The organism is Halomonas citrativorans (genome assembly GCF_014898005.1).
Classification (GTDB): domain Bacteria; phylum Pseudomonadota; class Gammaproteobacteria; order Pseudomonadales; family Halomonadaceae; genus Vreelandella; species Vreelandella citrativorans.
In genome coordinates this window covers 1-57671 of sequence record NZ_JABUYX010000018.1, presented here as the reverse complement: position 1 = coordinate 57671, position 57671 = coordinate 1, and the positions used below count along the sequence as shown (strand labels likewise).

General features: G+C 55.6%; 52 protein-coding genes and 1 pseudogene. 18 read left to right on the top strand and 35 right to left on the bottom strand.

The window, feature by feature from the left end:
* Window positions 1-20: 20 nt before the first annotated feature.
* From INT20_RS14070 to INT20_RS14050, 5 genes and pseudogenes are all read right to left on the bottom strand, one after another.
* Window positions 21-869, bottom strand: a pseudogene (locus INT20_RS14070) (YifB family Mg chelatase-like AAA ATPase); the annotation flags it as partial.
* A gap of 137 nt (window positions 870-1006) precedes the next feature.
* Complete coding sequence (locus tag INT20_RS14065) at window positions 1007-1888, bottom strand: ABC transporter substrate-binding protein (protein WP_193057140.1); 882 nt, start codon at window positions 1886-1888, stop codon at window positions 1007-1009.
* 141 nt (window positions 1889-2029) lie between these two features.
* Entirely contained in the window at window positions 2030-4147 is a 2118-nt protein-coding gene (locus INT20_RS14060; RefSeq protein WP_407647904.1) for a TonB-dependent siderophore receptor, read from the bottom strand.
* Between the two features lie 114 nt (window positions 4148-4261).
* Window positions 4262-5182: a helix-turn-helix transcriptional regulator gene (locus tag INT20_RS14055; RefSeq protein WP_192527781.1), complete on the bottom strand. Its 921-nt coding sequence runs from the start codon at window positions 5180-5182 to the stop codon at window positions 4262-4264.
* Between the two features lie 199 nt (window positions 5183-5381).
* Entirely contained in the window at window positions 5382-5762 is a 381-nt protein-coding gene (locus INT20_RS14050; protein ID WP_172116896.1) for an accessory factor UbiK family protein, read from the bottom strand.
* A gap of 352 nt (window positions 5763-6114) precedes the next feature.
* Here INT20_RS14050 and INT20_RS14045 point away from each other — a divergent pair, with 352 nt between their 5' ends.
* From INT20_RS14045 to glnK, 3 genes are all read left to right on the top strand, one after another.
* On the top strand, window positions 6115-6453 hold the full coding sequence (locus INT20_RS14045; RefSeq protein ID WP_172116897.1) for a P-II family nitrogen regulator: 339 nt from the start codon (window positions 6115-6117) through the stop codon (window positions 6451-6453).
* 46 nt (window positions 6454-6499) lie between these two features.
* Window positions 6500-7747, top strand: coding sequence for an ammonium transporter (locus INT20_RS14040; RefSeq protein ID WP_193057139.1), 1248 nt, complete (start codon window positions 6500-6502; stop codon window positions 7745-7747).
* Window positions 7748-7910: 163 nt separating this feature from the next.
* Entirely contained in the window at window positions 7911-8249 is a 339-nt protein-coding gene (gene glnK / locus INT20_RS14035) for a P-II family nitrogen regulator (RefSeq protein ID WP_027337179.1), read from the top strand.
* 141 nt (window positions 8250-8390) lie between these two features.
* Here glnK and INT20_RS14030 read toward each other — a convergent pair whose 3' ends face one another.
* A complete protein-coding gene (locus tag INT20_RS14030; RefSeq protein WP_087110558.1) occupies window positions 8391-9167 on the bottom strand; it encodes a ferredoxin--NADP reductase in 777 nt (258 codons plus the stop codon).
* A 166-nt stretch (window positions 9168-9333) separates the two neighbouring features.
* On the opposite strand from INT20_RS14030, the gene INT20_RS14025 reads away from it, so the two are divergent.
* Window positions 9334-10260, top strand: coding sequence for a LysR family transcriptional regulator (locus tag INT20_RS14025; protein ID WP_087110560.1), 927 nt, complete (start codon window positions 9334-9336; stop codon window positions 10258-10260).
* Window positions 10261-10264: 4 nt separating this feature from the next.
* On the opposite strand, the gene INT20_RS14020 is transcribed toward INT20_RS14025, so the two are convergent.
* The 9 genes from INT20_RS14020 to phnD form a co-directional block, all read right to left on the bottom strand.
* The gene (locus INT20_RS14020; protein ID WP_193057138.1) at window positions 10265-12121 is read right to left on the bottom strand and encodes a methyl-accepting chemotaxis protein; all 1857 of its coding nucleotides are present in this window, start codon (window positions 12119-12121) and stop codon (window positions 10265-10267) included.
* Between the two features lie 96 nt (window positions 12122-12217).
* Window positions 12218-14329: a methyl-accepting chemotaxis protein gene (locus INT20_RS14015; protein WP_193057137.1), complete on the bottom strand. Its 2112-nt coding sequence runs from the start codon at window positions 14327-14329 to the stop codon at window positions 12218-12220.
* Window positions 14330-14932: 603 nt separating this feature from the next.
* Window positions 14933-17053: a methyl-accepting chemotaxis protein gene (locus tag INT20_RS14010; RefSeq protein ID WP_193057136.1), complete on the bottom strand. Its 2121-nt coding sequence runs from the start codon at window positions 17051-17053 to the stop codon at window positions 14933-14935.
* Between the two features lie 51 nt (window positions 17054-17104).
* Window positions 17105-18976 (bottom strand): methyl-accepting chemotaxis protein, encoded by a 1872-nt coding sequence (locus tag INT20_RS14005; RefSeq protein ID WP_193057135.1) that lies wholly within the window; start codon window positions 18974-18976, stop codon window positions 17105-17107.
* Between the two features lie 119 nt (window positions 18977-19095).
* The gene (locus INT20_RS14000) at window positions 19096-19527 is read right to left on the bottom strand and encodes a host attachment protein (protein ID WP_172116903.1); all 432 of its coding nucleotides are present in this window, start codon (window positions 19525-19527) and stop codon (window positions 19096-19098) included.
* A 65-nt stretch (window positions 19528-19592) separates the two neighbouring features.
* Window positions 19593-20402: a phosphonate ABC transporter, permease protein PhnE gene (gene phnE / locus INT20_RS13995; RefSeq protein WP_172116904.1), complete on the bottom strand. Its 810-nt coding sequence runs from the start codon at window positions 20400-20402 to the stop codon at window positions 19593-19595.
* A complete protein-coding gene (gene phnE / locus INT20_RS13990) occupies window positions 20396-21208 on the bottom strand; it encodes a phosphonate ABC transporter, permease protein PhnE (protein WP_193054097.1) in 813 nt (270 codons plus the stop codon). Before phnE (INT20_RS13990) ends, phnE (INT20_RS13995) begins: the two co-directional genes overlap by 7 nt.
* On the bottom strand, window positions 21195-21992 hold the full coding sequence (gene phnC / locus INT20_RS13985; protein ID WP_172116906.1) for a phosphonate ABC transporter ATP-binding protein: 798 nt from the start codon (window positions 21990-21992) through the stop codon (window positions 21195-21197). The genes phnE (INT20_RS13990) and phnC overlap by 14 nt, the downstream gene beginning before the upstream one ends.
* A 53-nt stretch (window positions 21993-22045) precedes the next feature.
* Window positions 22046-23032, bottom strand: a complete 987-nt coding sequence (gene phnD, locus INT20_RS13980) for a phosphate/phosphite/phosphonate ABC transporter substrate-binding protein (protein ID WP_172116907.1) — start codon at window positions 23030-23032, stop codon at window positions 22046-22048.
* A gap of 182 nt (window positions 23033-23214) precedes the next feature.
* On the opposite strand from phnD, the gene INT20_RS13975 reads away from it, so the two are divergent.
* On the top strand, window positions 23215-23811 hold the full coding sequence (locus INT20_RS13975) for a histidine phosphatase family protein (protein WP_193054096.1): 597 nt from the start codon (window positions 23215-23217) through the stop codon (window positions 23809-23811).
* 20 nt (window positions 23812-23831) lie between these two features.
* Here INT20_RS13975 and INT20_RS13970 read toward each other — a convergent pair whose 3' ends face one another.
* The 13 genes from INT20_RS13970 to INT20_RS13910 form a co-directional block, all read right to left on the bottom strand.
* Window positions 23832-24560: an amino acid ABC transporter ATP-binding protein gene (locus INT20_RS13970; protein ID WP_193054108.1), complete on the bottom strand. Its 729-nt coding sequence runs from the start codon at window positions 24558-24560 to the stop codon at window positions 23832-23834.
* A 95-nt stretch (window positions 24561-24655) separates the two neighbouring features.
* Window positions 24656-25756 (bottom strand): amino acid ABC transporter permease, encoded by a 1101-nt coding sequence (locus tag INT20_RS13965; protein ID WP_193057134.1) that lies wholly within the window; start codon window positions 25754-25756, stop codon window positions 24656-24658.
* 20 nt (window positions 25757-25776) lie between these two features.
* Complete coding sequence (locus INT20_RS13960) at window positions 25777-26967, bottom strand: amino acid ABC transporter permease (RefSeq protein WP_172116909.1); 1191 nt, start codon at window positions 26965-26967, stop codon at window positions 25777-25779.
* Window positions 26968-27055: 88 nt separating this feature from the next.
* Window positions 27056-28081, bottom strand: a complete 1026-nt coding sequence (locus INT20_RS13955) for an amino acid ABC transporter substrate-binding protein (RefSeq protein ID WP_193054093.1) — start codon at window positions 28079-28081, stop codon at window positions 27056-27058.
* 224 nt (window positions 28082-28305) lie between these two features.
* A complete protein-coding gene (locus INT20_RS13950; RefSeq protein WP_193057133.1) occupies window positions 28306-29316 on the bottom strand; it encodes an amino acid ABC transporter substrate-binding protein in 1011 nt (336 codons plus the stop codon).
* A gap of 83 nt (window positions 29317-29399) precedes the next feature.
* Entirely contained in the window at window positions 29400-30260 is an 861-nt protein-coding gene (speE, locus tag INT20_RS13945) for a polyamine aminopropyltransferase (protein WP_172116912.1), read from the bottom strand.
* Window positions 30260-31372, bottom strand: coding sequence for a uroporphyrinogen decarboxylase (hemE, locus tag INT20_RS13940; protein WP_193057132.1), 1113 nt, complete (start codon window positions 31370-31372; stop codon window positions 30260-30262). The genes speE and hemE overlap by 1 nt, the downstream gene beginning before the upstream one ends.
* A gap of 221 nt (window positions 31373-31593) precedes the next feature.
* Entirely contained in the window at window positions 31594-31995 is a 402-nt protein-coding gene (mnhG, locus tag INT20_RS13935; RefSeq protein WP_193057131.1) for a monovalent cation/H(+) antiporter subunit G, read from the bottom strand.
* On the bottom strand, window positions 31992-32270 hold the full coding sequence (locus tag INT20_RS13930) for a K+/H+ antiporter subunit F (RefSeq protein ID WP_087110601.1): 279 nt from the start codon (window positions 32268-32270) through the stop codon (window positions 31992-31994). The genes mnhG and INT20_RS13930 overlap by 4 nt, the downstream gene beginning before the upstream one ends.
* A gap of 12 nt (window positions 32271-32282) precedes the next feature.
* A complete protein-coding gene (locus INT20_RS13925; protein WP_193054088.1) occupies window positions 32283-32780 on the bottom strand; it encodes a Na+/H+ antiporter subunit E in 498 nt (165 codons plus the stop codon).
* Window positions 32777-34396: a monovalent cation/H+ antiporter subunit D gene (locus INT20_RS13920; RefSeq protein WP_193057130.1), complete on the bottom strand. Its 1620-nt coding sequence runs from the start codon at window positions 34394-34396 to the stop codon at window positions 32777-32779. The genes INT20_RS13925 and INT20_RS13920 overlap by 4 nt, the downstream gene beginning before the upstream one ends.
* Complete coding sequence (locus INT20_RS13915) at window positions 34396-34737, bottom strand: Na+/H+ antiporter subunit C (protein ID WP_172116917.1); 342 nt, start codon at window positions 34735-34737, stop codon at window positions 34396-34398. The genes INT20_RS13920 and INT20_RS13915 overlap by 1 nt, the downstream gene beginning before the upstream one ends.
* Entirely contained in the window at window positions 34737-37643 is a 2907-nt protein-coding gene (locus INT20_RS13910) for a monovalent cation/H+ antiporter subunit A (protein WP_193057129.1), read from the bottom strand. Before INT20_RS13910 ends, INT20_RS13915 begins: the two co-directional genes overlap by 1 nt.
* 260 nt (window positions 37644-37903) lie before the next feature.
* On the opposite strand from INT20_RS13910, the gene ribA reads away from it, so the two are divergent.
* The 3 genes from ribA to trhA all read left to right on the top strand — a co-directional run bounded on the left by ribA (window position 37904) and on the right by trhA (window position 39856).
* Window positions 37904-38539 (top strand): GTP cyclohydrolase II, encoded by a 636-nt coding sequence (gene ribA, locus INT20_RS13905; protein ID WP_193057128.1) that lies wholly within the window; start codon window positions 37904-37906, stop codon window positions 38537-38539.
* Window positions 38540-38698: 159 nt separating this feature from the next.
* A complete protein-coding gene (locus INT20_RS18385) occupies window positions 38699-39007 on the top strand; it encodes a hypothetical protein (RefSeq protein ID WP_226912183.1) in 309 nt (102 codons plus the stop codon).
* Window positions 39008-39184: 177 nt separating this feature from the next.
* Window positions 39185-39856, top strand: coding sequence for a PAQR family membrane homeostasis protein TrhA (gene trhA, locus INT20_RS13895; RefSeq protein ID WP_172116920.1), 672 nt, complete (start codon window positions 39185-39187; stop codon window positions 39854-39856).
* A 14-nt stretch (window positions 39857-39870) separates the two neighbouring features.
* On the opposite strand, the gene INT20_RS13890 is transcribed toward trhA, so the two are convergent.
* Both INT20_RS13890 and djlA read right to left on the bottom strand, forming a co-directional pair.
* Window positions 39871-40491 (bottom strand): glutathione S-transferase family protein, encoded by a 621-nt coding sequence (locus tag INT20_RS13890; protein WP_172116921.1) that lies wholly within the window; start codon window positions 40489-40491, stop codon window positions 39871-39873.
* Window positions 40492-40644: 153 nt separating this feature from the next.
* Window positions 40645-41412 (bottom strand): co-chaperone DjlA, encoded by a 768-nt coding sequence (gene djlA, locus INT20_RS13885; protein ID WP_172116922.1) that lies wholly within the window; start codon window positions 41410-41412, stop codon window positions 40645-40647.
* A gap of 660 nt (window positions 41413-42072) precedes the next feature.
* Here djlA and cheZ point away from each other — a divergent pair.
* Window positions 42073-42756: a protein phosphatase CheZ gene (cheZ, locus tag INT20_RS13880; RefSeq protein WP_192527760.1), complete on the top strand. Its 684-nt coding sequence runs from the start codon at window positions 42073-42075 to the stop codon at window positions 42754-42756.
* 125 nt (window positions 42757-42881) lie between these two features.
* On the opposite strand, the gene dxs is transcribed toward cheZ, so the two are convergent.
* From dxs to INT20_RS13865, 3 genes are read right to left on the bottom strand one after another with little or no spacing between them, the layout of a single operon-like run.
* Window positions 42882-44804, bottom strand: coding sequence for a 1-deoxy-D-xylulose-5-phosphate synthase (gene dxs / locus INT20_RS13875; protein ID WP_193057127.1), 1923 nt, complete (start codon window positions 44802-44804; stop codon window positions 42882-42884).
* A complete protein-coding gene (ispA, locus tag INT20_RS13870) occupies window positions 44805-45695 on the bottom strand; it encodes a (2E,6E)-farnesyl diphosphate synthase (RefSeq protein ID WP_193057126.1) in 891 nt (296 codons plus the stop codon). It abuts the gene before it with no gap.
* Window positions 45689-45976 carry an exodeoxyribonuclease VII small subunit gene (locus tag INT20_RS13865; protein WP_172116926.1) on the bottom strand — a complete coding sequence of 96 codons (288 nt, stop codon included), beginning with the start codon at window positions 45974-45976 and terminating at the stop codon, window positions 45689-45691. Before INT20_RS13865 ends, ispA begins: the two co-directional genes overlap by 7 nt.
* Before the next feature lie 262 nt (window positions 45977-46238).
* Between INT20_RS13865 and serA the strand changes: the two genes are divergently transcribed.
* The gene (serA, locus tag INT20_RS13860) at window positions 46239-47483 is read left to right on the top strand and encodes a phosphoglycerate dehydrogenase (protein WP_172116927.1); all 1245 of its coding nucleotides are present in this window, start codon (window positions 46239-46241) and stop codon (window positions 47481-47483) included.
* Between the two features lie 120 nt (window positions 47484-47603).
* On the opposite strand, the gene INT20_RS13855 is transcribed toward serA, so the two are convergent.
* The gene (locus INT20_RS13855; RefSeq protein ID WP_172116928.1) at window positions 47604-48293 is read right to left on the bottom strand and encodes a pirin family protein; all 690 of its coding nucleotides are present in this window, start codon (window positions 48291-48293) and stop codon (window positions 47604-47606) included.
* A gap of 240 nt (window positions 48294-48533) precedes the next feature.
* Between INT20_RS13855 and trhO the strand changes: the two genes are divergently transcribed.
* From trhO to ybiO, 4 genes are all read left to right on the top strand, one after another.
* Entirely contained in the window at window positions 48534-49493 is a 960-nt protein-coding gene (gene trhO / locus INT20_RS13850; RefSeq protein WP_172116929.1) for an oxygen-dependent tRNA uridine(34) hydroxylase TrhO, read from the top strand.
* Between the two features lie 177 nt (window positions 49494-49670).
* Window positions 49671-50492, top strand: coding sequence for an IclR family transcriptional regulator (locus tag INT20_RS13845; RefSeq protein ID WP_172116930.1), 822 nt, complete (start codon window positions 49671-49673; stop codon window positions 50490-50492).
* Window positions 50493-50510: 18 nt separating this feature from the next.
* The gene (locus tag INT20_RS13840) at window positions 50511-50948 is read left to right on the top strand and encodes a YqaA family protein (protein WP_193054076.1); all 438 of its coding nucleotides are present in this window, start codon (window positions 50511-50513) and stop codon (window positions 50946-50948) included.
* Window positions 50949-51119: 171 nt separating this feature from the next.
* On the top strand, window positions 51120-53507 hold the full coding sequence (gene ybiO, locus INT20_RS13835) for a mechanosensitive channel protein (protein WP_193057125.1): 2388 nt from the start codon (window positions 51120-51122) through the stop codon (window positions 53505-53507).
* 106 nt (window positions 53508-53613) lie between these two features.
* On the opposite strand, the gene INT20_RS13830 is transcribed toward ybiO, so the two are convergent.
* Window positions 53614-54360, bottom strand: a complete 747-nt coding sequence (locus tag INT20_RS13830) for an SDR family oxidoreductase (protein ID WP_193057124.1) — start codon at window positions 54358-54360, stop codon at window positions 53614-53616.
* 160 nt (window positions 54361-54520) lie between these two features.
* Between INT20_RS13830 and folK the strand changes: the two genes are divergently transcribed.
* The 4 genes from folK to INT20_RS13810 all read left to right on the top strand — a co-directional run.
* A complete protein-coding gene (gene folK / locus INT20_RS13825; RefSeq protein ID WP_193054073.1) occupies window positions 54521-54967 on the top strand; it encodes a 2-amino-4-hydroxy-6-hydroxymethyldihydropteridine diphosphokinase in 447 nt (148 codons plus the stop codon).
* Window positions 54968-55071: 104 nt separating this feature from the next.
* The gene (locus tag INT20_RS13820) at window positions 55072-55884 is read left to right on the top strand and encodes a flagellin N-terminal helical domain-containing protein (RefSeq protein ID WP_193057123.1); all 813 of its coding nucleotides are present in this window, start codon (window positions 55072-55074) and stop codon (window positions 55882-55884) included.
* A gap of 190 nt (window positions 55885-56074) precedes the next feature.
* Window positions 56075-57334 carry a 2-aminoadipate transaminase gene (locus tag INT20_RS13815; protein WP_226912182.1) on the top strand — a complete coding sequence of 420 codons (1260 nt, stop codon included), beginning with the start codon at window positions 56075-56077 and terminating at the stop codon, window positions 57332-57334.
* On the top strand, window positions 57331-57671 hold a 341-nt coding region (locus tag INT20_RS13810; protein WP_193057122.1), incomplete at its 3' end, for an FAD-binding oxidoreductase. The genes INT20_RS13815 and INT20_RS13810, both read left to right, overlap by 4 nt.

Sequence of the window (57671 nt, the reverse complement as noted above, 5' to 3'; positions counted from 1 at the left end):
TTTTATTAATGTAATTCACAGCCGCCGCCCACCAGCGCGGCGGCACTGGCACTGTGGTGCGGTTGCCGAAACGGGCGCTTTCCCCAGTCGGCATCCAGCGACAGCCCACACACCGAGCGCACGGCGGCGACCGCCAGGGCATCTTCTTCAGAAAGCGGGGGTAGAATGCCCGGCAAGCGGCTAGCCAGCATGGTTTTACCCGTGCCGGGCGGGCCTGCGAACAGTAAATTGTGGCCTCCCGCAGCGGCGATTTCCAGCGCGCGACGCGCCTGTTGCTGGCCGCGTACATCGGCTAAATCGGCCATTGGCGTGGTGGTTTTTACTGAGGCGGGCAGGCGGTGGGGCGAGATTTTCTCCTGCCCGAGTAGGTGAGCAACGACCTGCCAAAGCGTATCCGCTGGCAGTACCGGCAAGTCACCGGCCAGCGCGGCCTCATCGGCGCAGGCGCGAGGGATGATCAGAGCGTTCCCGGCCCGGCGCGCTGCCAGGGCAAAAGGAAGCATACCGGGTACGGCGCGTAGCTTGCCGTCCAGTGCCAGTTCGCCCGCACACTCCATACCTTCTAGCGCGTCTACTGGAATCTGGCCGGAGGCCGCAAGAATGCCGAGTGCGATGGGCAAATCGAACCGGCCGCCCTCCTTGGGAAGGTCCGCAGGCGCCAGGTTCAGCGTAATCCGCCGGGTGTTGGGGAAATCAAACCCGGCATTAACCAATGCGCTGCGCACCCGCTCGCGGCTCTCTTTTACCGCCGTTTCGGGTAACCCTACCAGCGTAAGCCCCGGCAAGCCGTTGGCAAGATGTACTTCTACATGGACGGCTGGCGCATCCAGGCCCACGCCCGCACGCGTGGCCACAATCGCTAAGGTCATTGTGCTTCCTCGCTAGTTGCCTAATTTTACTTGGCGCTAGCGGTTAACTTAACGCAACTAAGAAAACTTTGATAGCAGGCAGGGCTTTCAGCGTTACGATCCTGGCGAGAATATCGCGCGAAGGGCGTGCATTATTTCTAACGGGGGGATGGCTGGTGGCGTGAAAAGTCGTCCAGGCCGGCAGTCAACACGCGAGCAAAGCGCTGGGCCGAGGGCAGTGCGCCAAAGCTCCACACCGGTGGCAGGCGCAAAAGGTTGCCGCTTTGCACAATGGGTATCTGTTGCCACAGGCCGCTTTCTGCCAGCGCTTCTTCTACGCCGGTGGGCAACGGGTCAATAATTACCAGCGTCGCCTCTGAATAGTGGGCAAGCACTTCGATACCCGTTAAGGTGAAACCCCAGGCGTTGGTGGGTTGGTCCCAGGCATTGTCCAGGCCAAGCTGCTCAAGCACCGCATTGTAAAGGCTGTTATCCCCGAAGATCCGCACATGGCGTGCATCCATAAACTGCACCATCAATAGCGGTGCGGTGTCAGGTTGCGCTTCACGTAGTGATGCCATTAGCGTCTGTGTGTCGGCAATTAATTGTTCTGCCTGGGGCTGTCGCTCGGTGAGCTCACCCAGTTGGCGCGTTAATGCCTGGATTTCCTGCCAGGTATCGGCACCGGGGGAGTAAAGCGGAATGGAGGTTACCGGTGCGATGCGCTCCAAACGAGGCGTGAGTGCAGCAAACATCGGCGAGATCAATATCTGCTCGGGAGCCAGCTGGGCCAACAATTCAAAATTGGGCTGGGTGCGCAGCCCAAGGTCGGTCACACCTTCTGGAAGTCGCGGCTCGCCGACCCAGTCGTAGTAGTCCTTCTGTTGGGCCACGCCGCTGATCGGCGCGTCGATAGCCACCAACGTCTCGGCAATGGTCCAATCCACCGTGGCAAACTGGGCATGGGCGCTGGTAAACGCTAGCAGGCTGGTGAGCAGAAGCGCGGCTCGGGCGAAAGAAAGCGTCACGGTACGGCGCATGAGGAAGAGCCATTTTGAAAGAAGAGCTGTATTTAAACGATAATCTTTCTTGCTTGCAACGCCGTGCAAGCTTGTCGTTAGCTAAACCCCGACGACGTGTGGTTAAACAGGGTGACGGGGCTCAGCGGCTCTCTTAAGTGTTTAGAAACGGTAGTGAACGCTTGCTGTAATCCCGCGCTCAGCGCCAAAGTAGCAGTAATCTAGTGAGTTGCATGACGCTACGTAGGATTTATCCAGTACGTTGTTGACGTTAAGGCGGGTTTCGACGCCGTTAACGCCCACATGGCTGAGGTCGTAGCCGATGGTGGCATCGACCAGCGTGTAGTCGGGTACGGTTTCGGTGTTTGCGCGGTCTGCGGCGATATCCGCGTAATGCCTCACACCAACACCTACATCCACGCCGTTTAGCCAGCCGCTGTTTGCTTCATAATGTCCCCATGCCTGTAGCTGGTGCCGGGGCGAGTAAATCGCGTTGTTGCCCTGGTTGCCGTCGTCACTTTTAGCGTAGGTAATATCGGTAAAGCTATAGCCTGCTTGAAGCGAGAGCGTTTCGGTCAGTTGGGTCTGGGCCTCCAATTCAAGTCCTTGGGATTCAATTTCGCCCACGGCGCGGTAAGGGTCAGAGGGCTGCTCTTTGGTGGCTACGTTTTCCTGACTGATATGGAAAATGGCCGCGCTGTACTGGTTGGCGCTACCGCTGGGTTGATACTTCACCCCGGTTTCCCACTGCTCGCCTTCCATGGGCGAGAGCAAATCGCCGCTTTCATCCACAAAGCTTGTGGGAGTAAACGCGGTGGAGTAACTCAAGTAAGGCGCTACGCCGTTATCGAATAGATACACCACGCCCGCACGGCCGCTAAGTTGAGTATCGTTTAGCGAGCTTGAATCGTCGGTATCCTTGTTCGTGTTATCAATGCTCACCCAGTCATAGCGTCCGCCCAGCGTGAAGCGCCAGTTGTTGAGTGCAATTTGGTCCTGTAGATAAACACCGGTCTGTTCAATGTTATGTTGTTCCCGAGTAGGAGCATAAAATGCGACGGGATCACTGCCATAAACGGGCTCAAAGGCGTTAATGGGCTGGAAGGCACCGGAAGGCCATGACACGTTGTTTTCGCGCTGCTGATAGTCCACGCCAAAGAGCAGTGTATGCGCCATAGCACCGTTATCAAATCGAGCTTCAAGCTGATTATCGATGGTCCATGCTTCAAGGGACTCGTCGCTGCCGGAGTAATAGCGGGTTAATTCGTTGGAAGCGGGCGATGTCCAGCCAAAGCCATATACCTGATTAAGTACTACGTCCGAATTCAGGTAACGCAGCATCTGACGGCCAGTGACCCGGTCATTAAAGCGGTGCTCAAGCGAGTAGCCGAACATACGCTGGGTGCGCTCGTAGGCGTCGTAATCTTCTTCGCCGTCAAAGAAATTATTGCTGATTTTACGCCCGTTGCGGGGTATTACGGCACCTTCATAAGGTACGCCGGAGTGATAACCGCCTTTCGGTTCATCCTGCAGGTAGGCTTCAACCGTCAGGCTGGTGTCGTCGGTCATGTCCCATGTCAGGCGTGGGGCAATGGCAAAGCGCTGCTCTTCGGCGGGCCCGAACTGGGTGTCCGCACCGCTGGCGATACCCGTTAAGCGAAATGCTATGCGCTGCTGCTCGTCAATCGGCCCGGTTAGGTCGAACGCGGCGCTACGCTGGTTATTGTTGCCCACTTGCAAGCGCAGCTCGCCGCCTTGCTCAAACTCAGGACGCTTGCTGTTCAGCGCTACCATGCCGCCCGGAGAGGCGCGGCCATAGAGCACGGAGGCAGGCCCGCGAACGACTTCGATGCTTTCCAAAAACCAAGGGTCGATACGCATCGAACTGTGGGAGTTAGCATCGCCCATCACTTTCAGGCCATCCAGAAACGTGTTGCTTAAGCTGCCATCGGAAAAACCGCGCAACACTAAATAGTCGAAGCGGTTTGAAGCGCCCACCTGATTGGAGTAAACGCCTGGCGTGTAGTCGGTTGCGCGCTGGACGGTCGTTACGCCACGCTCTTCCATCTGCTGCTGAGTAATGGTTGACACACTTTGCGGGGTCTCGATAAAGGGCGTTTCGACTTTGGTAGCCGCCTGCTGAGCAGTGACGGTGACCGTCGTTAACTGCTGGGCATCATCCGGTGATGGTTGGGCATAGGCAACAGTTACCGAGCCCCCTGCCAAGGCAATGGATAATGCAAGTTGACGATAGTAAAAGCGGTGTGGGCACATAAACATGACAATAAGTCTCTACTGTTTGTAATAATGAGAATTATTGCTTTTTAAGGGCCTGTTGAGCTATGCCATATGCTAAATCAGCTATGCGTAACGCCAGCGTTGGTGGCGCGCATCTTATGCTCTGGCCTTGCCGATTACTTCTGTGGGCGCGATACCGAAGAGGCGCTTAAAGGCTGTCGTAAAATTGGTGGCATGACGGTAGCCGCAAGTATGTGCTGTCTGTTGAACGCTATAGCCTTTTTCCAGATAGCTATAGGCTTGTTGAAGCCGACACTGGCGTAGATGATCAAAAATTGAGCAACCGTAAAGTGCGCTAAATTTCTGCCGCAAGCTGCTGGGGCTCATCGCTGCGCGACGAGCCAGGTCGCTTAGGCAGTAATCGGTCATTGGGTTATTACTTAGCTCTGTATGCAATTGAGCAAGCTGTTCACGTTCACGGGCCTTCATGCCTCGTGCCGATTGAGGCTCCCTGGCAGGCGGCGTGGGTAAGCCGTGCCCAAGAAGCTGTAGGGCAAGCCCTTGCCAAACTAATGAATGCCGCCAGTGATCCAGTGGCGTCTCGCAGGTCGCGCTTAGTTGAGCAAAAAGTGTGGAAGGTGGCGCCCAGGCATGCAGCTGTGGTGCTTGCGCGCTAGGCAACGCGTTAGGAATCGTGGCCAGTACCGCAATATTGAGAGTACGCAGCTGTGGCTGCGCCGGCTGTTCAACAATCAGCGGTGCCTGGGGGGTAAAGTGAACGCAGAACCCCTGCCCCGCGCCGATGGTTAGCCGCTTCTGGCCTTGGGTAATGTCAATCCAGCCCTCTATAACAACGCTTAGAAACCAGGGTATCGTCTGTGTGGAACGTGAGGCGTAGCGTTGGCGTACTTCAAGGTCGGAGAGGGTGAGATGCAGCGCAGAAGAAAGCGGCAAATCACTCACGCTGCCTTGGGCAATCGGGTCGTCAATTCCCTTACCGGCATACAGGTAATCAATACCGAACGTTTGGCCCAGTTGGCTAAGTGTCGATGGCGTTAACGACGTAAAGGTTGGCATCAATAGGGGCCCTGCGGCTTGGTAATCCAGTGATCAACCCAGCGAGAAAACGCCGCCCAAAAGAGCGACGCTTGAAAAGAGGAGCGGTTCGTGGGTTATCCAGAGAACGCGTAAATCATCGTGATCCTACCATCAGTAGATTAAAACGCAATGATAGGTGTTCTCATTTTGGTGGCGGCAGGCGTTACCAGCACTGTGCTTACGTATCGCTTTTCTTATCGTCGTTCAGTGTGCTGCTGGCAGCCGGTTTTGGGGCAGCGGGCGCATCCGTATCGGCGTTGGGCTGAGCGCTTTCAGTGGCCTTAGTGGCGACTGGTAGGTGCTTCTCAGGCTGACTCGCTTCCATCGTAGCTTCCAACTGCGCTACTTGCCTCTCCAGGGCTTCTACCCGCGAACGCGTGCGCTGTAGAACGTCCATCAGGATATCGAAGTCTTCCCGCGATACGAGCTCCAGCCGATCAAAGGCACCACGAACCACCTGTTGAACGCCTTTCTGAATATCTTCCGGCGCTTGTGACGCATTTTGTAAGCGGTCGCCAATCTGTTGTGCCAAACGGCTAATACGATCCTGGGGCGTCATGGTTCTCTCCTTAAATAATGATGCTTTAAAAGTGGGCACTATTTTAAGGATACGCAACCCGCCGCCAGTACGCATGTATTGCGTATGGCATTGGTGCATTTATTCGTTTATCTCGTTGCCCAGTCATGGTGCGCCAACCGTTCGCGTCGGTTCTTTTTTGGTGCAATCGGTTGCGCCCTACGCCTTTCGCGATCTTAGGGTGTGCGTAAAAGCGCCTTATGTTTTGTTAAGTCACTAAAAATTAATAAGAAATTAGCTAATGGCACGGTATGCGCATTAGTAGAGCATCGCCATTTTCAGCGGCAATGCCGCTAGCTATCTAGCAGGACTTATCCAGCAGGAGAGATATGGGATGAAACTCATCACCGCCATCATTAAGCCATTCAAACTTGACGATGTCCGCGAAGCACTGGCCGACAACGGCGTGCAGGGCATTACCGTGACAGAGGTAAAAGGTTTTGGGCGTCAGAAAGGGCATACCGAGCTCTACCGGGGTGCTGAGTACGTGGTCGATTTTCTGCCCAAGGTAAAAGTAGAAGTAGCGGTTGACGATGCGCGCCTGGAAAGCGTGATGGATGCCATTTGTAATGCCGCTAACAGTGGAAAAATCGGCGATGGCAAAGTATTCGTCACGCCGCTCGACGATGTTATCCGAATTCGTACCGGTGAACGCGGCGTTGATGCCGTTTAAACAGGGGCTTACCGGGCTACTTCGTAGTTCAACGGGGAACTAACAAATGAACGAACTGGCTGATCTGAGCTACGCGCTCGACACGTTTTACTTCTTGATGTGCGGTGTATTGGTCATGTGGATGGCCGCAGGCTTCTCCATGCTTGAAGCAGGCATGGTGCGCGCTAAAAACACCGCTGAAATTCTGACGAAAAACATCGCGCTGTTTGCGATTGCCTGCACCATGTATCTGCTGGTGGGGTATCACCTCATGTACTCCAGCGGCGAAGGCGGCTTCTTGCCAAGCCTGGGCTTTCTGCTGGGTACTGAGAACAGCGTCGATTCAGTGCTGGCGGGTGGCGAAGATGCGCCGTACTACTCCATGCGCGCTGATTACTTCTTCCAGGTTGTCTTTGTGGCTACTGCCATGTCGATTGTTTCCGGAGCGGTCGCTGAGCGCATGAAACTATGGGCCTTTTTGGCCTTCGCTGTGGTCATGACCGCCTTTATCTATCCGGTTTCTGGCTACTGGACCTGGGGTGGCGGATGGCTGAGCAGCGTGGGTTACTCGGATTATGCCGGTTCGGGTATTGTTCACATGGCAGGCGCTGCCGCTGCTCTGGCAGGCGTGCTGATTCTGGGGCCGCGTAAAGGCAAGTACGGTAAAGATGGCGCTATCCATGCCATTCCCGGTGCCAACATGCCGTTGGCAACGCTGGGGACGTTCATTTTGTGGATGGGTTGGTTCGGTTTCAACGGTGGCTCTGAGCTAAAAGTCTCGGATATCGAGTCGGCCAACAATGTCGCCCAGGTGTTTGCCAATACCAATGCGGCGGCCGCTGGTGGTGTGATTGCCGCGCTGGTCCTGGCCAAACTGTGGTTCCGTAAAGCGGACCTGACCATGGCGCTTAACGGCGCGCTGGCAGGCCTGGTGGCGATTACCGCTGACCCGCTCTCGCCAACGGCATTAGGTGCCACCATTATCGGTGCGGTGGGCGGTGCCATTGTGGTCGTAGCGATTGTATCGCTTGATAAGCTCAAGCTGGATGATCCGGTCGGTGCAATTTCCGTTCACGGCGTGGCGGGTATTTGGGGGGTATTGGCGGTGCCTATCACCAATGATGGCGCGTCCTTTAGTGCTCAAATGATGGGTATTGCCGGTATCTTCGGTTGGGTATTCCTGACAAGCCTGGTGGTCTGGTTGGTGCTGAAAGCCATCATGGGCATCCGGGTGAGCGAAGAAGAAGAGTATGAAGGCGTGGATATCGCGGAATGTGGTCTTGAAGCCTACCCTGAGTTTAGCGTTAAGAAATAAGCATAATACTAAGCAAGTGAGCTGGCGTGCTCCTTATGGCCTTCCTTTCGAGGAAGGCCTTTTTATTCTCCGCCTGTAGCGGTGTATGCTTAGCACCAGAGGTGGCTGGCTTTCGCCGCACCCAATAGACAAGACAATGGCCACCAAGCTAGAGGATGTCGCAATGAAATTGATCTCAGCCATTATCAAGCCGTTTAAGCTTGATGACGTACGCGAATCGCTCTCCGATATCGGCGTGCAGGGCATTACTGTCACAGAAGTAAAAGGGTTTGGTCGTCAAAAGGGCCACACGGAGCTTTATCGTGGAGCTGAGTACGTGGTGGATTTCCTGCCCAAAGTGAAGCTGGAAGTCGCTGTCGATGACGATATGGTTGAGCAGGTAATTGATGCGATTACCCAAGTCGCCAACACGGGTAAAATCGGCGATGGTAAAATCTTTGTGATGCCGCTTGAGCAGGTCATTCGTATTCGTACCGGCGAAACGGGTAAAGACGCGGTTTAAGCGGGTGAAGGGTGAGTCGTGAGGGATAAGTAGTAAGTCATGAATCAAAGCCCTGCGGAGTATCTCCGCAGGGCTTTTTATCAGCGAGTGACGTATGAGAGGGCAGTGATCAGGTTCGACTATTCACACCTCGCCAATCCATCACTTCTCAACAAACGCACGCTCAATCACGTAGTCACCAGGCTCACCCATGCGCGGTGAGATATTCAACCCCAGCTCATCCAGCAGCGCGCTGGTGTCATCCAGCATTGCGGGGCTGCCACAAATCATGGCGCGGTCCTGGCGCGGGTCGATCGGCGGAAGGCCGGTATCCTCGAAGATTTTACCGCTGCGGATATGGTCGGTTAAGCGACCCATGGTATGGAACTCTTCACGGGTTACCGTGGGGTAATAGACCAGCTTATTGGTGATATCTTCGCCCAGATACTCGTGGGCAGGCAGCTCTTTGGTAATAAAATCAGCGTAGGCCAGCTCAGACACTTCACGCACGCCGTGTACCAGCACGACTTTCTCATAGCGCTCATAGACTTCCGGGTCCTGAATCAGGCTCATAAACGGTGCAAGGCCCGTTCCGGTCGAGAGCATATACAGGTTGCGACCCGGCAGCAGGTCGTCGCACACCAGCGTACCGGTCGGCTTACGGCTGACCATGATTTGATCGCCTACTTTCAGATGCTGTAAGCGTGAGGTCAGCGGGCCATCGGGCACCTTGATGCTGAAAAACTCAAGGTGATCTTCATAGTTCGGGCTGGCGATGGAGTAAGCACGCATTAGCGGTTTGCCGTTCACTTCCAGACCGATCATGACAAACTGGCCGGTTTTAAAGCGCAGGCTGCGCTCACGTGTAGTGCGGAAGCTAAACAGGGTATCGTTCCAGTGGTGAACGCTGAGAACTTCTTCCAGAGCAAACTTACTCATACCAATGTCTCCCTATAGCGATGCTGGCAGGAAATCACAGCATCTATATTCTTTAAAAGAATAAAAAATCATGAAATATGTTGTCATCAATTCTAAGTAAAGGTGGTATATCTGTTAAGCGAATTATATTGATAACACTTATCTTTAAAATCGATATAGGCCCTGTATGCACTATACCCTCCGGCAATTGGAAGTCTTTGTCGCGGTCGCTCAGCACGAGAGCGTCTCGCAAGCGGCGCGTGCGCTGGCCATGTCTCAATCGGCCACCAGCACGGCGCTTGCCGAGCTTGAGCGCCAGTTCGACTGCCAACTGCTTGACCGCATGGGAAAGCGGTTAAAATTAAATGCGCTGGGCTTTCAACTGCTGCCCAAGGCGGTAGCACTGCTTGATCGCGGCGAGGAGATCGAAGAGCTTCTTCGTGGCCAGCAGGGCGTTGGGGCGCTGGACGTGGGGGCCACACTAACCATTGGCAACTACCTGGCAACGCTTCTGATCAGTGATTTTATGCAGCGTTACCCCGGCAGCCGGGTGCGCCTTTCGGTGCGTAATACGCGCCATATTATTGAGGGCGTGCGCCAGCACTCGCTGGATCTGGGCCTGATTGAAGGCCAGTGCGATGACGAAATGATCATCAGCCAGCCTTGGGTTGAGGATGAGCTGTGTGTTTTCTGCTCGCCGCGCCACCCACTGGCGGGAAAAGAGCACCTCGAACTTGAACAGCTGCTGCGCGAAGACTGGATCATGCGTGAAGAGGGGTCAGGCACCCGCATGACACTAGAGCACGCCGCACGCCACCGGCGCAGCCGGTTTAATACGTTGCTGGAGCTGGAGCATACGGAAGGGATTAAGCGGGCGGTAGAGTCGGGGCTTGGCATCGGTTGTGTCTCGCGGCTAGCGCTACGCGATGCCTTCCGGCGAGGAAGCCTGGTACCGCTTCCCACGCCGGAGCTGGATCTAAAGCGTCAGTTCACCTTTATCTGGCACCGCCATAAATACCTCACCACGGGCGTGCGTGAGTTCCTGCGCCTGTGTCGTGAAATGACCGCAGGCGCTAAACGCAGTGACGATATTGAGCTGCCGCCGGTGCCTTAAGTGCTCAATGCTCGGTCACCGCGTTGGGCGAGTGCAATGCCAGGGGCGCTGATGCGTGCTGCGATAATTTAAAGCTGCCAATGGTGGTGGCTAAATGATCGGCCTGCTCTTTTAACTGCTCGGCGGCGGTGGTGGACTCCTCCACCATAGCGGCGTTCTCTTGGGTCATGCGGTCCAGTTCGGCAACCGCGATGTTGACCTGGTTGATACCGTCGCTTTGCTCGCTGGTGGCCGCTCGTATCTCTTCCAGTACGTCCGAGACGCGCGTGATGTGGGCCACAATATCCTTCATGGTGGTCCCCGCATTACGAACAAGCGTAGTGCCGTTATTGACTTTGCTTTGTGAATCTTCAATCAGTTTTTGAATATCGTTGGCCGCTTCGCTGCTGCGCCTGGCAAGCTTGCGTACTTCCTCGGCGACCACTGCAAAACCTCGTCCATGTTCGCCTGCTCGGGCGGCCTCCACAGAGGCATTCAGCGCCAGCAGGTTGGTCTGGAAGGAAATGCTGTTCATCAACGTAACGATATCACCGATTTTATCGGACGCTTGGGTAATATCTTCCATGGTGGTGACTACATTCGCGACCACTTGGCCGCCTTCATTAGCGACTTCAGAGGCGGTTTGCGAGAGCTTGTTGGCTTCTTGAGCCGAGGCAGCGGTGTGCTGTACGGTACTGGTGATCTCTTCAATAGACGCCGACGTTTGCTGCAGGCTGGCCGCGGTGTTGTCGGTGCGGCGGGATAGGTCCTGACCACCCATGGCGATTTCATTCGCTGCATGATGCACCGATACGCTGCTGGTGCGTACATCGATCAACACAGCCTCCATTTTGCCGACAAAACGGTTGAAGGCACCACTTATCTGGGCGACTTCATCACGCCCATGTTCTGGCAGTCGGCGGGTCAGGTCTCCTTCGCCGCTGGCAATATCGTCCAGTGCATCCCGTGCCCGCTCAAGGCCAGAAAAGGTGCGTTTGAGCCACAGGCTTAGCAGCAGCGTCGTCACGGCGATGATGACCAGCAGGGTGATCAGCGAAGAGCTTAGAATGGCGCGCAGGCCAGAGGTCGCTTCATACTCATCAAGCGCGACACCTAGCTCCCAATCGGTACCGGCGATTGATGTTGCAGACAAGCGTTTGGTCTGGCTGCTAACGTCAATAGGCTCCCAGATGCCCCGGGTAGCGCTCAGCCGTTGAAGGGTACTAGGCGTTAAGGCATTGCTGATTTGGCTTAGCGGTTCAAGCGTTAGCGCTGCATCAGGGTGCGCAATCACCGTCTCGCCACCGCTACTTAGAAAAGCGAAGCTTGAGGGGGTGGGTTGAATAGCGTTGACCTGGCTAACCAGATTATCAATCACCACATCACCGCCGATGACACCGTAAAGACGGCCGTCGCGTTTGACCGGTGTTGCGAACGTAACGACCAATTGATTGCTGTTGGCATCCACGTAGGGTAGCGAAACGATAGTGTCATCCTGGGTCACCGCCGTCTGGTACCAGTCGCGCTCGCGTGGGTCGTAATCATCACCGGGTATCCAACCATCGGACGAGAGAAGGCTGCCATCAGGCTGGCCAAAAAACGCCGCCAGAAACCCGCCAGATTCCGCTAGCTGCACCAGCGGCGCGCGCGGGTCGTTATCCATCACCGGCGTGCGCGCTGCCTCCAGCATGGCTACACGGGCGGTCACCCACTCCTCAATGGCCAGCGCGTTACCCTGTGCGATGGATTCGAGCTGTTGGGCGACCTGCTCATCGTTATGAGCTTGTAGGGTCGAATAGTTGACAAAAGCGTTGATGGTTAAGGCCAGAGTGATCACAACCAACGTAATCACCAGAATGCGCAAGCGCAGGGACGACAGCATGAGTAGAGCCTCATTAATAAGGAAGACAAGGGAGAAGGCTTCGTGCATCCATCCAATACGGCGGCGATATAGCAACCTATCGCCGCCTTTGATGGGTTAGTCGGACGAAGAGGGTGGAGACGGCAACTGATGGCGAGAAGAAGTGTTGCTGGCTTCAAGCGTAAAGCCACCGACGAGTGCCGAGAGCCGTTCAGACTGCTCCTTGAGCTGCTCGGCAGCCGTGGTGGACTCTTCTACCAGCGCCGCGTTTTGCTGGGTCATCTGGTCCAGGTCGGTCACCGCGATGCTGACCTGGCTGATACCGTCGCTCTGTTCGCTTGCTGCGGTGCTTATCTCGGCCAGCATTTGGGTGACGCGTGTGACGCTTTCCGCCAACTCATGCATGGCCGTTTCAGCGCCCTTGACCAGCTGGGTGCCGCTTTCCACCTTGCCCGTTGAGGCATGAATGCGCTGGCGGATATCAGCGGCAGCGTCGCTACTGCGAGACGCCAGTTTGCGAACTTCATCGGCCACCACCGCAAACCCACGGCCATGTTCCCCTGCACGTGCTGCTTCTACCGATGCGTTCAAGGCCAGCAGGTTGGTCTGGAAGGCGATGCCGTCAATCACGGTCACAATTTCCTGAATTTCAGCCGACGTCGTGCGAATGTCATCCATGGTGACCACCACCTGCTCAAACGCCGAGTTGGTCCGCGAGGCCAGTTGTGAGGCCGTTTGAGAAAGCCCACTGGCTTCCTGGGACGCACTGGAAGTATGGCCGACGGTGCTGCTGATCTGCTCCATGGCCGAGGACGTTTGTTGCAAGCTGGCCGCGGCCTGGTCGGTGCGCCGTGAAAGGTCCTGGCCGCCCTGGGTAATCTCACTGGCCGCATGGTGAACGGATTCACTGCTGGCGCGTACATCCACCAGTACATCGTGAATCTTGACCGCAAAGGCGTTGAACTGAATGGCAAGTTCGGCGCTTTCATTGCGCCCACGCACTGGTAGGCGTTGGGTTAAGTCGCCATCGCCCGAGGCGATGTCACGCATGCGCTCGGCGAGGTTTCGCAGCGGGCGAGAAATACTGCTGCCCAACACCCAACTGGCCAGCAAGCCCAGAAGCGCGATGACAAGGCCCATCAACACCATGCCCCACATGGAGGCTCGGCTTTGATCGCCAAGCTGGTCTTGCAGGCCATGAAGGCCCGCCATAACGGCACTTTCAGGTAGTCGAACCATCAACACCCACGGTTGGCCACTTTCGTCGATAGTGAAAGGCCAGTAAAGTTCGGTCATACCCTTCTCGGTACTCATATTGCGCACACTTTCACCCTGCTGGGCTTGAGCAATACTGGCCTGAAGCTGAGGGTCGAGAACATCTTCTACTCGCTTGCCCAGTAAGTCGGGTGCACTGGTATGAGCAGCAAGCGCGCCTCGCGCGGCGACTAACGCCATTTCACCCGCACCGTCGTAAAGCGTTTCGTTGGCCTCTTCAAGTAGCCCCTGGATGAATTCAACTGAAAGGTCGACGCCCGCACTGCCGCGAAACTCACCATCTACAATAATGGGGGCGTTAAACGAGGTAACCAGCAACATGTCGCCGTTGTAATCGTACAAATGCGGGTCGACAATGCAGCTACGCAGGGTCTCTTTCGTACACAGGTAGTACTCACCGCGCCGAATGCCGTCTGCACCAAGCTCATGGTTCTCCATATCGCTACCCAGCGCTAATACTTCGATGCTGCCGCTATCCGTGCGATACCACCACGGCGTAAAGCGGCCATCCGGACCGTAACCCTGGTCCTCTCGCCCTGTATAAAAAGCATCGTTACCGAAAGCATTGGGTTCCCAGCCAATGAAGGCATCTAGAAGAGAGGGATTGTTGACGACCGTTTGACGCACCAGCATGGAGAGCTCTTGACGGCTCATGGTCATCAATGGGCGACCATTCTCGCCTGGCAGGCCCAGCATGGCGTTGGTATGCGCCAAACTAGTGGCCAGTGTCAGGGCATGCTGAAGCTGGCCCTTGATCTCTTCGGCTTGCGCGGAGGCGATAGCGGAGAGGCGTGCATCGATATTGCGCTCGAGCAGTTCCCTAGTCTGGCTTTCCACGAGTGCTTCGGAGCGTGTATTCGCCATCAGGGAGTAGATCACTAATGCGGCTACGACCAGCAGAATACAGCCGCTGACCAGCGTGGCAATTAACGTGCGAATGGATTTAAAGTTCATTTTTTATGTTTCTCAATGGTTAGTATCGTATTGATAAATCAGGTGAAAAATAGTCGCTGCTCGCGCCGGGACGTTTCATCTGATTTTCAACTGCGCCTTTGAACGACGATTTTCAGGGGGGGGCGTTTTCAAAGATGGTTTTCAAGAGCGCGGCGGTACTCATCATTTTTTCTGCCGAAGGTGTTGGCTGCTTTGCTTTAAATGGAGGGCTCGTCTGTTGGCTGGTGCTTGTCATGATCATCGTTGCGGCATAAGCGCTTGATAGTAAGAAACAGCAGCGCAAAAGCCACCTTAACTCGCCGCTATCATTATAGCCATGCGGTATGACACGTTGATGATCCTGTTATTTAATTTATCGGCGTGCGCGCTCTCTTCTTTAAGCGGGGACGCTTGAAATATGGCCGTTATACGCTGGGAGTCGCTGAGGGATGTTTGAAGGTCGGCTGTGGATCTGTTGAGTATCTTTCGGAAGTACGTGAGACAGGGAGTGTCGGCCCATAGCCGATTGGTGAACCAGGTTCTACCGGCCTGCCAAGATGGCCTTGGCCGGTAGCGCGTAGGGAAATAAACGCCCTATAAACGGGCGTTATCCATCATTTTATATCAATAGCCACTCGGCGTAGTGGGTCGAGAAAGCAGCAGATGATCGCCACGGGCGGCAGGATCGTTCTCCAGGGTGAAGCTCCCAACAATAGTGAAGAGCCGTTCAGACTGATCCTTGAGCTGTTCGGCAGCCGTGGTGGACTCTTCTACCAGCGCCGCGTTTTGCTGGGTCATCTGGTCCAGGTCGGTCACCGCGATGCTGACCTGACTGATACCATCGCTCTGTTCGCTTGCTGCGGTGCTTATCTCGGCCAGCATTTGGGTGACGCGTGTGACGCTTTCCGCCAGCTCATGCATGGCCGTTTCAGCACCCTTGACCAGTTGGGTGCCACTTTCCACCTTGCCCGTTGAGGCATGAATGCGCTGGCGGATATCGGCGGCGGCGTCGCTACTGCGAGACGCCAGTTTGCGAACTTCATCAGCCACCACCGCAAACCCACGGCCATGTTCTCCCGCACGTGCTGCTTCTACCGATGCGTTCAAGGCCAGCAGGTTGGTCTGGAAGGCGATGCCGTCAATCACGGTCACAATTTCCTGAATTTCAGCCGACGTCGTGCGAATGTCATCCATGGTGACCACCACCTGCTCAAACGCCGAGTTGGTCCGCGAGGCCAGTTGTGAGGCCGTTTGAGAAAGCCCACTGGCTTCCTGGGACGCACTGGAGGTATGTCCGACGGTGCTGCTGATCTGCTCCATGGCCGAGGACGTTTGTTGCAAGCTGGCCGCGGCCTGGTCGGTGCGCCGTGAAAGGTCCTGGCCGCCCTGGGTAATCTCACTGGCGGCATGGTGAACGGATTCACTGCTGGCGCGTACATCCACCAGTACATCGTGGATCTTGACCGCAAAGGCGTTGAACTGAATGGCAAGTTCGGCGCTTTCATTGCGTCCACGCACTGGTAGGCGTTGGGTTAAGTCGCCATCGCCTGAGGCAATGTCACGCATACGCTCGGCGAGGGTTCGCAGCGGGCGAGAAATACTGCTGCCCAACACCCAACTGACCAGCAAGCCCAGAAGCGCGATGACAAGGCCCATGCCCAGCATGCTCAACATGGAGGCCGTGCGTTGCTCTTGCATCTGCTCCTGCATGTTGTTTAAGCCAGCAAACACGGCTTGCTCGGGTAAGCGAAGCATCAATACCCAGGGCGCTTCAGTACCGCCGATGGTAAAGGGCCAATAGAGTTCGATCATCCCCTGCGCCTGGTCAACGTTACGGACCACGTCGCCCTGTTGAGCACGGCGAATATGCGTCTGTAGGGAGGGATTAAAGGCTTCGTTTGCAGATTTCCCAACCAGGGAGGCATCGCTGGTGTAGGCCGTGACGCCTCCCTGCGAGGCGATAAGCGCTATTTCGCCCGCGCCGCTGTATAGCGTTTGGTTGGCCTCGTTAAGTATCGACTGAATAAAGTCGACCGTATAATCAACGCCTGCAACGCCACGAAACTCTCCATCAACGATGATAGGGGCATTGAACGAGGTGACCAACGTGAGCTTGCCGTCGTAATCGAACTGCGCCGGGTCAACGATACAGGGGGCAAGCGTTTCACGCGGGCATAGATAGTACTCGCCGCTGCGCACGCCGCTTGCCTGAATAGCCTCACTCTCCATAGTCTCTCCTAGAGGAAGCGCGGCTAAATCACCGTTCTCGGTGCGATACCACCAGGGTTGGAAACGGCCATCGTCACCGTAGCCAAGACCCTCGCGCCCGGCAAACCGCGCATCCAGACCAAAGGCGTTTGGTTCCCAGCCGATATAGGCATCCAGTATTTCGGGGTTGGTGATCACCGTTTGGCGTACCAGCAGCGAAATTTCGCGGCGGCTGAGGTTCAGTGCCGGTCGGCCGTTGTTATCCCGCTGTCCCAGCATGGCATTGGTGGCGGCCAGGTTTTCGGCAATCTTGAGGGTTTTTTCAAACTGGCCCTGGATAAGCTCAGCCTGCGCTGAGGCAACCGCCGTTAAGCGTGCTTCGATATTGCGCTCAAGCAGCTCTTTGGTCTGGTCTTCTACCACCGCCTGAGAGCGCTCATTGGCAACCAGTGAGTAGGCGGCCAATGCCGCCACCACCAGCAAGATACAGCCGCCTACCAGGAGGGTAATTAACGTACGGACTGACTTGAAATTCATGGTTTTTATTGCCCTCAGCACTTGGTTATGTCGTGACTAGCCATGCCGTGATTAGCGATGGCGTGACGCGAGGGTGGGAGAGGGCGGTATAAGCCGGCCATGTTGGGATGCTGAACCGTTTGATAGGGTGAAACCGCCAACGACATCGGAAAGGCGCAGTGACTGCTCTTTTAGATGCTCGGCGGCGGTAGTGGACTCTTCCACCATCGCGGCGTTTTGTTGGGTCATGCGGTCAAGCTCAGCCACCGCGATATTAACCTGATGGATGCCGTCGCTCTGCTCGCGCGTGGCGGCACCAATCTCACCCAGCACATCGGTGACACGGGTAATACTCTCCACAATGTCACGCATGGTGGCACCGGCGCTTTGAACAAGTTCGGTGCCGTTGGTGACCGTCTGGTGTGAGGTATCGATCAGCGTTTTGATGTCGTTGGAAGCATCGCTGCTGCGCTGTGCAAGCTTACGAACCTCATCCGCCACGACCGCAAAGCCCCGGCCATGCTCACCGGCACGGGCTGCTTCAACGGAGGCATTCAGGGCAAGCAAGTTGGTCTGGAAAGCAATGCCATCCATCAGTGACACAATATCACTGATTTTATGCGACGCTGCCGAGATGTCGCCCATGGTGGCCACTACCTGATCAACTACTTGACCGCCTTTGTTGGCCACTTCAGAGGCATTCATCGAAAGCTGGTTGGCCTGTTGTGCAGCCTCTGCCGTGTGTTCAATGGTGCTGGTAATCTCTTCAATAGATGCCGAGCTTTGTTGCAGGCTGGATGCGGCATTATCGGTGCGGCGAGACAGGTCCTGCCCGCCCATGGAAATTTCATTGGCGGCGGTCTGTACCGACTGACTACTATCGCGAATGGTCAGCATCACCTCATCCATTCTGGCGACGAATCGATTGAAAGAGTGGGCGATTTGGGTGACTTCATCGTTGCCTTCTTCAGGCAGGCGTTGGGTCAGGTCCCCCTCACCAGAGGCGATATTGTCCATGGCGTTACGCACACCCAACAGGCGGCGCAGCAGCAGCGACAGCAGTAGGCCAAAGGCGAGCGCCGTTATAATCGCGACCACCACCAGGATAATAAGGGAAGAGGTAGCAATGGCGCGTAATCCTGCGGTGGCTTCGTACTCGTCCAACGCGACAATAAGGCGCCAGCCGTTTTCACCGCCAATCACGTGGCCTAGCAATAGCTTGTTGTCGCCTTGCAGGGCAAGAGGCAGAGGCGTGGTAGCGCCCATTAATTGATTGATGGAGCCTGCCGTAAGCTGTTCGTTAATGGCTGACACAGGCGTCAGTATCAAGTCAGCATCGGGGTGGGCGACCAGAGTGCCATCGTGGGTGGTGAGAAAGCCAAAGCTTGAAAGGGTCGGTGAAATGCCTGTCACTGTCTCGACGATGTTGCTGATAGGAATATCAGCACCTACCACGGCAGTCAGTTCACCATTCAGGTAGAACGGGCGAGCGAACGTGACCACCAGCTCGCGAGTTTGAGCGTCAATATAGGGCGCGGTAATAATCGCTTCTTGTGTGCTTACTGCCGCTTTGTACCAAGGGCGTTCTCGTGCGTCGTAGCCGCTTGGGGGCTGAAAGTCGTTATCATAGGTAATCTCTCCCGCCCCAGGGTAGCCAATATAGGTGGAAATAAACCCACCTGAAGTAAGGAGCTGACGAAGTGCCGGGCCGGGGGCGTTACTGGTGGCTGCTGTTTCCATGCTTTCCAGCATATCCAGTCGAGCGTTAAACCACTCGTTCAAGGCTTTGGCATTGCCGCTGACCACCGCTTTAAGGTTACGTGCTATCTGTTCATCGTTGTGATGTTTTACCGTTGCGTAGTTGACCACGCCATTGATTATCAAGCCAAGGGTGATCGCTGCAAGAGCGGCCAGAAGAATACGTACACGAAGGGAGGAAAACATGATCGCTCTCTTTGTCGATAAGCAACCGTATGCGCTGCTGCATACGGAGTAAGGGTGATTAGCTTATCGGCGAAAGCGACCACTACTTTAGTAGAAACCCCATCATTGCCAGAAATTATTTACCGCATGTCGCTAACGGCTTCCTGGATGTCGTTAAGTGATGCTTTGCTAAGATCTTTCGAGAGCGTATGGAGTACCAGTTTCTGGGTTGGCGCATCAAGCTTTTCGCGCAGCAGGCCCAGGAATTTGGGCGGTGCGACGATAATCAGTTTTTCCATACTGTTATTGACGCGGGCATTATAAAGGCATTGAGCCACCTCTTTGGCAAACAGCTCGTTCTCATGTTTTAACGCTGTCCCCCCTTCGGCAGACGAACGTGAACTCGATGACATGGACTCATGTACATCCGCGCCTGCACTGTCTGTAATCAGATCCCCCTCATGCAGGCGCCCTTCGGCATGAACCAGGCTCTCTTTCTCCTTCAGATGAAGAAAGTCACGAGTGAAAATGCGTGCTCGAGCGGCATCCGCTACCACGATATAGGTTGTCATCAGTCAACGTCCTCCATGCCGTTAGGGATATATTAACCATGGCAAGCGTTTGGCATTCGGTCAAACTAGAGCACTTTACGTCGTAAGAGACTGGTTATTGCTTCACCAATCAGCACTAGCACAATAATTGCGATCAGAATGGTCGCCACGGTAGGCCAGGCAAAGGTATCAATGGCACCCTGCAGAATGACGCCGATCCCGCCTGCGCCCACCAGTCCCAGCACGGTAGATTCGCGAATGTTGATATCCCAGCGCAGGATCACGATGGCGAAAAACGCTGGCATCACCTGGGGCACGATGGCATAGACAATTACCTTGGCCTTGGAGGCGCCGGTGGCTTCCATGGCTTCGACCGGTCGCTTATCGATTTCTTCGATTGCTTCGCCCATCAACTTGCCGATAAACCCGATAGAGCGAAACACAATGGCGAGAATGCCTGCCAGCACGCCGGGGCCGAAGATCGCCACGAACAAGAGCGCCCAGATGATGGTGTTCACCGAGCGGCTGGAAACCAGAATGAACCGCCCCAGCCACAGGCAGGCCCGGTTGGGCGTAGTATTCTGTGCGGCGATATAGGCCACCGGCAATGCCAGAAAAATGGTCAGGAAGGTGGCAAGCGTGGCTATGTGTACCGTTTCGATCAGGGCATTTACGATATTGCCAAGCCCGGCAGCGCTGGGGGGCCACATGCGCGCGCCCAGCCCGGAAATCTGGTTGGGCGCATCCCACACCCAGGGCCAGAAGATATCGATATCGCGAACCGCCCATACCACCACCATCAGAGTGATGAGCAGCACGGCAAAGCGAATAAGACGTTCCTTGCGATCAAAACGTTGCCAAACGTGGTCGGCGAGTTTCTGTGCATGATCTACCATATTTTTTTCCTCACCCAGCCGCTGATACCTTCACTGAGTAAAATGACCGCGATGATGACCAGCAGGATCGCAAAGGCGAAGTCATAGTCATAGCGCCCGAAGGCGTTCATCAGCGTGCCGCCAATGCCGCCGGCACCCACGATACCCACCACGGCAGACGCCCGCAGGTTGCTGTCCAGCTGGTACATGGAAAGCCCTACCTGGCGCGGTAGAATCTGCGGGAATACGGCGTAGAAGAGCGTGGCCAGATACCCGGCGCCAGCGGCGCGCATGGCCTCTACTTGGCCCCAGTCTATCTCCTCGATCTCCTCGGCCAGAAGCTTGCCGACAAAGCCGATGGAGTAGAGCGTGAGCGTCAAGATGCCCGCCAGTGGGCCAAACCCCACGGCGGCAACGAACAGAATCGCCACGATCACCGGGTGAAAGCTACGCGAGATAATGATGACTGCACGGCCAATCAGGTAGATCGGCATGGGCGCAATATTACGCGCCGCCATCACGGCAAAAGGGATCGACAGGAAGACGCCCAGTAGCGTGGCCAAAATGGCGATCTGAAAACTCTCCTTGAAGCCGGTCAGGAGAAGTTCGTAGCGCTCGAGGTTGGGTGGAAAGCCGCCGCTGAAGATACGTGCGGCGCGGGGCAATCCTTCAGAGATGCGCGCCCAGTTGAACGGTAGCGAACCAAATGCCCACACCAGATACACTGCCACGACGATGATCAGCCCGTAGCGAAGTAGAGGATTGGCAATGAACGGCGGTTTCTTCCAGGTGCGCGGCGTGCTGGATGAAGCCTCAGGCGGGGTCATGGGCGCGCTCCTCTGATGGGGCGTCGCTTATCGCATCGTCCGGTGCTTCGATGCCGCCGTAAATGGCGTCCAGCGCGTCTTTATTGAAATCACTTGGCACGCCATCAAAAATCATCTTGCCGTGGCGCAAACCCACAATGCGCTCTGTGTAGGTTTTGGCCTGGGCCACGTTGTGGATATTGATCAGCACCGGCAGTGAAAGCTCGCTTGCCAAGCTCTGCAGTAGCATCATGATCTGCTCGGAGGTGCGCGGGTCAAGCGAGGCGGTGGGTTCGTCGGCCAGCAACACGTCGGGCTCCTGCATCAGCGCCCGTACCACGCCTACCCGCTGGCGCTCGCCACCGGAAAGCTCATCGGCGCGCTTGTTGGCGTAGTGGGCAATGCCCACACGCTCCATCAGCATAAATGCGCGCTCAATATCCGCCTGCGGGTAGCGGCGGGTAATTGCCTGATAGAGATTCACGTAGCCCAGCCGCCCAGCCAGCACGTTCTCCATTACCGTCAGGCGGTCCAGCAGGTTGAAGCCCTGAAACACCATGCCGATCTTGCGGCGCGCACGGCGCAGGTCAGCGCCCCTGAGATGCACAAGCTCGGTACCGTTGAGAGTAATGGAGCCGGAGGTCGGCTCCACTAGGCGATTGATACATCGCAGCATGGTACTTTTACCGGCGCCGGAGGCGCCCACAATCGATACCACGCTATTGCCCTCAACCTTCAGGTCGAGACCTTCCAGCACGGCTTTGTCGCGGCCATACCGTTTGACCAGATTCTTGATTTCCAGCATGTTTTCGCTTCCATCGGTAGCTAACAAACCGCGCCACGCGGGCGCGGTACGTTTTACTCTTCCAGATTGTCAGGCGTATAGCTCACGCCATTGGCAGCCTGGATGGTGCGAATTACCTGCCAGTTATCCTTGTAATTGATGGGAATGAACTTCTCGACACCCTCAAACTCTTCGCCAAGCTCTGTGCCTTTAAAATCGAAGCTGAAGAAGGCCTCTTCGATCTTCTCGACCAGGTCCGGGTGCAGATTGTAGGCGTAGTTATAGGAGGTGGTGGGGAAGCGGTCGGATTCAAAAATCATGCGGACGTCGTCGGTGTCGTAAAGCCCGCGCGCGGCCATTCGATCAACCACTTCCGAGGCCACTGGGGCGGCGTCGTAATCGCGCGCCACGACGCCCAACATGGATTGGTCGTGGCTGCCAGAGTAGACCACTTCGTAATCTTCGTCAGGTGTTATACCCAGTTCAGGCAGTAGTGCCCGAGGCGCCAGATTGCCTGAATTAGAAGTGGGTGATGTATGGGCAACCCGTTTACCTTTCAGGTCTTCCAGTTCATGGATGTCGGAGTCTGCGTGGGTGAAAAGCTGTAGGGTATAGCCAAACTGGCCGCTATCTGAGCCCATTAATGCAAAGGGAACTGCCCCTGCCAGGTTGACTGCAAAGGGCGTGGGACCGGTAGAAAAGCCCGCGATATGCAGTCGCCCGCTGCGCATTGCCTCCACTTGGGCCGCGTTGGACTGAACGGCGAAGAAGCGCACATCGCGGCCGGTCACCTCTGACAGGTGGTCGATAAAGGGCTGCCATATATCGGAATAGATGGCTGGATCTTCCACCGGGGTATAGGCAAAGATAAGCGTGTCGGGATTTAGCCATTGCGCCTCATCGGCGGGACGGTCCGCGACCATATCGGAGTTTTCGTCACAGTAAAGCGCATCAAGGTCGCCGCGTTCGCATTCGGCGTAGGCATGACTGGAAAGCAGTGCCAAGAGCGTAGTTGTGGTCAGTAGGGCAAGCGGACGCTTGCAAAACGTCATGGAAGTCATAAGGGGCCTCATTCATGAATTATTTTTGTGTTCTTGCAGTTGCTCAGCAGGCTAATGATGTTCTTTTATATACTTTGTGCCATGATCAAAAGGCGTCAAGTGTTTCGAAAATGTACATTTAGCCATCAAAATATTTATTTTTCGAAAATCGACACTCTCAATCTAGGGTTTGTTACAAAGTTATGTCAAACACTTTTCTTGCCGCCTCCTACCATTGGCGTAATCGTTACCTGTTGATGCGTCATGGTCATAGCCAGGCAAACCAGCAAGCGTTGATTATCAGTAGTCCCGGGCGGGGTGTTGAAGCGTTTGGACTCTCCACTATCGGCGAGCAGCAACTGGCGAGCGCCGTGCATGCATGGGCCTGGCCGGTGCCAACGCAGGTGGTGCATTCTGATTTTTTGCGCACCACCCAAACGGCTGCCCGCGTGGCCGAGGCCTTTAAGCTTACGATGACGGCCGACAGGCGCCTTAGAGAGCGTTCCTTCGGTGAGTTGGAGGGCGGCTCGGACGAGCGTTATCCGGATGTGTGGGCGCTGGATGCCCAGAATGCCGACCACACTTCACACCAAGTGGAGGCTGTGAGCGCGGTGGCTGCGCGCATGATGGCGGTGATAGAGGAGCGGGAGCAGCAGTGCGAGGGAGAAACCATCCTGGTCGTTAGTCACGGCGACCCGCTACAGATACTGCTGACCGCCTTGCAAGACAGGCCACTCACCCAACACCGTGAGCAGCCTGCTCTGTTACCGGCCAGCATTACCCAAGTGGGCGCGCCTTAGATCGCGCCTCCCCGTATGCCTTAGTGCCCCAGGATCTGGCTCAGGAACAGCTGGGTGCGCTCGGACTGCGGGTTATTGAAGAGCGGCTCCGGCGCATTTTCTTCGATGATCTGCCCCTGATCCATGAAAATCACTCGGTCGGCGACGGTTTTGGCAAAGCCCATCTCGTGGGTCACGCAGAGCATGGTCATGCCCTCTTCGGCAAGCTCGACCATGACGTCCAGCACCTCTTTGATCATCTCCGGGTCGAGTGCCGAGGTAGGCTCATCAAATAGCATCACATCCGGGTGCATGCACAGCGAGCGGGCAATCGCCACGCGCTGTTGCTGGCCGCCGGAGAGTTGGCCGGGGTACTTTTGAGCCTGCTCGGCGATGCGTACGCGCTCCAGGTAGCGCATGGCCTGCTCTTCGGCCTCCCTGCGCGGCTTCTTTTGAACCCACATGGGCGCGATGCAGCAGTTCTCCAGCACTGTCAGGTGGGGGAACAGGTTGAAGTGCTGAAACACCATACCCACGCTGCGGCGTATCTGCTCAATACGTTTTACGTCTTGGGTCAGCGGCACCCCGCCGACTACGATATCGCCCTGCTGGTGCTCTTCCAAGTGATTAATGCAGCGAATCAGCGTTGATTTACCCGAACCGGACGGGCCACAGATAACGATCCGCTCGCCGCGTTTTACTTCGAAATCTATATCGCGCAGTACGTGAAAGTCGCCATACCACTTGTTAACGCCGCGCATTTCGACCATTAGGTCAGACGTGCTTTTAGACATGCTGTTGCCAGAGAGGTTGGTGGCTGCTTGTGTCATGATTAAATCCTGCTCAAATTCTTGAAAAAGCGGCGTTAGCGCTTGTGGCCGGTGTTCAACTTGCGTTCCAGATACTGGCTATAGCGCGACATGCTGAAACAGAAAATCCAGAACACAAACGCGGCAAACACGTAGCCTTCCAGCGAAAAGCCCAGCCAGTTGGAGTCGGAAAGCGCCGCCTGCACGATCCCCAGCAGGTCAAACAGCCCAATGATCATGACCAGCGTGGTGTCTTTAAATAGCGAGATAAACGTATTCACGATGCCTGGAATCATCATCTTCAGCGCCTGGGGCAAAACGATCAGGCCCATGCGCTTCCAGTAGGTCATGCCCAGTGCCGCGGCGGCCTCCTCTTGGCCCTTGGGGATCGCCTGAAGACCGCCACGAATGACCTCGGCCATGTAGGCACTTTGAAACAGCGTTAGGCCAATCAGCGCCCGTACCAGGCGGTCAACGCTAATACCAGAGGGCAGAAACAGCGGCAGCATCACCGAGGCCATGAACAGCACGGTAATCAACGGCACACCGCGCCAGAACTCGATGAAGATGACGCAGAAGCTCTTCACGATGGGCATGTTAGAGCGCCGCCCCAGAGCCAGCACGATGCCAATCGGCAGCGCGCCGATCATGCCTACAGATGCCAGCAGCAGGGTCAGCATCAAACCGCCCCAGCGATGGGTAGGTACGCGTGGCAGGTCAAAGTAGCCGCCGTGAAGCAGTACGTAGGCCGCGATGGGAAAGCCCACCAAGGCAAACACGGCCACCCAGCGCTTGAACGGCAGGCGCGGAATGGCAAGCCAGGCGATCAGGGTAAAAAAGCCGCCAAACACAATATTGGCGCGCCAGATTTCCTCTCGCGGATAAAGTCCGTAGATAAACTGCGTAAAGCGCGCATTAACGAACACCCAGCAGGCGCCCTCTCGCGAGCAGTCATCCCGGGTGGTGCCTACCCAGTCGGCGTTGATGAACGCCCACTGAATGGTCGGCACCAAAAGCAGATATAGAACGTACAGCCCCACCAGCGTAAACAGCGTATTGAGCGGGCTGCTGAACAGGTTGGTGCGCAGCCAAGCCACGGGCCCTATGGTGTTGCTGGGGGCAGGCCGCTGATCAATCATTGTTTGGTTATGAATCATAAAGCTATCCTCACCGGCGCCTAGCGCTCAACCAACGCTACGCGGGCGTTGAACCAGTTCATGAACATGGAAACCAGCAGGCTGATCGTCAGATACACCGCCATGGTCATGGCGATCACCTCAATGGCCTGCCCCGTTTGATTCAGCGTGGTGCCCGCAAACACGGATACCAGGTCGGGGTAGCCGATGGCCGTGGCAAGCGAGGAGTTCTTGATCAGGTTCAAGTACTGGCTGGTGAGTGGCGGGATAATGACCCGCAGTGCCTGCGGAATGACCACTAGGCGCAACACCAGGTTACGCGGCAGGCTCAGCGCTTGGGCGGCTTCGGTTTGGCCGTGGGAAATGGCCTGGATGCCCGAGCGGACAATTTCAGCAATGAACGCAGCGGTATAGATGGAAAGCGCCAGCCACAGCGCCAGAAATTCCGGAATCACGGTAAAGCCACCGCGGAAGTTAAAGCCGCGCAGTTCCGGAACATCCCAAGTGATCGGTACGCCGGTGGCGACCGTAATCAGCAGTGGCAGACCCAGAATCAGTACCAGCGATATCCACCCGGCAGGGATCCGTTTACCGGTTGCCTCTTGGCGGCGCTTGTTCCACACACACAGTGCAATACTGGCGATAATCGCGACGATAAAGGTCGCTGGGATCATCCCAAAGCCTGACTCAAAAAGCGGCTCAGGCAGATACAGACCGCGCACGTTAAGAAAAACAACCTCGCCAAACGAGAGGCTGTCCCTTGCACTGGGTAGCGTGCGCAGCACGGCGAAGTACCAGAAAAAAATCTGTAGCAGTAACGGGATATTGCGGAAAGTTTCGATATAGGCGGTGGCCAGGCGTGCCAGTAGCCAGTTGGGCGACAGGCGAGCAATGCCGACAATAAAGCCAATCAGCGTCGCGGCCACCACACCCAAGGCGCCGACCAATAGCGTATTGAGCAAGCCCACCAAAAAGGTGCGGCCGTAGGTATCCTGAGAGGAGTAGTCGATCAGGCTTTGTACGATACCAAAGCCTGCGGTGTTATTTAAAAAGCCAAAACCGGTGGTGATACCCCGGGCGGATAGGTTGTCCTGAGTATTGCCGACGATATACAGCAAAAATACGACAACGGCTGCCGTTAAAAGCAGCTGAAAAACAAGTGCGCGTTTGGCACGGTCTCGCCAAAACGGTGGCTTGTGGCCAGCGGGGCGAGTGTTGGGTCTTACGGACATGGGTGGCGTCTCCGCTACACGGAAGGTCAATCAAATGGCCCGTCGGCACTCATCTGCTAAGCGCGACGGGCCGGGTCAAGCGAGATGCTTAGCGAATCGGCGGAGCGTACTGGAAACCACCCTGGTTCCATAGCGCGTTGGCACCGCGTTCAATCTCAAGCGGTGAGTCCATGCCAACGTTGCGCTCAAAGCTTTCGGCATAGTTACCGACCTGGCTAATAATGTTGTAAGCCCAGTCAGCGTCAAGCCCCATGCCTTCACCGTAGTTACCGTCCTGGCCAAGCAGGCGGGCGATGTCGGGGTTTTCGGAGCTGGTCATTTCCTCTACGTTTTCACTGGTCACGCCGTACTCTTCAGCATTGAGCATGGCAAACAGTGACCATTTCACGATGTTGAACCAGGTGTCATCGCCCTGGCGAACTACCGGGCCCAGCGGCTCCTTGGAAATGATATCGGGCAGAATGACGGCGCCATCCGGATCATCTAACTGAATGCGCAGCGCCGCCAACTGAGAAGTATCCGAGGTTAGAACGTCACAGCGGCCAGCCTGGAAGCCGCCCACGGTCTGCTCTGAGGTATCAAACACGATAGGATCAAATTCCATATCGTTGGCGCGGAAGTAATCGGCCACGTTAAGTTCGGTGGTGGTGCCCGTTTGGATACAGATCGCCGCACCGTCCAGCTCATCAGCACCGCCGATGCCCAGGTCACGGCTAACCATAAAGCCGATACCGTCATAGAAGTTGACGCCTGCGAAGTTCAGACCCAGCGTGGTATCGCGGGTGGTGGTCCAGGTCGTGTTACGAGAAAGCAAATCGACTTCGCCAGACTGCAGCGCAGTGAAACGCTCAACGGCATTGAGAGAGATGTAATTGACGGCATCTGCATCACCCAGCACGGCAGCGGCGACCGCACGGCAAACATCGACATCCAGCCCTTGCCAGTTGCCATCACCATCGGGTGCCGAAAAGCCTGGCAAACCGTCGCTGACGCCACACTGCACGGCTCCACGTTCAATGGTTTCTTCAAGTGTTGCTGCGTTAGCGTTAGTGGCGCCTGTCAGTGTGATGGCGCCTGCAGAGGCCAGTAATACCCAGTGTTTCTTGTTCAACATGGTAATTCCCTTCCTCAATTAATATTGTTATGCATGCGAAGGCATGACATATAAAGCTAGCAAGGAAGATGCCAATGTGGGTACAACGCCAAATTCAGCGCTTTTCAACGCAAAATGATTCTGCTTCTACGAAAGTTTAGGTGCAAAAAAATAGAAACGGTTGCCGCATGCGCTGTTTTGGTGCGACAACCGATGGTTGATGGCAGAGTGCTGACCGGTAAGCCCTAGCGAATGGGCGGGGCGTACTGAATGCCGCCATCGCGCCACAGAGCATTTAAACCACGGGTAATATTGAAGTTAGAGTCCACGCCCACGTTGCGATCATACATTTCGGCGTAGTTGCCCACCTGTTTGACGATTTGGTAAGCCCAGTCGTCATTAAGTCCCATGCCTTCACCAAAACTGCCGTCCTGGCCCAGCAGGCGGGCAATATCTGGATTATCGGAATCCGCGTGTTCATCAATATTGGTGCTTGAGACACCCAGTTCTTCAGCGTTGAGCATGGCAAACAGCGACCATTTTACGATATTGAACCACTGGTCATCGCCCTGGCGTACGGCGGGGCCAAGCGGTTCCTTGGAAATAATCTCGGGCAGCACTACCGCCATGTCGGGGTTGGCAAGCTGCATGCGTTGGGCATACAACTGAGAAGCATCGGAGCTTAAGACGTCGCAGCGCCCGGCTTCAAAACCGGCAATCGACTGTTCGGGAGAATCAAACACCACTGCGTCATAGTGCATGTCGTTAACACGGAAATAGTCTGAAAGGTTCAGCTCGCTGGTCGTGCCTGACTGCGTGCACACCGCCGCGCCGTCCAGGTCTTCGGCACTTTGCACGCCCAGGTCGCTTGCGACCATGAATGCTTGGCCATCGTAATAGCTCACCCCGGTAAAGTGCATACCTTGGGTGGTATCGCGGCTAGAGCTCCAGGTCGTCGTGCGGGAGAGCAGATCCACTTCGCCGGATTGCAGGGCGGTAAAACGCTCCACCGAATCGAGCGGTACGAAATCAACCTTGCTGGCATCGCCTAATGCCGCCGCGGCAATCGCGCGGCAGACATCGGTATCCAGGCCGCGATACGTATCGTTATCGTCCAGTGAGGAGAAGCCGGGCTGGGCGGCGTTCACCCCGCAGCGTACGCTATCGCGGGATTGAACGGTTTCTAATGTGGTGCCCAAGGCAACCGTCGGGACCAGGGCGCACGCGCCAATGCTTATCCATTTAAGGGTTTTCATTGTTGGTTCCTTAACGTGGTGACACAAAAAAGGCCGAGCAGTGCCCGGCCTCATCGCTTGCTGGCGTGCTATTCAAATAAACGTCAGCTGAACGCTTTACGCATGAACGGTGGCAACGCCAGGGCGCCCCGGTGGGCATCCACTGTGTAGTACTGTAGCGGCATTTCGTGACTAGCGGCAGCCTCTTCGCGGAAGGTTTCCACGTTGGTGCCTTTACCGGCAAGCGTCACGCTCCACCAGCCGGAAGGATAAACCGGCTGGGGGAAGGGCAACGTGGCGACACTGGCAAAGCCCGCTTCGCGCATGTCATGGCGCAGCTCACGAATAATCGAGCCACTGTGATAAAGCGGTGATTCGCTCTGCTGCACCATCACGCCATCGGCTTTCAGAATGCGGTGGCAGCGCTTAAGGAAGTCAGTCTTGAACAACCCTTCGGCGGGGCCGACCGGGTCGGTAGAGTCGATAATCAGCACGTCGATGCTTTCATCGGCAGCGTCATCTACCCACTTCACACCGTCGGCGAACAGCAGCTCGGCGCGTGGGTCGTCGTTGGCTTCCACCAGTGCCGGGAAGAAACGCTCGGAGGCCTTGGTGACTTCTTCATCGATATCGATCTGGGTGACTTTTTCAACGCCCGGGTGACGCAGCACTTCTTTCAGTGTGCCGCAGTCGCCGCCGCCGATAATCACCACGCGCTTGGGCGCCGGATGAGTAAACAGTGCCGGGTGGGCGATCATTTCGTGATACAGGAAGTTGTCGCGGTCGGTGAGCATCACGCAGCCGTCCAGCACCATCAGGTTGCCGTAGGTCTCGGTAGCGTATACTTCCAAGTGCTGGTACTCACTCTGCACATCCAACAGCTTTTCAGAGATCTTCAGCGAGAAGGCGCTGCCGTGGCTATCAAACACTTCGGTAAACCACTGGTCGTCGCGTAATTCGCTCATCAATTGGCTCCTGAGGAAGGGGTGTCGGAGTGGGTAGGAGTGCCTTGGTGATACTGCGGGCTTAACTCGTGCAGCGCTTCCATAAAGGCGGTGACGTTATCCGGGTTGGTAAACTGGCTGATGCCGTGGCCCAGGTTGAAAACATGCCCCGGACCGTGGCCGTAGCTTTCCAGCACGCGGGCGACTTCGGCACGAATCGCCGACGGGCGTGCAAACAGCACGTTGGGGTCGAGGTTGCCCTGAAGCGCAACCTTGTGGCCCACACGGGCGCGGGCGCTGGAGAGCTCGGTCGACCAGTCGATACCCAGTGCATCAGCACCAGCGCAGGCGATGTCTTCAAGCCACTGGCCGCCGTTTTTGGTGAATAGAATTACCGGTACGCGGCGTCCGTCGTGCTCGCGGATCAGCCCGGAAACAATTTGCTCCATATAGCGTAGCGAGAACTCCAGGTACGCGGGGGTGGAAAGCGCTCCGCCCCAGGTATCGAAGATCTGCACCGCCTGGGCGCCTGCGCGGATCTGCGCGTTCAGGTAATCGGTCACCGACTGCGCCAAGGTATCCAGCAGTTGATGCATGGTGTCTGGCGTATCGTAAAGCATGGTTTTCAGATGACGGAAGTCTTTGCTGGAACCGCCCTCCACCATGTAGGTTGCCAGCGTCCAGGGGCTTCCCGAGAAGCCGATCAGCGGCATACGCCCGTTCAGCTCGCGGCGAATGGTCGATACCGCACGCATGACGTAGTCCAGGTCGCGCTCGGCGTTGGGCACGCTTAGCGCCGCTACTTCTTCCGGGGTGCGCACGGTCTTGCGAAACTTGGGGCCTTCACCGGTTTCAAAATAGAGCCCCAGACCCATGGCATCGGGGATCGTCAAAATATCTGAAAACAGAATCGCCGCATCCAGCGGGTAACGCTCCAGCGGCTGAAGTGTTACTTCGCAGGCCAGGTCCTGGTTGCGACACAGGTCCATAAAACTGCCCGCATCGGCGCGGCGCTCACGATACTCAGGCAGATAGCGGCCTGCCTGACGCATCATCCATACCGGCGTGCGGTCAACGGGCTGGCGCGCTAGGGCGCGGAGAAAACGATCATTTTGCAACGGTGTGGAAGTCATAAACACGTGCCCTTGGGAAATTTACCTGTAGTGTATTTTAAAGGGTATACAAACCAGTGCTGATACTTTACTTGAAACATGATTGAAAAGGCGCTTGGCTCGGGTCTCTAAACCTTAAGGCAGAGGTGAGAGTGTACTTGAGAACGCCCAACTAAGCGGCATGCCGACGTGTAAAACGTGCCCAAACCTATCCGCTACGCAGAGGCCGGCGTGGCACGAAGCTACGGCTCTTCCTTCGCGGAAAAGGGATAAACCTCGGTCGTTGTCTTGCTCTCGTTCGCGCTAACGGTTGGGCGGCGGTCACGAGCACGCAGGTCACGATAAACAGCGGTGCGCATCAGCAGCATGGCCACCACCGGTGCAGTGAGCATCACAAAGGCAGTGATCAATAGCTCATGAATCACTAGCCGTGACTGTAGCGCCGAGAAGTAGATCATGGAGGCAATCAGAATAGAGCCGGTGCCTAGCGTGATCGTAATGGCGGGGCCGTGAATGCGCTGGAAGAAGTGCGGCAGTCTAACAAGGCCCAATGCACCGATCAGTACAATCGCGCTTCCAAGTAGCAATAGCAGGGTAATGGGCAGGCTGGCCCATAGCGGTAGTGACTCCAGCTGTGGGTTCATTCAATTACCTCGCCACGCATAAGAAATTTGGTAAGCGCGATGGTTGATACAAAGCCCGTCAGGGCAATCAGCATCGCGGCCTCAAAATAGATCACGCTGCCAAACCGGATGCCCAGCGCCAGGGCAAACAGCATGGCACACATCCATAGTGTATCGAGTGCCAGTACACGGTCTTGCGCGGTTGGCCCTCGCAGTAAGCGCACCGTACACAGCAGCATGGCTAACAAGACGCTAAGTAGCGTGATATTAATTGCCAGAGAGAGCAGCGTAGTCATACAGAACGCCTTTTATTCATGTTCAAAGATCTCGATTAATGGCTGTTCGTAGCGCGTTTTAATCGTGTCGATCCACCACTGTTCATCGTGAAGGTCAAACACATGCAGCGCCAAATCATTAGAGTCTGGCAGCTGTTCTACCCACACGGTGCCGGGAGTTGAATTGATCAGGCACGAAAGCAACGCCAGGCCGTACGGGTCTTTAAGATCCAGTGGCACTCGGACGAACTGTGATTTTACACCCTTGGCATTGAACAAGATGATGCGGCTGACGTTAAAGCAGGAGCGTATGATTTCGATCATCGACATAAACAGCAGGCGTGCCAACACCAGCGGTTTACGCAGTGGTGCTGGGGCGAGTGGGCGCAGTGGTCTGGCGAGCAGCGGTGCGGCAATGGCCAGGACACTGCCCAGCAACACCTGTGCAGGCGCAGTGCTTTGATTCAGCAGTAGCCACATGATTAACAAGGCGCCCGATAAGGCAGGAGAGGGAAGCCAGCGCAGCGTCATTGGTCCGACTCCCCGAACGTACCGCCCACCGCAGCGGTTGATCCTAGACGGTTCAAATAGACCTCAGACTGGTTGAGCGCTTCTGTACTGCGCTCCAGATACGCCATCGTCGGGCCTGCTTGAACGGTGAGCAGCAGGCAGGCCAGTAGCAGGGTGATGACAGGCATGACTTCGGAGCGCTGCAGATGAGGCGCGACCGGGTTCTGGACAGCCCAGAAGGTCCGTACCCCAAAACGCATTAACGAAATAATGCCTGCCAACCCGGAAAGTACGACCAGCGCAATAACGACCCAAGTGACGATTCCCCGCTCAATCAGCAGGTCGGTAGGATTCAACAGCCTATGAAAAAGACTGAATTTGGCGATAAACCCTGACAGCGGCGGCAGCCCGGTAATAATCAGGGCGCAGCAGGCGAAGGCCAGCCCCAAAAAGGCCAGCGCGCCAGGGATCGCCTTGCCGACGGGCTCCTCCGGCTTATCCTCCACCGCGAAAGCCTCCATGGTTAATGCCAGCATCGCGGCTCCCGGTGTGCGGATACGCTCAATTAACTCTATCAGCAGCAAAAACGCGGCAACTGCCAGTGTCGAGCTGATCAAGTAAAACAGCGCCACGTTGATAAGCGCCGGTTGGCCATAACCAACGGCGGCCAGCAGCGTGCCTGATGAGATGACCGCCGCATAGCCTGCCATGCGGCCAGGTTCCTGGCTTGCAAGAATACCGATGGTGCCGAAAGCAAGCGTGACAAGGCCTCCCCAGAGCAGCAGGTCAAAGCCGAAACCGGCGGCAGGGCCTTCCGAGAACAGCAGTAACCACAACCGAATCAGCACGTACACGCCAACTTTGGTCATCAGTACCATCATGGCAGCCACCGGCGGCGAGGCCGCCGAGTACGTCGTGGGCAGCCAGAACCCCAGTGGCCACATGGCGCTTTTGGTGAGAAAGGCTAACGCCAGAATAACCACGCCAATTTTTAACAACATGAGGTCTTCCGGCGATAGCATGCTCAAGCGCATCGCCAGGTCGGTCATGTTTAGCGTGCCGGTCGTCGCGTAAATCAGGGCCACGCCAATCAGGAAGAAAAACGACGCTAACAAATTCACCACAATGTACTGCATGCCTGCTCTTATACGCATGCTGTTATAGCCATGCAGTATCAAGCCATACGAGGCCGCCAACATGACCTCGAAGAACACAAACAGATTGAACAGGTCATTGGTAAGAAAGGCCCCGTTAATGCCCATTAACAAAAACTGGAATAACGAGTGAAAGTGCACACCAATGCGGCTCCAGCGGATCATGGCAAAGATCAGAGAAGCGCTCGCCAATATTGACGCAAGCAGCAGCATCACCGCCGTTAGCCGGTCAACCAACAAGACAATGCCAAAGGGGGCTGTCCAGTTAGCAGAGAGGTAGAGGCCAATGCCATCGGGCCAGTATTCGTGGTCCGCCAGCAAAAGCAGTGCGACAGAGGTCGCCAGCATCGCCAGCGTGCTGGCCAGGTTAATAAAAAACTTTTTTTGGTGATGACGTTCATTCACCAGGATCAGCCCTGCCCCGAATATCAAGGGCAGTAAAACAGGTGCCAACATTAAATGGTGCAGCCAAGGAAGACTCATCAATGGGGCTCCTTGCCATCAACGTGGTCGGTGCCGGTAAGGCCGCGAGCACCAATCATCACCACCAGATAAAGGGCTGTGGTGGCAAAGCCGATCACGATAGCCGTTAAGACCAGCGCCTGGGGCATCGGGTCGGCATACAAAGCGGGGTCAATAGTGCCCTCGGCAAGCGTTAAGGGGGGCTGATTGATGGAGAGACGCCCCATGATGAAGATAAATAGATTAACGGCATACGAAATAAGCAATAAGCCCGTAATGACCTGAAAGGTGCGTGGACGCAGCAGCAGCCACACCCCGGAGCCAAACATGATGCCCATTGCCATGGCCATAACAGCTTCCATTAGCGGGTCTCCTGTTGAGGGTTGAGGGGCGCTGGCGCCGTGGTAGCGGGTAAGCGGTGGCTGCGTACAGATTGGTGTGCCAGCGCCACAAGCATCAGTATCGAGGAGCCAACGACCACGCCAAAGACACCTAAATCAAACAGGAATGCACTCGGCAGGTGCACCTCGCCAAGCACAGGAAGCGTGAAGTGTGCGGTGTGGGTGGTCAGGAAAGGATAGCCCAGCAGCCACGCGCCCAGGCCCGTTGCGCAGGCCGTCAGTAGGCCAAATGCAATCCAGCGGTGAGGGCGTAGGCGTAGATGCGTTTCAACCCACTGCGTACCGGCCAGCATGTATTGAACAATAATCGCAACCGCAAAGATCAAACCGGCAACGAAACCGCCGCCGGGCAGGTTATGGCCCCGAATAAAGAAGTAGGCCGCGATGACGCCCATCACGGGCAGCAGCAAGCGTAAATAGACGCTGGGGATTTTGAGATAGCCTGTTGCCACTTGCTGGACAGGTGTTTGCCCGGCTGCAGGATCAACGCTGTTGGTCTGCTGAGCGGGAATGGGCAGGCTTTCAGGCGCGGGGCGAAAGCGCCGCAGCAGTGCGTAAACGGTCAAGGCGACAATGGCCAACACCGCAATTTCGCCCAGCGTATCGAAATTGCGGAAGTCGACCAGCAGCACATTGACCACGTTACTTCCCCCGCCTTCACTTAAGGCATGGGTAAGGAAAAAGTCAGAAATACCGCCTTCTGAAGGTGTGCGTAGCAGTGCCGTATAGCTGATCAAGGCCATTGCCAACCCCGCACACACCGCAATAACGATATCGCGTGAGCGGCGAAATAGTGCGCGTTTGGTGGTAGTAATGTTCAATTCCTGCGGTGCGATACGCGGGGGAAGCCAACGTAGTCCCAGCAGGATCAGCACCGTGGTAATGGTTTCCACCATTAGTTGGGTAAGCGCCAGGTCGGGCGCCGATAGCCACAAAAACGACAGGCTGGTAATAATGCCCACACCGCCCACCAGGCTAAGCGCTGCCAAGCGATGGTATTTTGCCTGCCAGGCCGCCGCGACAGCGCAAATTGCCCCCATCAGCCATAGCCCGGCAAAGAGCCAGGAAAATCCCCCATTGGCAGGCAGAGCAAGCAGCGAGATGGGGCGTATCAGCAAAATGGGCGCCGCCAGAAGCATCACCACCATAAGCAAGAGCTGAGGCTGCAAGCGCCGTGTGCTGAGTATTTTTTCCAGCAAAGAGGCGATGGATGAGATCCGCAGCATGGTATTTTCGTAGGCTTGCTTGCCGTTAAAGCGCCCCAGCAACGGCACATGGGTGGCTTGAATTAGCCCATAGCGGACACGTAGCCAAATATAGAACCCCACACCGCCGATTAACGCGACGAAACTCATTGCCAAAGGCAGGTTGAAACCGTGCCAAACGGCGAGGCTGTAGTAGGGCGTTGCCTCGCCTAATACAGAGGTAACGGCGGCGTTCAGGAAGGGGCCGATACTCAGGCCTGGAATAATGCCCACCACTAGGCAGCAAAGCACTAAAAACTCGACAGGAAAGCGCATCCAGCGTGGTGGCTCATGCGGTTGGCGAGGCAAGTCATCAGGCAGCTTGCCGAAGAAGACGTAGGTAAAACGAAGCGAATACGTAACGCCAAAGACCCCCATCAACACCGCCGCAATGGACATCCCCCAGTTTTGCGCGGAGCCAACGCTTAGCGCTTCGGCAAAGAACATCTCCTTGGAAATAAACCCGTTAAGAAACGGGACGCCGGCCATCGCCGCACTGGCGACGATTGCCAGCGTGGACGTGTAGGGTAGCGCTTTATAAAGGCCGCGCAGGTGGCGCATATCTCGGGTGCCCGTCTCATGGTCAATAATGCCTGCGGCCATGAAAAGCGAGGCTTTAAACGTGGCATGGTTAACGGTATGGAAAATCGCGGCTACCAGTGCCAAGGGGGTGCCAATGCCCAGCAGTACGGTAATCAACCCCAGATGGCTGATGGTTGAGTAGGCCAGCAGGCCTTTCAAATCGTGTTGGAAAATAGCGGTGAAGGCACCAATCAACATGGTGCATACGCCAGCCCCCATGATGATCCAGCTCCACTCAGGCGTTCCTGACAGCGATGGCCAAAGCCGCATGAGTAAAAAAAGGCCCGCCTTGACCATGGTGGCGGAGTGCAAAAACGCCGATACCGGTGTTGGCGCTGCCATGGCATGCGGCAACCAGAAGTGAAAAGGGAACTGCGCGCTTTTGGTCAGCGCCCCTAACGCGACCAATAGCAGCATGGGCCGATAAAGCGCGTGATTACGGATGAGGTCACCCGAGGCCAACACAACATCAAGCGAGTAGCTGCCTACCATATGGCCAAGCATCAAGACACCGACCAGCAGACAAAGCCCCCCGGTTGCTGTCACGGTGAACGCCATGCGTGCGCCGCGGCGGGCGTCGGCGCGATGATGCCAATAGCCAATCAACAAAAACGAGGTGATGCTGGTTAACTCCCAGAACAGCACCAGCTGTATGAGGTTGCCCGATAGCACCACCCCCAGCATTGAACCCATAAACGCGAGCAGAAACGAAAAAAAGCGAGGTACGGGATCAGCAGGCGACATGTAGTAGCGGGCATAGATAATCACCAGCAAACCGATACCCTGGATCAGCATGGCAAATAACCAGGCCAGGCCATCCATACGCAATACGACGTTTAGGCCGACACTGGGTAGCCAGCCAAATTCACTCCGTACAACCTCCCCGGCGCCTACCTGGGTATAGAGAAAACCGGTAATCAGCAGCCCTAAAAGCGTTACGCCACCCGCCAGCCACGCTTCCCGATTACGGGCATTGGCGGGCATTAATGCGGCCATTATGCTGGCGATAAAAGGCGCTGTGATAAGTATAAGTAGCAGCATAATGTTCCGTCAGATGGTGAAAATTCTGGTGTCTCAGCGGTTATCACGCTGCGGGTAAACGGCTTGTCTGTGGAGTAGTACTATCTTAATCCACGCGCGGTAAATGTATATGCCTGAACAGGGTGAACCACGCTTGCTCTTCTCTGCTTTAATTTTAGCGAGTAACAGCCGTGAGGCATGGCTCGCTTCCTGATAAACTACCCGCCCACTTTGCTCATACTGTTGTGGTTAACTGGTTTGGTTAATCTGCGAGGTAACCTGTGACCATTCGCTTCATTGCTGCTTCCCAACTGCCCTCTCCCTGGGCCACGTTTACCATGCACGGTTTCGAAGACAACGCGACCGGTAAGGATCATATCGCCCTGACGCTGGGTGACCTCACGGGGGACGCGCCGGTACTGGGGCGCGTGCATTCCGAGTGCCTGACCGGCGATGCGCTATTCTCCATGCGTTGCGACTGTGGCTATCAACTGCAGGAAGCGCTTAAGCGTATTGCCGAAGAGGGCCGCGGCGTACTGCTTTACCTGCGCCAGGAAGGCCGCGGCATCGGGCTGCTCAACAAGATTCGCGCCTATCACCTGCAAGACCAAGGGGCGGATACGGTAGAAGCCAACGAACAGCTCGGGTTTGGCGCCGATATGCGCCGCTATGACCTGTGCGTACCGATGCTCAACCACTTGGGCGTCACCGCGCTTAAGCTGATGACCAATAATCCGCGTAAAGTCGATGCGCTGACCCGGGATGGCGTCAATGTGGTCGAACGGCTGCCCATCACCACTGGTTTAAATCCACACAATGAACAGTACCTTGCCACCAAGGCAGGCAAGCTTGGCCATATGATGGCGCTGGGTGATTTTACCCAGGCAAGCGATGTCGATATTGAGCGAAAGGGCTGAAATAACGCTTTAATGCGGCTAAAACCCCGAAAAATTGCTTTTTCTTAAACTTTTTTGCCTAGCGTCTGAGCTATGTTGATACAAACCGATATTGGTACAGATCGGTGTTGATACATAGCAGGATGCTAATTATCTGCAAAAGAGTAAGGAGGAGCAATCATGAAAGCACTTTGCTGGCACGGCAAAAACGACGTGCGCTATGACACAGTTCCTGATCCCGAAATAGAACACCCCCGCGACGCGATTATCAATGTAAGCAGCTGCGCCATCTGCGGCTCCGACCTTCATCTTTACGATCACTTTATGCCCGGCATGATGACCGCCGTGGATATCTGCTGGGCTCAAGCTTTAACCAAGCGGCACGCCTACAGGCGGGTATCACGCCGGATTGCAGCCACCGCAGGATTTGAAGCGCCCCGTGGAATAGAAACGCGCTGCCCTATCCTCCCATTTAACCTACTTATTTAACTGCCTATTCACGGTGCTCATCAACATCCAAACAAAACCCAAGCGCTGTACCTTCCGTGTTTGGGTTTTGTCATGTTTCAGCGCTATGGTGATGGCTCTATTATCCAGAACTCTATTATCCAGGTTAGCCGCGTCGTTCGCTGCTACTCATGACCGTTAACACACGGTGGAGGGGATATGAGCCACACAGCCAGCGTCAAGTCTGAAGAGTTCAGTGCATTAGAAGAGCGCTTACATAGTATCAGCCATGGGGTGGGCGCATTGTTAAGCGTTGTTGGGGCAGTGGTACTGCTGGTCATGGCGAGCATTGCCGCTCAGGTAGACCCTTGGAAACTGACAAGCCTTGGCTTGTACGGCATGACGCTGGTATTGCTATATACCGCTTCTACGCTTTATCACGGTATCCCGCATCGGCTTTGGAAGCAGCGCTTTCAACTGTTGGACCACTGCGCGATTTACTTGCTGATTGCAGGCACCTATACGCCTTTCTTACTGGTGAATATGCGCGGCCCAACGGGCTGGGCACTGTTTGCCGCCGTGTGGTCGCTGGCGCTGATAGGCATTACCTGCAAGCTGCTGTGGCCGCAGCGGCTGTCGATTTTCCGCGTGGTTATTTATTTGCTGATGGGGTGGATGATCCTGCTGGCATCAGAAGAAATGGCGGCGAAGCTCTCGGTAACCGGCATCGCCTTACTGGCCGCGGGCGGCATTACGTATACGGTGGGCGTAATTTTCTATGCCGTGCGTGCGATTCCCTACAATCACGCTATTTGGCACCTCTTTGTGGTGGGAGGAAGCATCTGCCACTACTTTGCAGTAGTAGCAGCGGTGCTGCCTCATACGGTGTAAAACGCGGTGCTGGCTTACTGAGCGGCAGCTTGTTCGCGCTCACCGGCTTTTGCCAGGCCCGGGCGCTGCGTATGGCGTTTGTGGTAGATCAAGAATGGCTCGGGCAGGCGATGCTGCATGCCAATGGCCCAGGAAAGCGTATGGGTGAGAAACAGGTCGGCCAAGGTGAAATCGCCTCCAAGCAGCGTTTCCTGGCCCTGAAAGCGGCGTTCAAGAGCGCCCAATGCGCGCTGAAACTCCCACTCTGCGGTAGGAATCACGGCCGGTACGCGTTTGTCTTCAGGTAGCGCAAAGGTGTGCTTGGCTTGGGTCCAGAGCGGCTGTTCGACTTCGGTCACAATAAAGCTTAACCACTGGTCGACCTGGGCACGCTCGGCGGCGTTAGTCGGCAGTAGTTTGCCGTTACCGTAGTGCTCGGCCAGGTAGCGGCAAATGGCCGACGATTCAAACAGGGTAAGTTCGCCATCCTCCAGCACCGGTACTTTGCCATCCGGATGACGTGCCAGATACGCCGAGGTTTGGCCTCCCCCTTTCTCCAACGCAACATGCTGGCACTGGTATTCAAGGCCCAGCTCTTCAAGCGTCCAGGCGGCACGTAGCGAGCGTGAGCGGGGGTAGGTGTATAGCGTGATCATGGCGCGCTCCTGACAAGGTGCCAGCCGAGGCTGGCGAAAAGAAGACGCTTTCAATTTAGCGGCCTGGTGTCAGGATGTCGATATTGGCAGGATGATGGACGCGGCCTTTGCGGGGCAGCGTGCTCTTGGACTGACCTTCATCTTATAAGCAGCTTACGCTTGGTTATCGCGCGCCTTGCGAATGCGTTCGTAGGCATTGCCGATTTCACTGGTGCGCGCCTGAGCCACTTCACGCATGCTTTCAGGCAAGCCTTTACCGGCCAGCTTATCCGGATGGTTTTGGCTCATTAAGCGACGGTAGGCTTTCTTGATCTCGGCATCGCTTGCCTCTTCACTCACACCCAGCACGCGGTAGGCGTCCTTAAGTGCCTCTTCACTGGCTCCTTGGGAGTTGGCGGCTGCGCCATGCAGCATGGCTTCAATCTGCTGTACCTCTGCTTCACTACAGCCAATGCCCCGCGCTACCCGCACGATCATTTCATGCTCTTCAGGATGCAAGACACCGTCAGCGGCGATAGCCGACAGCTGAACCTGTAAAAACACCTGGCGCATAACCGGTTGATGGCGGGTTAGGCGCCCGACGTTGGCAAGCTCAGCGTCCAGATCAAAGTTATCCGCACGGCCTCGCTCAAAGGCAGCGCGTGCCTTGGCCCGCTGCGCCCCCTGCAAATGCATCTGGTCAAACAGCTTTTCGGCAACGCTAAGCTCGCCTTCGGTCACTTTGCCATCGGCCTGGCAAAGGCAGCCCATAACGGAAAAAATCGACTCTAAAAAGCCTTCCTGAAGGCGCATGCGCGCCTCTCTTAACCGCTTGGCGAGGCGTCGTGCTAGCCACCAGCCCAGTACACCGCCAATTAACAGGCCAGTGGCGCCGCCGATGGCATAACCCACCAGGGCAAAAAATATAATCAGTAGTAACATGGCTCTCTCTAAGCGTCAGAAGTCGTGGGTTTGCAGCTGAGGGCGGCATTTTCAGCTATTGTCGCTTGACCAAACGGCGTTTTTCGCTGCGTAAGGCGGTAAAAGAAAGCGTGCTAACTTTTGTTGCCAGGCTTTCTGCCCTTTTGTTTGGAGAAGCGCAATGCCCTCGTTCCACCCGAGTGCCCCAAAAAAACTCTACGGTACACGATCTCAGGGTTTTTGAGTATCACAACCCGGCAGGCGGCCAACGCCCGTGCCCGTTCACTGTTTAAACTCAATCAGCCCGATGGGTTCGATTGCCCCGGCTGCACATAGGGCGACCCTGATATAGAACTCCTGGTTTGAGATCTTCGAGAACGGGGTAAAAGCCGCTTGAGATGCTGCATAACGGCAGCCATGGGATCACCTCGCACTACTTCTTTCCCAAGCTGGGTGGCGCGTGCTAGCGCTGCGTGAGTGATCCCATCCGTTGAATAGGTCTAAAAGCGCCAGACAAGGGCTTTCAAATAAAGCAAACGCTCAAGTTTTAGGAGGGTACGCCGAAGATAGTTAACGGGCTTTAACGCTTGTCTGTCTGAAAACCATAGCGGATACGTATATTGATGGTGACCAGATCATCAACAGCGACATTCAACAAGTTTTTTCCACAAGAGGATTGTCATGAGCACTGTTAACAACGCCCACGACACGACCATGCCGTCGGTGCTGGGTAAAAAAGACAGTAATGATGAGATGGTGCATCGTATAGGCCACTTGACCCGCCTGCTGCGGGATAGCATGAAGGAGCTGGGCCTGGATCAGCAGATCAGCCAGGCAGCGCAGGCCATACCCGATGCCAATGACCGGCTTAACTATGTGGCCTCAATGACGGAACAGGCGGCTGAGCGGGCACTGAATGCCGTTGAGCGCGCGCAACCTGTGCAAGACAAGCTTGAGGAGGAGGGCGCCGCGCTTAATACGCGCTGGCAGGCAGCGGCGGCTCTAGCCGTTGTAGAAAGCGACCCATCGCTTATCAAGGACACGCAGCTCTATTTGAGTGATTCGCTTCCGACCGCCACGGGGTCTACGCAGAAAGAGCTGCTTGAAATAATGATGGCTCAGGACTTCCAGGATCTTACCGGTCAGGTGATCAAGAAGATGATGGAGGTTATCCAGCTAATTGAAGAGCAGCTTGTTCAAGTGTTGGTCGACAATGTTCCTAACGTCACCGATGGGGTGAACATTGATGATAATCGCGATGAGCATGCCAAACTGCGCAATGGCCCGCAGGTAAGCGAAGGCAAAGTGGATGCCGTGTCAGGGCAGGACCAGGTGGATGATTTGCTGGATGAACTCGGTTTTTAAACCAGCATCTCTTTCCCGGTGGCTTGGCGCCCATTGTCTGGCACTTGCTTTGCGATGGCCGCCCGTAATAGAGCGGCGCTTATCTCGCTATTGAGGGTGCTTGTCGATCAGTCGCGGTGCTGCTTTTAACTTGAGAGTGAAGGCAGCCGCTGGCGAATGGCGGCTTCGATGCCTTCTGCGTCCAGACCACAGTCCCGCAGCAATTCATCCGGCGTGCCGTGCTCTACAAATGCGTCGGGCAGGCCGAGATTGAGCACTTCTACCTGTACACCTTCAGCGTTGAGCAGTTCGTTAACAGCGCTTCCCGCGCCACCTGCAACGACGTTCTCTTCAAGCGTTATTAGAAGCTCATGCTCGTCGGCCGCGTGGAGGACCGTGTCGCGGTCCAGCGGCTTGATAGAGCGCATATTGATATGCGTGGTGTTGAGCTTTTCGGCAACTTCAGCGGCTGCGGTGTTTAGGCTGCCAAACGCGAGTAGCGCAATGCGCACGCCATCGCTTTGTGACTGACGGCGTACCTCCGCCTTGCCAATCGGAAGCGATTCCAGGTGCTCAGGAATTTCCACGCCGGGGCCAGTGCCGCGCGGGTAACGCACTGCCGCAGGGCCGGGATGATAATAGGCCGCACTCAACATGGCGCGACACTCGGCTTCATCGGCAGGTGCCAGGATGACCATGCCGGGTACGCAGCGTAAAAAGGACAAATCCATGCTGCCGTGGTGAGTGGGGCCGTCTTCACCCACAAGCCCTGCCCGGTCGATGGCAAAGGTGACGTCCAGCTCCTGCACCGCTACGTCATGAATGAGCTGGTCATAGCCGCGCTGCAAAAATGTTGAATAGATCGCCACCACCGGCTTCATGCCTTCGCAGGCCATGCCCGCCGCGAGCGTCACGGCGTGCTGTTCGGCAATGGCTACATCAAAGTAGCGAGCTGGGTACTCTTTGGAGAAACGAATCAGGTCGGAGCCTTCGCGCATGGCGGGGGTAATCCCTATCAGGCGTGAATCGCTCGCGGCCATATCGCACAGCCAGTCGCCGAATACGTTGCAGTACTTTCTCTTGGGGGCGGATGGCGCTTTGAAGGGCGGGGCGGGCGCCACGCTGGCTTTCTCAAGTTTGGTGATGGCGTGGTAGCCAATCTGGTCCGCCTCGGCGGGTAAAAAGCCTTTGCCTTTGCAGGTTTTGATATGCAGAAACTGCGGGCCATCCAGCTCGCGCAGGTTACGCAGCGTCTCGGTCAGTGCCTCAAGGTCGTGCCCGTCAATCGGGCCGATGTAGTGAAAACCCATTTCCTCGAACAGCGTGGCGGGGCTCACCATGCCTTTCATGTGCTCTTCGGTGCGCTTGGCAATTTCCAATGCGCCTGGCAGATGAGAAAGTACTTTTTTGCCCTCTTCGCGCATTTTTAGATAGGGTTTGCTTGACATCATCCGGGCGAGGTACGTCGCCAGGCCACCGACGTTTTCCGAGATCGACATCTCATTGTCGTTGAGCACGACCAGCATATTAGCGTTGACGTGGCCGGCATGGGCCAGCGCTTCAAAAGCCATGCCCGCCGTGAGCGCGCCATCACCAATAATCGCACAGACGCGGCGATTATCGCCTTTGGCCTGGGCAGCCAGCGCCATGCCGAGCGCTGCGGAAATCGAGGTGCTCGAGTGGCCCACGCCAAAGGTGTCGTATTCGGATTCAGCGCGGCGCGGAAATGCCGCCAGGCCGCCGTGCTGGCGAATGCTGAGCATCGCTTCACGACGGCCGGTGAGAATCTTGTGCGGATAAGCCTGATGGCCCACATCCCACACCAGGCGGTCCTTGGGCGTATGAAAGGCGTGGTGCAGGGCCACGCTCAGTTCTACTACCCCCAAGCCTGCGCCAAAGTGGCCGCCGGAAACGCCCACGCTATAAAGCAGGTAGGCACGCAGCTCGTCAGCCAGTTGGGCAAGCTGCTGGGTATTCATGGCCCGCAGCGCAGCGGGGTGATCAAAAGAGTCGAGCAGCGGCGTTGCCGGACGCTCGCGGGGAATCTCGTCGAACAGCTTCATGGGCATCTAGTGGTCGCGCTCGATCATATAGTGGGCTAATTCGGCCAAGGGGGCGGCTTGCTCGCCTAATGGGGCGAGAGCGGCAATGGCCTCGTCAATCAGGGTGCGCGCTTTTTGTTGCGCGCCTTCCAGCCCCAACAGGCTGGGATACGTCGGCTTGGCGCGTGCAGCGTCAGCGCCGGATGTTTTGCCGAGTGTCATGGTGTCACCCGTCACATCAAGGACATCATCATGAATCTGGAAGGCTAGACCAATGGCGCGCGCGTAGCGAGTCAGGGCGTTTATACGCGGGTCGCTCTCGTCAACGGCAATCAGCCCGCCCATACGCACCGCCGCCACAATCAGCGCACCGGTTTTATGAGCGTGCATGTGCGCCAGGGCGTCCACGTCAGGGTGGCCGCCGATAGCCGCCAAGTCCAGTGCTTGGCCTGCCACCATGCCCTCACGGCCAGACGCCGTGGTAAGCGTCGTGATCAGGCTGCCAAGCCGCGGGTGAGCGGTGCGTGCCAGCGCGTCAAAGGCCAGGGTTTGTAGCGCGTCGCCTGCCAGAATCGCGGTCGCTTCATCATAGGCGATATGCACGGTCGGCTGGCCACGGCGCAGATCATCGTCATCCATGGCGGGCAAGTCGTCATGAATCAATGAGTAGGCGTGGATGAGTTCAATGGCGGCGGCCGGGGCGTCGAGGTCTTCTTCGCGTGCTCCCAGCGCCTGCCCAGCAAGATAGACAAGCAGCGGGCGCAAGCGCTTACCGCCGACTAAAAGACCGTGGCGCATGGCGTTATCAAGCCGCGGGACCACGGCGTGATCGTTAAAAAGCGCGTTTAGCGTGGCATCTACCCGGGCATTGCTGGCTTGACGTAAGGCGGTCAATGAGGGGGCATTGGTCGCTACCATGGGGGCGTCTCCTTACCCTCGTCAGTGGCATCCTTGGGCGATTCACTATCAGCAAACGGCGTGACGTTTAAACGGCCTTCGCTATCTTCGCTCAGCGCGCGGACTTTTAGCTCGGCGCTGTCCAAGCGTTGCTGGGCATCGCGCGTCAACCGTACGCCCTGCTCAAAGGCGCCCAGCGCATCTTCCAATGACAGCTCGCCTGACTCCAGGCGTTCTACGATGGTTTCCAGCTGGTCAACCGTGGCCGCAAAATCCTGCGGTGAAGGTGTGGTGTCGCTCATTGGTTAATGCCTACTGTTTTCTGGCGCCCCATCAAAAAGGCTGCGCGTTGCCTGCCATGACAAACGCACAGTATACACCGAGGGCAGGGGGGGGCGTCTGCCCCAGGCCGCTTTGTGCGTATGACTTGCACTGTTTTCATCTTGATAACGCACACATTTCATCAGTTCGTATCGGCCTGATGGGCGTGCGGTATGCTACTATACGGCCTTTTCGTGAACCGATACACGGCGCACGCCGCCGACCATAGAGGTTGATTCAGCCATGGCTAAAACGTCCCTGGAAAAGAGCAAGATCAAGATCCTGCTACTCGAGGGCGTCCACCAAAGTGCGGTGGACAATTTTCAAAATGCCGGATATGAAAATATCGAGCATCTGCCGACATCGCTAGATGAAGCATCGTTGATCGAAAAGATCCGTGATGTACATTTCATCGGTATTCGCTCGCGTACCCAGCTTAATGAGCGAGTGTTTGCAGCGGCAGAGAAGCTGGTCGGCGTTGGCTGCTTCTGTATCGGAACCAACCAGGTGGACCTGAATGCGGCGCTAAAACGTGGTATTGCCGTGTTCAACGCGCCTTACTCCAATACTCGTTCGGTCGCTGAGCTGGTATTGGCAGAAGCGATCATGCTGTTGCGTGGCATTCCTGAAAAAAATGCCCGTGCTCATCAGGGCGGCTGGCTGAAATCAGCCAAAAACTCGCACGAAGCACGCGGTAAAACGCTGGGTATTGTTGGCTACGGCAGCATCGGCGCGCAGCTTTCTGTGCTGGCCGAGTCGCTGGGCTTTAACGTTATCTACTACGATATCATCACCAAACTCGGCATGGGTAATGCAAGCCAGGTCACCAGCCTTGAAGAGCTGTTAAACCGCTCGGATGTGGTGAGCTTGCACGTACCGGACTTGCCCTCTACCCGCTGGATGATTGGCGCGAAAGAGATTGCTGCGATGAAACCAGGTGCCATCTTCATCAATGCCTCACGCGGCAGTGTCGTGGAAATTGAACCCTTGGCGGATGCCATCAAAGCAGGCCATCTCAATGGCGCTGCGGTGGATGTGTTCCCGGTGGAGCCCAAGGGCAACGATGAAGAGTTTGAAAGCCCGTTACGTGGTTTGGAAAATGTGATCCTGACCCCGCATGTGGGTGGCTCTACGCTCGAAGCCCAGGAAAATATCGGTATTGAAGTGGCCGAAAAGCTGACGACCTACTCGGATAACGGCACCACGATCACCTCGGTCAACTTCCCCGAAGTGGCGCTGCCTGCCCACCCCGATAAGCACCGCTTGCTGCATATTCATGACAACGTGCCGGGCGTACTGTCGGAAATTAACCGCGTGCTGTCCGAAAACGGCATTAACATCTCGGGCCAGTACCTGCAGACCAACGATAAGGTCGGCTATGTGGTCATTGATGTCGACAAAGCTTACGGTCCGCAAGCGCTGGAAGCATTGAGGCAGGTAGAGCACACGCTGAAAATCCGTGCACTTTACTCAGCGCACAATAGCTAGGATTGATTGGCAGCTGCGAGGCTTGGTGACAACGCAAAACACTGGGCTGATGGCGTAAAAAAACGGCTCCCGAAAGGGGGCCGTTTGGGTTGTTAAGGCGGGTAGCACTGAGTAAAAGGGCTAAGCAAGATCAAACAGCAGTACTTCGCTTGTATCCTGGCCGGTCACGCTGATCGCGTCGCCAGGCTCAAACGCAGCGGCATCGCCGGTACTGAGCTGTTCACCATTGACCTCGACCGCGCCCTTTACCACGTGTAGCCAGGCATAGCGCGTAGCCGGTGTCTTGACGCTGTCGCCTGCATCAAATGAGCCTGCATAAAGATTAACGTCCTGGTTCAGGCTCACTGAGCCTTCACGGCCCTGCTGTGATGCTACCAGGCGCCACTGGTTTTGGCGGCCTGCGGCTGGAAATGCTTTCTGCTCGTAGCTGGGCTTAATGCCAAGCGCTTTGGGCTCAATCCAGATCTGCAGGAAGTGCAGTCCGTTCTCTTTGGAGTGATTAAACTCGCTGTGCACAACGCCGGTGCCCGCTGACATGCGCTGTACATCGCCCGGGCGCATGACCTCGCCATTGCCCATGTTGTCCTTGTGCTCCATTTCGCCTTCCAGCACGTAGGAAATAATCTCCATGTCCCGGTGCGGGTGGGCACCAAAGCCATGACCACCGGCGACGCGGTCTTCGTTGATCACCCGTAGGGCGCGAAAGCCCATATGCTTGGGGTCATGGTAATTGGCAAACGAGAACGTATGGTACGAACGCAGCCAGCCGTGGTCTGCATAGCCCCGCTCATCCGCGCGACGAATTTTCATGGTGTGCTCCCAGTTGTGTTGAAGGAGTAGCTGTTGAAGGAATGCGCTCAATATACGCCTGAAACCGCACGGCGTGGGGTGAAGGTTTCTGCACGATAACGTCGATTAAATCGACGAATTTTTAAACCGCGAGTGACCTGCGTCAATCTGGCAGGATTCAAGCGCTGCGCCGTTTGCGCTAGACTATGCGCGTTTATTAACCCGGTCCGCCCTTTACGAGGGTGACTACTGGAGCTTGTTATGTCTGCACCTGTTTCTGAAGCTGGCGATATGCCGCGTATTGTCGTGGCAGCATTGTATAAATTCGTTACGTTAAATGACTTTGAAGCGCTGCGTGAGCCGCTGCGCCAAGCCATGGTCGATCATGATGTTAAAGGCACGCTGCTGCTCGCTAAAGAGGGCATCAATGGCACCGTCGCGGGGACTCGCGAAGGTATTGATGCACTGCTTGGCTGGCTGACCGCTGACCCGCGCTTGACCGATATCGACCATAAAGAGTCTTACTGCGACGAAACCCCGTTCTATCGCACCAAGGTTAAGCTCAAAAAAGAGATCGTGACGCTGGGCGTACCAGGCATTGATCCTAACAACACCGTTGGTACCTATGTTGAGCCTGAAAACTGGAACGAGGTGATTTCAGACCCCGAAGTGCTGGTGATCGACACTCGCAATGATTACGAAGTGGCGATTGGCAGCTTCGAAGGCGCGGTTGACCCAAAAACCACCACGTTCCGTGAGTTTCCCGACTACGTGCGTGAGCATTACGACCCAGAGAAGCATAAAAAAGTCGCCATGTTCTGCACCGGCGGTATTCGCTGTGAAAAAGCCTCCAGCTTTATGCTCAAAGAGGGGTTTGACGAGGTCTACCACCTCAAGGGCGGCGTTTTGAACTATCTGGAGAAAGTCCCGGAAGAGCAGTCGTTATGGCGTGGCGAGTGCTTTGTGTTCGATAACCGCGTTACCGTGCGTCACGACCTGAGTGAAGGCCTGTTCGAACAGTGCCACGCCTGTCGTATGCCGATTTCCGAAGACGACATGCAGTCATCAGCCTACGAGCCTGGGATTAGCTGCCCACACTGCATCAACTCGCTGCCCGAGAAAACTCGCGCCGCCGCCCGTGAGCGTCAGCGCCAAATTGATCTTGCCAAAGAGCGTGGCCAGCCCCATCCGCTGGGTTATAACCATCGCGAGAAGGCCTGATAGCGGCGCCAAGGAGTGGCGTAATGTCGGCGGCCACGCCTGTGGCCGTTTTCTATCTATAGCGATGTTCTGCCATTCGCTAGCTTCCTCCATTAGTGGAATTCGTTTCCGTAAACGCGACAGCGGCCTTTGCGGCACGTTATCCTGTTACTCTTTACGCCTTTAGGAGAGAGCAGGGTGAGTGAAGCCAAGCGTAGGACGGTCGGGCGTCCGGCAAATGCCGCTAAAGCGAGTGGCGGGCATAGCCAGTCGCTGGTACGCGGCTTAACGTTACTGGAGTTTTTAGCGGCAAGCCCACTAGGGCTTGCGCTGTCAGACGTGGCTGAAAAAGCCGAGTTAGCCCCTTCTACCACCCACCGCTTGCTCCAGGCTCTGCAAAGCCAGGGGTTTGTTAGCCAGGAGAACGAGCAGGGCTTATGGCGTATTGACGTCAAAACCTTCCGTATCGGTAACAGCTTTTTAGAAGCTCGCGATGTGGTGGCATCAAGCCGCCCCTTTCTACGCCGCTTAACCGCTGAAACCGGCGAGACTGCCAATTTAGGGATCCGCGATGGGGATACGGCGGTATTTCTGGCCCAGCACGAATCGCCTCAAATGATGCGCATGATTACCCGCTTGGGCTCACGCGCCCCGCTGCATGCCTCTGGCGTGGGTAAAGCGCTGTTGGCATGGATGCCCACTGACGAACGCGCTCGCTTTTTGGATAACCGTGAACTCACCCGTGTTACCGACAATACACTGTGCAGTCCAGACGCACTGACCGCCGAAATGCACCAGGTGTGTGATCAAGGTTTTGCCTGTGACCGCGAGGAGCACGCCATTGGCCTGCATTGCGTCGCGGCCTGTATCTTCGACGAGCACGCCACGCCGCTGGCGGCTATTTCTGTTTCAGGCCCCATGGCGCGTATCCCTGAAGCACGCCTGCTGGCGCTGGGTAAGCTGGTGCGCCAGGTCGCCGATGAAATTACCGCTCAACTTGGGGGGCAGGTGCCGCAGTAACGTTCGGCTACCCGTTACATGCTGAGTCTTTTCCTTGTTGCGTTTGTTAGTGCGACCCTGCTGCCTGGCGGCTCTGAAGTTTGGCTTGCCAGACTTTGGTGTTTGGGGGAGCCGGCTATTTTACTCTGGGCGGTAGCGACCACTGGTAATACGCTGGGCAGTCTGGTCAATGTGGCGATGGGCCGCTATGCACGTCAGTTTCAGGATCGCCGGTGGTTCCCTGCATCGCCTAAACGCCTTGCCCAGGCCGAGCGCTGGTACCACAAGCTTGGCGAGGCCAGCCTGCTGCTTTCCTGGCTGCCGGTGGTGGGCGACCCACTGACGGTACTGGCCGGGTTGTTTCGGCTTCCCTGGTGGCGTGCCTTTTTATGGATTTTAGTTGCAAAAGGCGCCCGCTACGCGGTTGTGCTGGTTCTGGCACACCAGTGGCTATTGCCGCTTTGTCAAATTAAGTAACGCGCTGCTACTTCTCATATTCGTAGTGTTAACGGTCAAATCATCTTATGTTCCCATGTTACTCTGTGGGCTTTGTATGTTATCAACATGCTCGGTGAGCACATTTGTGTTTGCATAAAGCGGGCTAACAATTAAATTTAATAAAGCATTTATCTAAATGGAGGTTAAGGCGTGACGCCATTACGTATATTTCCCTGGCTAGGCATTTGGCTAATGACACTGCTTGTGTTTTTTGCCACGCCAGCATTAGCCCAAACGACGACGGCTGAAAGTGATCCTGCATCGCCTCCAGCGGAAGTGCCCGCTTCTTACGAAGCGCTTGCTGATCTCCTCGAAAATGAGCAGTCGCGCCAAGAGCTAATTGATGTATTACGTCAACAGGCATCCGCGTTGCCCGCCGGTTTAGAGGCTGAGTTATCCCCTGAAGCCGCCGCTCAAGGAAGCGATTTGGCTCCAGAGGATGTCTCATTGCCACGCCAGTTGGCAGAGCTGACAAGCGATGTTGTCAGTAATATTGGCCTGCAGATTGAGCAAGCTTTTTCCATCATGGGTAACCTGTTTACCGGGCAAGGCGCGAGTGCTTTTGATTCGTCAGCTTTCGTCCAGGCCGCGATTAATCTGGGCCTCGTGATCGTTGCGACCTTCGTGATTTTCTTCGCACTGCGTCGGATGGCCAAGTCTGCCTTTACCCGGGTGAGCAAATGGTCGCTCAATGGCACCGGAATGACGCCAGTGCTGCGCTTGATTTGCTGCGTCATTATTGCGGCACTTATTGACTTTATATTGGTGGGACTTGCGTACGTGGGCGGTAACCTGGTGGCCACGTTCGCGATTGGTGAAACGGGCGAGCTTTCCACACGGGCCTCGCTGTTTCTCAATGCTTTCCTGGTCATTGAGTTGATGAAAGCAGTGATGCGGATGCTGTTTTCCTCACACTACGAAGGCCTGCGATTGTTGCCAATTTCAACCGGTGAAGCCTCCTACTGGAACCGTTGGATAGCACGTCTTATCGGCATGGTCGGTTACGGACTAATGGTTGCCGTGCCGCTGATCAATTTCTACCTGGCTGCCAGCGTAGGCCAAGCGGCTGGCACATTAATTATGATTGTGGCCTTTGTTTATGCGGTCAGTGTGGTGCTCAAGAACCGTATTCGCATCCGGGGGCACTTGAATGATGCGGCGGCCAATACGTCGATGGTGGCAAGCCGTGTATCGCTTCAGCTCTTTGCACGTACCTGGCACTTTTTTGCGCTGACCTACTTCTTAATGGTCTTCGTTTTGATACTGACGCGTCCTGGCGATGCACTGCCTTTCGTGCTTTTTGCAACACTGAAAACATTGGCTGCGGTGGTTATAGGGCTTCTGGTATCGACTTTCCTGACCCAAACGATTGGGCATCGCATTCGCTTGTCGGACGATTTGCGTCGTAAGCTGCCGCTGCTTGAGCCGCGTCTTAACAGCTACGTTCCCAACGCGCTGCGTGTGCTACGCACCATCATCCTGGTCGTCGTTATCATGGTGGTGCTGGATGCCTGGGGTGCGTTCAATTTAGCCAATTGGTACGCTTCTGAACGCGGAACGATGCTGGTAGGGCGACTGGTCAGCATTGCCTTGATTCTGATTGTTGCGCTGGGCGTGTGGTTAGGGCTTGCGAGCCTGATTGAGCATAAGCTCAACCCGGAAACCGGCGGTGGTGAGCCCTCTCCTCGAGCCAAAACGCTGCTGAGCCTGTTCCGCAACGCGCTGGCTATCGCCATGCTCACGATTACCGGGATGATCCTACTGTCCGAAATCGGCATTAACATCGGCCCGCTGATTGCCGGTGCCGGGGTACTGGGTTTAGCTATTGGTTTCGGTGCGCAGAGGCTGGTACAGGATGTTATTACCGGGGTCTTCATTCAGATCGAGAATGCCATGAATACAGGCGATGTGGTAACGCTGGGGGGCATCACCGGGACTGCAGAACGATTAAGCATTCGTTCGGTAGGTATTCGGGACCTTTCGGGCACCTATCACATCATTCCCTTCTCAAGCGTTGACACCGTTTCTAACTACATGCGCGACTACGGTAACCATGTTGGGGAGTACGGCATTGCTTATCGTGAGAGCATTGACGATGCGATTGAGCAGCTCCAGCTTGCCTTTAATGATCTGAAAGCCAGCGAAGAGTATGGCTACAAGATCCTTGCTGATCTGACGGTCGCCGGTGTTATAAGCCTGGGCGACAGCGCCGTCAATATTCGTGTGGTTATCAAAACCACGCCGGGCGATCAGTGGGGTGTTGGTCGGGCGTATAATCGTCTGGTCAAGCTGCGCTTTGATCAGGCGGGCATTGAGATACCGTTCCCGCATACCACGATGTACTTCGGTCAGGACAAGTCCGGTTCAGCGCCGCCTGCCAACCTGCGCATTATGCAACAGGACTTTACTATCGACGGTAGCCCTGCTGGGCAGCCAAAGGCAGGTGAAAGTGAGGTAGATGACCGTTTTTCACCTCGCCGGAAAGATAAGTCTAGTGAGACGACTGAGCAAAATCTACCCACGGGTGACGATGTCTAATGCTTAAGCGTTAGCACACCTACTTTGCGTTTTGGGGCCGCCTTTGGGCGGCCCCACTGCGTTCTACGTTGTTAAAAATGTTTTGGAGTGGCTGTTAATTTGGTTGTTACTCTAGATAGTTCTCCGAATGCCTGCCTTCCAGGTAGATCGACTCACCTCCATCGATACATAACACTTGGCCGGTAACAAAATCGTTTTCCAGCAGGTAGTACAGCGTCTTTGTTAAATGGGCGGGCGTTCCTTGCCGGTTAAGGGGGATGCCTTCCAGACGCCATGCAATATAGTCGTGGCTACGCTGGGAAGTGGGCAGTACTACGCCGGGGGAAATACCATTGACCCGGATACGCGGTGCGAATTCGAGTGCGGCCATTTGGGTCATCTCTTTCAGCCCCTTTTTAGACAACAAATACGCCGCATAAGGGTATTGATGATAGGCCACTTTATTGTCAATGATATTCACCACACAGCCGTTAGACACCGCGTTAGCAAAATGTTGAATTAACAACAGCGGGGTAAATAGGTTGACGCGAAACTGCGTCTCCAGGAGTGCCATGTCCGTTTGAGCAATGGATGCGGCTTGGTAAGTGGAGGCGCTATTAACCAGCACATCTAAATGCGGAAAGCGCCGTATAGCGGCTTCAATCAGTGTATCCAGCGGATCGTGCAAAAAATCACAGGGCAGTATTTCGCACTCGCGCCCTTTGCTGCGGATAGTGTGTGCTACCTCTTCAGCTTCATCTCGTGAGCTATTAACGTGGAGTGCAATATCGTATCCCGCTTCTGCTAATGCTTCTGAAAAATGCCGTCCCAAACGGGTAGCACCCCCGGTCACTAATGCTGCTTTAGTCGTCATTGTTATCCCTGTCTTTAATCATTATATGGCGTGCTTCGTTTATCTTGCGTTTGTTATTAGTTGTTTGGTTGCTTGCACACTTAGAGCATAGCGCTAGTCTGAGGTATGATCATTACAGTGATTAAGAATATTTCGACTTCTCTCTAGTTGAGTAATCGTTATGTCAACAACGGCGTTACGAGCCGGGCGAGATACACGGCTGCATGAATGCCTAATCTCGATAGGCTCGAATATTGAACCTGAGCTGAATGTCACACGAGCGTTGTCTCTTTTAAACAGCGAATGCGACCTGGTCACGCACTCTCAGCCAATCCGTACCTCCCCTGTTGGCTTTTTACAGCAGGCCGATTTTCTCAATGCCGCGCTATTGGTGCGCACGCCGCTTCCCTATGCAGCGTTTCGGCTGTATTTAAAAGCGGTCGAGAACCGCTTGGGTCGCGTACGAGGTCTGAATAAATCAGGCCCACGAACCATGGATCTGGATATTGTGGCGTGGAATGGCGAGTTAATGGATCAGGGATACCTTGAGTATGATTACGTCAGGCTCCCTATCGATGAAGTGTTGGCCGCTAGTGGGCGCTCATTAACGATAAAGCATGAGCGGTAAAAATAATTAATGCTTTACCCGTTCAGGCCGATAAATACGTCACTGACGTCGTTATTGGCAAGTCAGACCTGCGTATTGCGCCTTGCACTTAACGAGGGCCTGAATTGTTCAGCCTAAATACCAATGTGACCTCGCTACGGGTGCAGAGCAATTTGCGCAGTAGCCAGCAAGCGATTCAGACCTCTATGCAGCGGCTATCGTCGGGCTTGCGTATTAATAGCGCCAAGGACGACCCAGCCGGGCAGGCGATTGCCAATCGTATGAACGCGCAAATCCGCGGCATGAATCAGGCCATTCGTAATACCCATGATGGAATTTCGCTGGTGCAAACGGCCGAAGGCGCGCTGAATCAGATCAATGATAATTTGCAGCGCATTCGTGAGCTGAGCGTGCAGGCCGCTAACGGCACTAATAGCAATGAAGATCTCGTTTCCATTCAGGGCGAGATCGACGGGCTCCTGGACGAAATTGACCGTGTCGCCGGGCAGAGTAGCTTCAACGGCATTGATCTGTTTGAGAAGCGCGATCTCACTATCCAGGTGGGGGCCAACTCAGGCAATACCATCAGCATTCGCATGGAAGGCATGGGCCGTAATGCCTTGGGGCTTAGTGACTTCAGCGTGCTTTCGGATGGTACGTCCAACCCGATGGAGGTGATGGACGACGCCATTAAGCGGGTGGATCGCCAGCGTAGCTACTTTGGTGCGATGCAAAACCGCTTTGAAAGCGTCATCGACGGGCTCAACAACAATATCGTCAATCTATCAGCGGCCCAGTCGCGCATTCAGGATGCGGATTACGCCCGGGAAGTTTCCAACTTGATCCGCGCACAAATTCTCCAGCAAGCGGGCATGGCGATTCTTGCCCAAGCCAACCAGCAGCCGCAGATGATCCTGCGTTTGCTGGAAAGCTTGTAGCGTTACTCTGCTATTTTATAGACATTATCCATTCCTTTTTTTGACCTGCCTTTCGATATGGCGGTTTAAAGTGCGTGCTTGTCTGCTTATACATTCCAATTTGGCATGCGTTAAGCGTTTTTTTTCGTTTGTGGTCTTGTCTGGTAATTTGCTTTGATAACGCCATTCACCCCTGAACGGCAGGAAAATAATGGCGATGGAACTTTCTCATGTGAGTGCTGCGTTAGGCGTTTTGCACCCGATTTGTATAGCCCGTGGGCGTAATGCGGAGGTTTGGGATGAATCGGGGCAGCGTTATATCGATTTTATCGGCGGTATTGGTGTTCTTAACCTTGGTCATAGCCATCCGGCAGTAGTGGAAGCCGTTCAAAGCCAGGTAGAAACGTTAATGCATTCTGCATTTAACGCAGTGCCACATCGCGGTTACCTGTCGGTAGTCGACGCGTTAAACCAGTTTGTACCGGTTTCTTATCCGCTCTCTTGTATGCTCACCAATAGTGGTGCGGAAGCAACTGAAAATGCTCTTAAAGTTGCCCGGGGGGTCACTGGACGACAAGCAGTTATAGCCTTTGACGACGCTTTTCATGGTCGAACGCTGGCTGCCTTGAACTTAAATGGCAAAGTGAAACCGTACAAGTCGGGTCTTGGCGCCTTGCCGGGCCCGGTTTACCATCTGCCGTTCCCAAGCCGTGACAGCGGCGTGACTGATGAACAGGCGCTGGCCGCGCTGGAACGGCTATTTGAAGTTGAAATACCCGCCGATGAAGTGGCTTGCATGATCGTCGAACCCATCCAGGGAGAGGGTGGTTTTCGTCTACTGTGCCCTCAGTTCGCCAAGGCAATGCGCGAAATCTGTAATCAACACAACATCATACTAATATTTGACGAAATTCAATCAGGATTCGGGCGTAGTGGTAAGCGCTTTGGCTTTTCACATTTAGGCGTTGAGCCAGATCTTCTTTTGATGGGCAAAAGCATCGCCTCGGGGTTGCCACTGGCGGCGTTAGCGGGGCGGGTAGAGCTGATGGATGCGTTACCCAAAGGTGCGCTGGGTGGCACATACTCAGGCAATGCAGTGGCATGCGCAGCCGCACTGGCCGTCATGGACATCATGCAGGAAAAGGAGCTTGCTTGCTGGGGAGAGCAGCAGGAAGCACTGATAGTTGAGGCTTACCAGGCGTGGCAGTCAAGCGGCCGTTTTCCTATGCTGGGAGCCATGACAGGTATTGGCTCGATGCGAGGCATTGTTTTTAACGATACGCAAAATGCCACAGGTGCCGGGCATCTGGCAGCTCTATTAACCGCCGGACGTAACGCCGGTGTTCTGCTGATGCCCAGCGGACGCAAACGCAATATTCTACGTCTATTACCCCCGCTCACCACTGAGCCAGAAATATTAAAAGAAGGTCTAAGCCTTATTGAACAGGCGCTGGAGACGCTAAGCGCATGATCGCAATGGAAGCCGGTGAAGGTGTTAGCGCGGTATACCTGCGCTTTCTGGAAGCCCTTAAAACACGCGGCTTCGATGGCGAGATTGCCCCTGACTATGCCCACCGCACGGTGCTGGCAACCGACAACTCGATCTATCAGCGTCTGCCCCAGGCGGCGGTGTTTCCCCGCCATGCTGAAGACCTGGAATGCCTGGCCAAACTGGCTGCTGAAGCGCCTTACCGCGAGGTGGTGTTAACGCCACGAGGCGGCGGCACCGGTACCAACGGTCAGTCGCTTACCGATGGCATCGTGGTGGATATCTCCAGGCACATGAATCAGGTGCTGGACATTGATGT

Coding starts and splice junctions, on each gene's coding strand:
- INT20_RS13970 (WP_193054108.1), bottom strand. CDS start 24,560: ATGGTCGAAATGCGCGGCGTTAACAAGTGGTATGGCGACTTTCACGTA.
- INT20_RS13930 (WP_087110601.1), bottom strand. CDS start 32,270: ATGACTACGCTGCTCTCTCTGGCAATTAATATCACGCTACTTAGCGTC.
- INT20_RS18385 (WP_226912183.1), top strand. CDS start 38,699: ATGAAAGCACTTTGCTGGCACGGCAAAAACGACGTGCGCTATGACACA.
- INT20_RS13815 (WP_226912182.1), top strand. CDS start 56,075: ATGGCGATGGAACTTTCTCATGTGAGTGCTGCGTTAGGCGTTTTGCAC.
- dxs (WP_193057127.1), bottom strand. CDS start 44,804: ATGCCCATGAAGCTGTTCGACGAGATTCCCCGCGAGCGTCCGGCAACG.
- INT20_RS13830 (WP_193057124.1), bottom strand. CDS start 54,360: ATGACGACTAAAGCAGCATTAGTGACCGGGGGTGCTACCCGTTTGGGA.
- INT20_RS14020 (WP_193057138.1), bottom strand. CDS start 12,121: ATGCTGTCGTCCCTGCGCTTGCGCATTCTGGTGATTACGTTGGTTGTG.
- INT20_RS13855 (WP_172116928.1), bottom strand. CDS start 48,293: ATGAAAATTCGTCGCGCGGATGAGCGGGGCTATGCAGACCACGGCTGG.
- djlA (WP_172116922.1), bottom strand. CDS start 41,412: ATGTTACTACTGATTATATTTTTTGCCCTGGTGGGTTATGCCATCGGC.
- INT20_RS14065 (WP_193057140.1), bottom strand. CDS start 1,888: ATGCGCCGTACCGTGACGCTTTCTTTCGCCCGAGCCGCGCTTCTGCTC.
- INT20_RS13910 (WP_193057129.1), bottom strand. CDS start 37,643: ATGCTGCTACTTATACTTATCACAGCGCCTTTTATCGCCAGCATAATG.
- serA (WP_172116927.1), top strand. CDS start 46,239: ATGGCTAAAACGTCCCTGGAAAAGAGCAAGATCAAGATCCTGCTACTC.
- phnE (WP_172116904.1), bottom strand. CDS start 20,402: ATGGTAGATCATGCACAGAAACTCGCCGACCACGTTTGGCAACGTTTT.
- INT20_RS14010 (WP_193057136.1), bottom strand. CDS start 17,053: ATGAATTTCAAGTCAGTCCGTACGTTAATTACCCTCCTGGTAGGCGGC.
- INT20_RS14045 (WP_172116897.1), top strand. CDS start 6,115: ATGAAACTCATCACCGCCATCATTAAGCCATTCAAACTTGACGATGTC.
- phnC (WP_172116906.1), bottom strand. CDS start 21,992: ATGCTGGAAATCAAGAATCTGGTCAAACGGTATGGCCGCGACAAAGCC.
- hemE (WP_193057132.1), bottom strand. CDS start 31,372: ATGACTTCCACACCGTTGCAAAATGATCGTTTTCTCCGCGCCCTAGCG.
- trhA (WP_172116920.1), top strand. CDS start 39,185: ATGAGCCACACAGCCAGCGTCAAGTCTGAAGAGTTCAGTGCATTAGAA.
- INT20_RS14050 (WP_172116896.1), bottom strand. CDS start 5,762: ATGACGCCCCAGGATCGTATTAGCCGTTTGGCACAACAGATTGGCGAC.
- INT20_RS14015 (WP_193057137.1), bottom strand. CDS start 14,329: ATGAACTTTAAATCCATTCGCACGTTAATTGCCACGCTGGTCAGCGGC.
- INT20_RS13920 (WP_193057130.1), bottom strand. CDS start 34,396: ATGAGTCTTCCTTGGCTGCACCATTTAATGTTGGCACCTGTTTTACTG.
- mnhG (WP_193057131.1), bottom strand. CDS start 31,995: ATGAACCCACAGCTGGAGTCACTACCGCTATGGGCCAGCCTGCCCATT.
- INT20_RS14060 (WP_407647904.1), bottom strand. CDS start 4,147: ATGTTTATGTGCCCACACCGCTTTTACTATCGTCAACTTGCATTATCC.
- cheZ (WP_192527760.1), top strand. CDS start 42,073: ATGAGCACTGTTAACAACGCCCACGACACGACCATGCCGTCGGTGCTG.
- phnE (WP_193054097.1), bottom strand. CDS start 21,208: ATGACCCCGCCTGAGGCTTCATCCAGCACGCCGCGCACCTGGAAGAAA.
- glnK (WP_027337179.1), top strand. CDS start 7,911: ATGAAATTGATCTCAGCCATTATCAAGCCGTTTAAGCTTGATGACGTA.
- INT20_RS13890 (WP_172116921.1), bottom strand. CDS start 40,491: ATGATCACGCTATACACCTACCCCCGCTCACGCTCGCTACGTGCCGCC.
- INT20_RS14055 (WP_192527781.1), bottom strand. CDS start 5,182: ATGCCAACCTTTACGTCGTTAACGCCATCGACACTTAGCCAACTGGGC.
- INT20_RS13925 (WP_193054088.1), bottom strand. CDS start 32,780: ATGACGCTGCGCTGGCTTCCCTCTCCTGCCTTATCGGGCGCCTTGTTA.
- INT20_RS13915 (WP_172116917.1), bottom strand. CDS start 34,737: ATGGAAGCTGTTATGGCCATGGCAATGGGCATCATGTTTGGCTCCGGG.
- ispA (WP_193057126.1), bottom strand. CDS start 45,695: ATGGTAGCGACCAATGCCCCCTCATTGACCGCCTTACGTCAAGCCAGC.
- INT20_RS13975 (WP_193054096.1), top strand. CDS start 23,215: ATGTCAAACACTTTTCTTGCCGCCTCCTACCATTGGCGTAATCGTTAC.
- INT20_RS14005 (WP_193057135.1), bottom strand. CDS start 18,976: ATGTTTTCCTCCCTTCGTGTACGTATTCTTCTGGCCGCTCTTGCAGCG.
- INT20_RS13950 (WP_193057133.1), bottom strand. CDS start 29,316: ATGAAAACCCTTAAATGGATAAGCATTGGCGCGTGCGCCCTGGTCCCG.
- phnD (WP_172116907.1), bottom strand. CDS start 23,032: ATGACTTCCATGACGTTTTGCAAGCGTCCGCTTGCCCTACTGACCACA.
- INT20_RS14040 (WP_193057139.1), top strand. CDS start 6,500: ATGAACGAACTGGCTGATCTGAGCTACGCGCTCGACACGTTTTACTTC.
- INT20_RS13840 (WP_193054076.1), top strand. CDS start 50,511: ATGCTGAGTCTTTTCCTTGTTGCGTTTGTTAGTGCGACCCTGCTGCCT.
- folK (WP_193054073.1), top strand. CDS start 54,521: ATGTCAACAACGGCGTTACGAGCCGGGCGAGATACACGGCTGCATGAA.
- INT20_RS13960 (WP_172116909.1), bottom strand. CDS start 26,967: ATGTCCGTAAGACCCAACACTCGCCCCGCTGGCCACAAGCCACCGTTT.
- trhO (WP_172116929.1), top strand. CDS start 48,534: ATGTCTGCACCTGTTTCTGAAGCTGGCGATATGCCGCGTATTGTCGTG.
- INT20_RS14025 (WP_087110560.1), top strand. CDS start 9,334: ATGCACTATACCCTCCGGCAATTGGAAGTCTTTGTCGCGGTCGCTCAG.
- INT20_RS14000 (WP_172116903.1), bottom strand. CDS start 19,527: ATGACAACCTATATCGTGGTAGCGGATGCCGCTCGAGCACGCATTTTC.
- INT20_RS13955 (WP_193054093.1), bottom strand. CDS start 28,081: ATGTTGAACAAGAAACACTGGGTATTACTGGCCTCTGCAGGCGCCATC.
- INT20_RS13865 (WP_172116926.1), bottom strand. CDS start 45,976: ATGAGCGACACCACACCTTCACCGCAGGATTTTGCGGCCACGGTTGAC.
- INT20_RS14030 (WP_087110558.1), bottom strand. CDS start 9,167: ATGAGTAAGTTTGCTCTGGAAGAAGTTCTCAGCGTTCACCACTGGAAC.
- INT20_RS13965 (WP_193057134.1), bottom strand. CDS start 25,756: ATGATTCATAACCAAACAATGATTGATCAGCGGCCTGCCCCCAGCAAC.
- speE (WP_172116912.1), bottom strand. CDS start 30,260: ATGAGCGAATTACGCGACGACCAGTGGTTTACCGAAGTGTTTGATAGC.